49 protein-coding genes, 1 tRNA gene, 2 pseudogenes and 2 riboswitches (1 of these 54 cut by a window edge) are annotated in these 57,451 nt (G+C 59.5%); of the genes and pseudogenes, 28 read left to right on the top strand and 24 right to left on the bottom strand.

Features of this window, described 5'->3' with window-relative positions:
* Window positions 1-88, bottom strand: partial view of a methylmalonyl-CoA decarboxylase gene (gene scpB, locus F8N85_RS00770; protein ID WP_150801789.1) — the 5' end (the start) only. Its footprint begins 707 nt before the window's first position; 88 of the gene's 795 nt are visible here — the first part of the coding sequence; the start codon lies at window positions 86-88; its stop codon lies beyond the left edge, outside the window.
* On the bottom strand, window positions 85-1,314 hold the full coding sequence (locus F8N85_RS00765) for a CaiB/BaiF CoA transferase family protein (RefSeq protein ID WP_150801788.1): 1,230 nt from the start codon (window positions 1,312-1,314) through the stop codon (window positions 85-87). The genes scpB and F8N85_RS00765 overlap by 4 nt, the downstream gene beginning before the upstream one ends.
* A gap of 118 nt (window positions 1,315-1,432) precedes the next feature.
* Between F8N85_RS00765 and F8N85_RS00760 the strand changes: the two genes are divergently transcribed.
* The 5 genes from F8N85_RS00760 (at window position 1,433) to F8N85_RS00740 (ending at window position 7,821) form a co-directional block, all read left to right on the top strand.
* The gene (locus F8N85_RS00760) at window positions 1,433-2,350 is read left to right on the top strand and encodes a LysR substrate-binding domain-containing protein (RefSeq protein ID WP_150801787.1); all 918 of its coding nucleotides are present in this window, start codon (window positions 1,433-1,435) and stop codon (window positions 2,348-2,350) included.
* Between the two features lie 384 nt (window positions 2,351-2,734).
* Window positions 2,735-2,992 (top strand): PAAR domain-containing protein, encoded by a 258-nt coding sequence (locus F8N85_RS00755; protein ID WP_150801786.1) that lies wholly within the window; start codon window positions 2,735-2,737, stop codon window positions 2,990-2,992.
* Window positions 2,993-3,017: 25 nt separating this feature from the next.
* A complete protein-coding gene (locus tag F8N85_RS00750; protein ID WP_150801785.1) occupies window positions 3,018-5,384 on the top strand; it encodes a type VI secretion system Vgr family protein in 2,367 nt (788 codons plus the stop codon).
* A complete protein-coding gene (locus tag F8N85_RS00745) occupies window positions 5,384-6,262 on the top strand; it encodes a VRR-NUC domain-containing protein (protein ID WP_150801784.1) in 879 nt (292 codons plus the stop codon). Before F8N85_RS00750 ends, F8N85_RS00745 begins: the two co-directional genes overlap by 1 nt.
* 2 nt (window positions 6,263-6,264) lie before the next feature.
* Entirely contained in the window at window positions 6,265-7,821 is a 1,557-nt protein-coding gene (locus tag F8N85_RS00740; protein WP_150801783.1) for a type VI immunity family protein, read from the top strand.
* 142 nt (window positions 7,822-7,963) lie between these two features.
* Here F8N85_RS00740 and F8N85_RS00735 read toward each other — a convergent pair whose 3' ends face one another.
* Entirely contained in the window at window positions 7,964-8,578 is a 615-nt protein-coding gene (locus F8N85_RS00735) for an FMN-dependent NADH-azoreductase (protein WP_150801782.1), read from the bottom strand.
* A gap of 137 nt (window positions 8,579-8,715) precedes the next feature.
* Here F8N85_RS00735 and F8N85_RS00730 point away from each other — a divergent pair, with 137 nt between their 5' ends.
* Window positions 8,716-9,615: a LysR family transcriptional regulator gene (locus F8N85_RS00730; protein WP_150801781.1), complete on the top strand. Its 900-nt coding sequence runs from the start codon at window positions 8,716-8,718 to the stop codon at window positions 9,613-9,615.
* 39 nt (window positions 9,616-9,654) lie between these two features.
* On the opposite strand, the pseudogene F8N85_RS34765 reads toward F8N85_RS00730, so the two are convergent.
* The 6 genes and pseudogenes from F8N85_RS34765 to F8N85_RS00700 form a co-directional block, all read right to left on the bottom strand.
* Window positions 9,655-9,816, bottom strand: a pseudogene (locus tag F8N85_RS34765) (Arm DNA-binding domain-containing protein); the annotation flags it as partial.
* 222 nt (window positions 9,817-10,038) lie between these two features.
* Window positions 10,039-10,114: transfer RNA gene (locus F8N85_RS00720), tRNA-Gly, on the bottom strand.
* A gap of 67 nt (window positions 10,115-10,181) precedes the next feature.
* Window positions 10,182-10,742: a CDP-diacylglycerol--glycerol-3-phosphate 3-phosphatidyltransferase gene (gene pgsA, locus F8N85_RS00715; protein WP_150801780.1), complete on the bottom strand. Its 561-nt coding sequence runs from the start codon at window positions 10,740-10,742 to the stop codon at window positions 10,182-10,184.
* 33 nt (window positions 10,743-10,775) lie between these two features.
* Complete coding sequence (gene uvrC, locus F8N85_RS00710) at window positions 10,776-12,599, bottom strand: excinuclease ABC subunit UvrC (RefSeq protein WP_150801779.1); 1,824 nt, start codon at window positions 12,597-12,599, stop codon at window positions 10,776-10,778.
* Between the two features lie 2 nt (window positions 12,600-12,601).
* Complete coding sequence (gene uvrY / locus F8N85_RS00705; RefSeq protein WP_150801778.1) at window positions 12,602-13,243, bottom strand: UvrY/SirA/GacA family response regulator transcription factor; 642 nt, start codon at window positions 13,241-13,243, stop codon at window positions 12,602-12,604.
* 146 nt (window positions 13,244-13,389) lie between these two features.
* Window positions 13,390-13,755 (bottom strand): helix-turn-helix domain-containing protein, encoded by a 366-nt coding sequence (locus F8N85_RS00700; RefSeq protein WP_150801777.1) that lies wholly within the window; start codon window positions 13,753-13,755, stop codon window positions 13,390-13,392.
* 81 nt (window positions 13,756-13,836) lie between these two features.
* On the opposite strand from F8N85_RS00700, the gene F8N85_RS00695 reads away from it, so the two are divergent.
* Window positions 13,837-14,073, top strand: a complete 237-nt coding sequence (locus F8N85_RS00695; RefSeq protein ID WP_150642882.1) for a DNA-binding protein — start codon at window positions 13,837-13,839, stop codon at window positions 14,071-14,073.
* Between the two features lie 113 nt (window positions 14,074-14,186).
* Here F8N85_RS00695 and F8N85_RS00690 read toward each other — a convergent pair whose 3' ends face one another.
* Both F8N85_RS00690 and F8N85_RS00685 read right to left on the bottom strand, forming a co-directional pair.
* Complete coding sequence (locus tag F8N85_RS00690) at window positions 14,187-14,627, bottom strand: GNAT family N-acetyltransferase (protein ID WP_150801776.1); 441 nt, start codon at window positions 14,625-14,627, stop codon at window positions 14,187-14,189.
* Window positions 14,617-15,396 (bottom strand): carbon-nitrogen hydrolase family protein, encoded by a 780-nt coding sequence (locus F8N85_RS00685; protein WP_150801775.1) that lies wholly within the window; start codon window positions 15,394-15,396, stop codon window positions 14,617-14,619. Before F8N85_RS00685 ends, F8N85_RS00690 begins: the two co-directional genes overlap by 11 nt.
* 629 nt (window positions 15,397-16,025) lie before the next feature.
* Here F8N85_RS00685 and F8N85_RS00680 point away from each other — a divergent pair.
* The 14 genes from F8N85_RS00680 (at window position 16,026) to F8N85_RS00615 (ending at window position 33,767) form a co-directional block, all read left to right on the top strand.
* Complete coding sequence (locus tag F8N85_RS00680; RefSeq protein ID WP_150801774.1) at window positions 16,026-17,117, top strand: 3-deoxy-7-phosphoheptulonate synthase; 1,092 nt, start codon at window positions 16,026-16,028, stop codon at window positions 17,115-17,117.
* Window positions 17,118-17,407: 290 nt separating this feature from the next.
* A complete protein-coding gene (locus tag F8N85_RS00675; RefSeq protein ID WP_150801773.1) occupies window positions 17,408-18,289 on the top strand; it encodes an esterase/lipase family protein in 882 nt (293 codons plus the stop codon).
* A gap of 128 nt (window positions 18,290-18,417) precedes the next feature.
* Window positions 18,418-18,699 (top strand): peptidylprolyl isomerase, encoded by a 282-nt coding sequence (locus F8N85_RS00670; RefSeq protein ID WP_150642878.1) that lies wholly within the window; start codon window positions 18,418-18,420, stop codon window positions 18,697-18,699.
* A 138-nt stretch (window positions 18,700-18,837) separates the two neighbouring features.
* Complete coding sequence (locus F8N85_RS00665) at window positions 18,838-20,706, top strand: extracellular solute-binding protein (protein ID WP_150801772.1); 1,869 nt, start codon at window positions 18,838-18,840, stop codon at window positions 20,704-20,706.
* Entirely contained in the window at window positions 20,706-21,764 is a 1,059-nt protein-coding gene (locus tag F8N85_RS00660) for a microcin C ABC transporter permease YejB (RefSeq protein ID WP_150801771.1), read from the top strand. The genes F8N85_RS00665 and F8N85_RS00660 overlap by 1 nt, the downstream gene beginning before the upstream one ends.
* Window positions 21,764-22,786 (top strand): ABC transporter permease, encoded by a 1,023-nt coding sequence (locus F8N85_RS00655; RefSeq protein WP_191636083.1) that lies wholly within the window; start codon window positions 21,764-21,766, stop codon window positions 22,784-22,786. Before F8N85_RS00660 ends, F8N85_RS00655 begins: the two co-directional genes overlap by 1 nt.
* Window positions 22,787-22,801: 15 nt before the next feature.
* The gene (locus tag F8N85_RS00650) at window positions 22,802-24,391 is read left to right on the top strand and encodes an ABC transporter ATP-binding protein (protein ID WP_150801769.1); all 1,590 of its coding nucleotides are present in this window, start codon (window positions 22,802-22,804) and stop codon (window positions 24,389-24,391) included.
* A 43-nt stretch (window positions 24,392-24,434) separates the two neighbouring features.
* Complete coding sequence (locus F8N85_RS00645; RefSeq protein WP_150642873.1) at window positions 24,435-24,674, top strand: hypothetical protein; 240 nt, start codon at window positions 24,435-24,437, stop codon at window positions 24,672-24,674.
* Window positions 24,675-24,691: 17 nt separating this feature from the next.
* On the top strand, window positions 24,692-26,146 hold the full coding sequence (locus tag F8N85_RS00640) for a sigma-54 interaction domain-containing protein (RefSeq protein ID WP_150801768.1): 1,455 nt from the start codon (window positions 24,692-24,694) through the stop codon (window positions 26,144-26,146).
* 279 nt (window positions 26,147-26,425) lie between these two features.
* Entirely contained in the window at window positions 26,426-27,817 is a 1,392-nt protein-coding gene (locus F8N85_RS00635; RefSeq protein ID WP_150801767.1) for a GntP family permease, read from the top strand.
* A 7-nt stretch (window positions 27,818-27,824) separates the two neighbouring features.
* Window positions 27,825-28,598, top strand: coding sequence for a 3-hydroxybutyrate dehydrogenase (locus F8N85_RS00630; protein ID WP_150801766.1), 774 nt, complete (start codon window positions 27,825-27,827; stop codon window positions 28,596-28,598).
* Window positions 28,599-28,805: 207 nt separating this feature from the next.
* Window positions 28,806-30,761 carry an acetoacetate--CoA ligase gene (locus tag F8N85_RS00625; protein ID WP_150801765.1) on the top strand — a complete coding sequence of 652 codons (1,956 nt, stop codon included), beginning with the start codon at window positions 28,806-28,808 and terminating at the stop codon, window positions 30,759-30,761.
* Window positions 30,762-30,897: 136 nt separating this feature from the next.
* Entirely contained in the window at window positions 30,898-33,435 is a 2,538-nt protein-coding gene (locus F8N85_RS00620) for a PAS domain-containing sensor histidine kinase (RefSeq protein WP_150801764.1), read from the top strand.
* Between the two features lie 56 nt (window positions 33,436-33,491).
* Window positions 33,492-33,767: a peptidylprolyl isomerase gene (locus tag F8N85_RS00615; protein WP_007932676.1), complete on the top strand. Its 276-nt coding sequence runs from the start codon at window positions 33,492-33,494 to the stop codon at window positions 33,765-33,767.
* A 166-nt stretch (window positions 33,768-33,933) separates the two neighbouring features.
* On the opposite strand, the gene F8N85_RS00610 is transcribed toward F8N85_RS00615, so the two are convergent.
* The 6 genes from F8N85_RS00610 to F8N85_RS00585 form a co-directional block, all read right to left on the bottom strand.
* Window positions 33,934-34,869 carry a sugar kinase gene (locus F8N85_RS00610; RefSeq protein ID WP_150801763.1) on the bottom strand — a complete coding sequence of 312 codons (936 nt, stop codon included), beginning with the start codon at window positions 34,867-34,869 and terminating at the stop codon, window positions 33,934-33,936.
* A gap of 149 nt (window positions 34,870-35,018) precedes the next feature.
* Window positions 35,019-36,236 carry an amino acid deaminase gene (locus tag F8N85_RS00605; RefSeq protein WP_150801762.1) on the bottom strand — a complete coding sequence of 406 codons (1,218 nt, stop codon included), beginning with the start codon at window positions 36,234-36,236 and terminating at the stop codon, window positions 35,019-35,021.
* Between the two features lie 62 nt (window positions 36,237-36,298).
* Window positions 36,299-36,688, bottom strand: a complete 390-nt coding sequence (locus F8N85_RS00600) for a RidA family protein (RefSeq protein WP_150801761.1) — start codon at window positions 36,686-36,688, stop codon at window positions 36,299-36,301.
* Between the two features lie 439 nt (window positions 36,689-37,127).
* On the bottom strand, window positions 37,128-38,204 hold the full coding sequence (locus tag F8N85_RS00595) for a serine/threonine-protein kinase (protein WP_150801760.1): 1,077 nt from the start codon (window positions 38,202-38,204) through the stop codon (window positions 37,128-37,130).
* A complete protein-coding gene (locus tag F8N85_RS00590; RefSeq protein WP_150801759.1) occupies window positions 38,201-39,259 on the bottom strand; it encodes a serine/threonine-protein kinase in 1,059 nt (352 codons plus the stop codon). The genes F8N85_RS00595 and F8N85_RS00590 overlap by 4 nt, the downstream gene beginning before the upstream one ends.
* Window positions 39,243-40,322: a PP2C family protein-serine/threonine phosphatase gene (locus tag F8N85_RS00585; protein WP_150801758.1), complete on the bottom strand. Its 1,080-nt coding sequence runs from the start codon at window positions 40,320-40,322 to the stop codon at window positions 39,243-39,245. Before F8N85_RS00585 ends, F8N85_RS00590 begins: the two co-directional genes overlap by 17 nt.
* 698 nt (window positions 40,323-41,020) lie before the next feature.
* On the opposite strand from F8N85_RS00585, the gene F8N85_RS00580 reads away from it, so the two are divergent.
* Window positions 41,021-41,293, top strand: a complete 273-nt coding sequence (locus F8N85_RS00580; RefSeq protein ID WP_150801757.1) for a hypothetical protein — start codon at window positions 41,021-41,023, stop codon at window positions 41,291-41,293.
* Between the two features lie 200 nt (window positions 41,294-41,493).
* On the opposite strand, the gene F8N85_RS00575 is transcribed toward F8N85_RS00580, so the two are convergent.
* Together F8N85_RS00575 and F8N85_RS00570 are read right to left on the bottom strand one after the other, a co-directional pair.
* On the bottom strand, window positions 41,494-43,065 hold the full coding sequence (locus tag F8N85_RS00575; protein WP_150801756.1) for a TerC family protein: 1,572 nt from the start codon (window positions 43,063-43,065) through the stop codon (window positions 41,494-41,496).
* A gap of 453 nt (window positions 43,066-43,518) precedes the next feature.
* Entirely contained in the window at window positions 43,519-44,400 is an 882-nt protein-coding gene (locus tag F8N85_RS00570; protein WP_150801755.1) for a LysR family transcriptional regulator, read from the bottom strand.
* 213 nt (window positions 44,401-44,613) lie between these two features.
* Here F8N85_RS00570 and F8N85_RS00565 point away from each other — a divergent pair, with 213 nt between their 5' ends.
* Window positions 44,614-46,152: an MFS transporter gene (locus tag F8N85_RS00565; protein WP_150801920.1), complete on the top strand. Its 1,539-nt coding sequence runs from the start codon at window positions 44,614-44,616 to the stop codon at window positions 46,150-46,152.
* Between the two features lie 62 nt (window positions 46,153-46,214).
* Window positions 46,215-46,472, top strand: coding sequence for a DUF2790 domain-containing protein (locus F8N85_RS00560; protein ID WP_150801754.1), 258 nt, complete (start codon window positions 46,215-46,217; stop codon window positions 46,470-46,472).
* 316 nt (window positions 46,473-46,788) lie between these two features.
* Here the strand turns inward: F8N85_RS00560 and F8N85_RS00555 are convergent.
* The 5 genes and pseudogenes from F8N85_RS00555 to cobW form a co-directional block, all read right to left on the bottom strand.
* Window positions 46,789-47,315: pseudogene (locus tag F8N85_RS00555) on the bottom strand (phospholipase); the annotation flags it as partial.
* 210 nt (window positions 47,316-47,525) lie between these two features.
* Window positions 47,526-48,200 carry a vWA domain-containing protein gene (locus F8N85_RS00550; protein WP_224795610.1) on the bottom strand — a complete coding sequence of 225 codons (675 nt, stop codon included), beginning with the start codon at window positions 48,198-48,200 and terminating at the stop codon, window positions 47,526-47,528.
* Window positions 48,182-49,189, bottom strand: coding sequence for an ATP-binding protein (locus F8N85_RS00545; RefSeq protein WP_150801752.1), 1,008 nt, complete (start codon window positions 49,187-49,189; stop codon window positions 48,182-48,184). The genes F8N85_RS00550 and F8N85_RS00545 overlap by 19 nt, the downstream gene beginning before the upstream one ends.
* A 230-nt stretch (window positions 49,190-49,419) precedes the next feature.
* Complete coding sequence (gene cobN / locus F8N85_RS00540) at window positions 49,420-53,193, bottom strand: cobaltochelatase subunit CobN (protein ID WP_150801751.1); 3,774 nt, start codon at window positions 53,191-53,193, stop codon at window positions 49,420-49,422.
* A gap of 3 nt (window positions 53,194-53,196) precedes the next feature.
* Window positions 53,197-54,273 (bottom strand): cobalamin biosynthesis protein CobW, encoded by a 1,077-nt coding sequence (gene cobW / locus F8N85_RS00535; RefSeq protein WP_150801750.1) that lies wholly within the window; start codon window positions 54,271-54,273, stop codon window positions 53,197-53,199.
* A gap of 95 nt (window positions 54,274-54,368) precedes the next feature.
* A riboswitch (cobalamin riboswitch) is annotated at window positions 54,369-54,579 on the bottom strand.
* A gap of 187 nt (window positions 54,580-54,766) precedes the next feature.
* Window positions 54,767-54,994, top strand: a riboswitch (cobalamin riboswitch).
* A gap of 98 nt (window positions 54,995-55,092) precedes the next feature.
* Between cobW and F8N85_RS00530 the strand changes: the two genes are divergently transcribed.
* From F8N85_RS00530 to cobM, 4 genes are all read left to right on the top strand, one after another.
* On the top strand, window positions 55,093-55,287 hold the full coding sequence (locus F8N85_RS00530; protein ID WP_150801749.1) for a CbtB domain-containing protein: 195 nt from the start codon (window positions 55,093-55,095) through the stop codon (window positions 55,285-55,287).
* Between the two features lie 11 nt (window positions 55,288-55,298).
* The gene (locus F8N85_RS00525) at window positions 55,299-55,991 is read left to right on the top strand and encodes a CbtA family protein (protein ID WP_150801748.1); all 693 of its coding nucleotides are present in this window, start codon (window positions 55,299-55,301) and stop codon (window positions 55,989-55,991) included.
* A 5-nt stretch (window positions 55,992-55,996) separates the two neighbouring features.
* The gene (locus F8N85_RS00520; RefSeq protein ID WP_150801747.1) at window positions 55,997-56,410 is read left to right on the top strand and encodes a cobalamin biosynthesis protein; all 414 of its coding nucleotides are present in this window, start codon (window positions 55,997-55,999) and stop codon (window positions 56,408-56,410) included.
* A gap of 81 nt (window positions 56,411-56,491) precedes the next feature.
* Window positions 56,492-57,238, top strand: a complete 747-nt coding sequence (gene cobM, locus F8N85_RS00515; protein WP_150801746.1) for a precorrin-4 C(11)-methyltransferase — start codon at window positions 56,492-56,494, stop codon at window positions 57,236-57,238.
* Window positions 57,239-57,451: the final 213 nt, after the last annotated feature.

The following is a 57,451-nucleotide window of genomic DNA, read 5'->3' as shown; positions in this document are numbered from 1 at the left end:
TGCGGTGTGTGGGGTTGCTGAAGACCAGCCGCGCGATGCGTTCATCGACCCGGTTGACGGTCACGGTAGCGCAAGAGATTGGATTCATTGTGCGGTTCCTGTTGATTGCGCGCAGGTCATGTTGTCGGAGTCCTGGAACACTACTTTAGCGGCGAGCAGTGCGTTGATCGATGCAGCGTCGAAACCGGCTTCGCGCAGTACTTCGACGGTGTGTTCGCCAAGCAGTGGCGGTGGGCGGCTGGCAACGCCGTCAGTGGCGCCGAACACCGGGGTCACGACCTGACGCAGTGCGCCGAGTGTCGGGTGCGTGAGTGTCTCGGTCAGCTGGCTGTGCAGCACCTGCGGGTCGTCGAAGACCTCATCGAGTGTGTTGATCGGGCCAGCGGGTAATCCTGCGTCGACGAACAGCGTGGTCCACTCGCGTTTGCTGCGGGTTTTCAAACGGGTTTCCAGAATTTCTCTCAATTCGTCACGACGTTCGACCCTCGCTTCATTGGTGGCGAAGCGCGGATCGTCCGGCAACTCGGGCAACTCGAGCAGTACGCACAAACGCCCCCACATGGCCGAGGTGATCGGCGCCAGATTGAGCGGGCCGTCCTTTGTCTGGAACACGCCGTAAGGCGCAATCACCGAATGGGCGTTGCCGCTGCGACGCGGCACATCCCCCAGGCTGAGGTAGCGTTGGCCGTGCACACTCAGCAACCCGACCAGACTGGCCAGCAGCGACGTGCCGACATGCTGGCCGCGCCCGGTGCGCTCGCGCTCCAGCAGCGCGGCCAGCACCGCTGTCACCAACCACATGCCCGAGGTCAAATCGCCGATGGCGGTGCCGGTGCGCGTCGGGTCGCCATCGACGAAACCGGTCAGGCTCATCAGCCCCGAGTAACCTTGGGCGATCTGGTCGAAGCCCGGCCAACTGCTCATCGGCCCGTCGGCGCCAAAGGCGTTAATGCTGCCCATCACCAGTCGCGGATTACGGGCGCTGAGCACCTCATAACCGAGGCCCATGCTTTCCAGCGTGCCGGGTTTGAAGTTCTCGATGACGACGTCGGCGTCATCGATCAGCTGCTCGATGGTAGCCAGCCCTTTGGGGTTGCGGAAGTCAATGCACATGCCGCGCTTGTTGCGGTTACACGATAAATAGTAGGTGCTCACGCCCCGGTCGAAGGGGCCCCAGGTGCGGCTCATGTCGCCAGTCGGGCCGGGCTCGATCTTGATCACATCGGCACCGAGGTCTGCCAGCACCATGGTGCAGAACGGCCCCGACAGTGCGCGACTCAGGTCGACGATTTTCACGCCTTGCAAAGCTTGCATAGGGTTCTCCAGTGGCGCTTCGTTTGTTGTGGGACGAGTCTAGGCGTCGTATCTCATAATCTTCAAATATGATATTCCTCTGTACCCATCGGAAAATTATATGGCTTAGGAGGTACGCATGGACCTGCGCCAGTTGCGGTATTTCATCAAGGTGGTCGAGTGCGGCAACATCACCCGCGCCAGTGAAGCGCTGCATATTGCGCAGCCCGCGATCAGCCAGCAGATGCGCAATCTGGAACTGGATATGGCTGTGCAACTGCTTGAGCGCAGCGTGCATGGCGTGGTCCCCACTGCGGCCGGGCAGACGCTTTACCGGCATGCCATCGAACTGCTGCGCCAGGCCGACGGCACCCAGGAACTGCTGCGCCAGGACGCCGACTTCCCGCAAGGCAAAGTCTCGGTCGGCATGCCGTCGAGTACCGCGCGCATGTTGGCCATTCCGCTCGCGCGCAGGATTCGCAGCCGTTATCCGGGCATCAAGTTGGAATTGATCGATTCCCCGAGCGCCGAACTCGGACGCCTGATCACGGTAGGGCGGGTGGCACTGGCAGTGAATGTCGATGTGGTCGAAACCCGGGGCATGGCTTTCCGGCGGCTGTTAACCGAAACGCTGTACTTGGTGGCGTGGCCGGAATTTGTATTACCGGATGAACCGGTGTCGATTGAGGCATTGGCGAAGATGCCGCTGGTGCTGCCCTGTGCCCCGAACACGATTCGCAGTCGGGTCGAATTTGCTCTGCAGGAGTCCGGCCTGAAATGCGAGGTTGAGTTCGAAGCCAATTCCACCGACCTGTTGTTCTCAGCCGTCAAGGCGCAGCTCGGTGTCACGATCCTGCCGTGGGCCGCTGCCCATGTTGAGCTTGTGCAACACAGGCTCAAGCTGGCCAGGATCGATCATCGACTGTTCAAGCGCGATCTTTCGCTGTGCTGGCATGACACGGTTGTCGAGAGCAATGCCGTGCAGAAGGTCAAGTCGACCATTTTCGAGCTGTTCGAGGAATTCGGGCGGCAGCCGGGGTGGGCAGATGGGCAGTAATGGGGCATTGGATTTTGTGCGGTGTTGGGGGGGGCGTCGCGGGCAATGATGCGCCTCATCGAGGCGGCACTGGCAGAGGCCGATTGTTCGGCGGTCGATGAGTTCGACAAAGAGGCGCTGCGTATCATCAATCACGGATACGCGGACCTTTAGCCACATCAGCCGCTGAAAGGCGCCCGCCAAAGACAGTCAAAACTGACAGCCAATTACACCAGCAATTGTAGGACGGCTCTTGATCGCCCACGCCCTATTGAGGCGCCAAATCTTGTCTGCCTAGAGTGGTGCCAGCAGCGAACGCCTGAACGCCATCACCCAGGAGGTACTTGCCTCACTGGACAAAATTCTCAAGCTCTAATCCCTATGTGAAAACCATCAGGAGGCTCTATGCCTGCCGTCGTTTTGGTCGGTCACGACCATGCTTGTCCAGCGTGTGGCCCGGTCACTGTCGCCAGTGGATCGGGGAGTTTCACTATCAACGGCCGGGCTGTCGCCCGCGCTGGTGACACACTCAGTTGCGGTGCCGTAATTACCAACGGTTCGGCTTTGATGACTATTGAGGGCCAAGCTGTTGCACGGATCGGTGACGCCACCGACCACGGCGGAATCCTGGAAAACGGCGATGCCAGCTGGCTGATCAACTGACCCGGACTCACAACAAGGAGGTTTCATGCCCCGTCAAAGCGATCTGCGTTACACCTTCGAACCGCTACGGGGTGATCCCTTCGAGGTGGTTTCGTTCACGCTTGAAGAAGGCCTGTCTCAGCCCTTCCAACTCAAGCTGGAACTGGTCAGCCATCATCCCACCATCGACTTCTACCGCATGCTCGACCTGGCTGCGCTGTTCACCATTTGGCGCGATGACACTGCGGTGCGTTATGTCCACGGCCTGGTCAGCCTGTTCACCCAGGGCGACACCGGCTTTCGCCGCACCCGCTACACCGCCGTGGTCGAACCAACCCTGGCGCGTTTCGGCCTACGTTCCAACTGGCGGATTTTCCAAGGCCAGACCGTGCCCAACATCATCACCAGCGTGCTGGCTGAGCAAAAGCTGACCGACATCCACAGCGAGATATGCTTCGACCACCAACCGCGCGAATACTGCGTACAAGCCGGTGAAACCGACCTCGACTTCATCGCCCGCCTCGCCGCCGAAGAAGGCCTGCTCTACACCTTCGAACACCGCGCCGACGGCCACACCCTTGTCCTTACCGACCGCGTCGGCGGCCTGGGCACCATCGGCACCCACAAACACTGCCCAGTGATCTACCAGCCCATGGCCGGCGGCGATTCCATGGAACCGGCGTTGAACCGCTTCCACTACACCGAACAAGTACGCACTGCCGTGCAGGTGCAGCGCGACTACACCTTCACTCACCCGCGCTACAACCAGCAGCACACCGCCACCGGCGACCAGGACCTGAACAACCAGCATAAGGACTACGAACGCTACGACTACCCCGGCCGCTACAAACGCGATATCGCCGGCAAGCCCTTTACCAAGACCCGCCTGGCCGCGCTACGCAACGATGCCAAACTCGCTCACCTCAAAGGCGACGATGCGCGCCTGCAACCGGGCCTGGCCTTCGACCTCGGCGACCACCCGCGCGAGGACTTCAACGACCGTTGGCGCACCATCTCCATCTCCCACGAGGGCAAGCAGCACACCAGTCTTCAGGAAGAATCGTTTGGCAGCGGCCACGGCACGTCTTATGAAATGAAGGCCAGCGCCATCCGCTGGACCTCGGACTGGAAAGCCCCACTGCGTGACAAACCCTGCATCGACGGCCCGCAGATCGCCACGGTGGTCGGCCCGCCGGGGGAAGAGATCTATTGCGATGAATGGGGCAGGGTCAAGGTTCAGTTTCCGTGGGACCGTTCAGACAAAAACAACGACCACAGCTCGTGCTGGATCCGTGTCACCCAGGGCTGGGCCGGGGCGACCTGGGGCTCCATGGCCATCCCTCGCGTGGGTCAGGAGCTGGTGATCAGCTACCTGGACGGTGATCCCGACCAGCCTATCGCCACCGGGAGCGCGTACCGGCAGGCCAACCTGCCGCCCTACCCGCTGCCCAAACACAAAACTCGGATGACCATCAAGAGCCGAACCCATAAGGGCGAAGGCTCCAATGAGCTGCGCTTTGAGGATGAGCTGGGGCAGGAAGAAATTTATATCCATGCCGAAAAAGACAAGAACGTCCACATCAAGCACAACAACACCACCTACGTGGGTAACGACCGAAGCGAGAAGGTCGAACACGACGAGCAGGTTGAAATCGGCCATGACCGCAGCGAGCGAGTGGGCAACGATGAGCGCATTGCTATTGTTCAGGACCAGCATCTGGAGGTGGGTCGTGATCGAACCCAGAAGCTGGGCCGTAACCATCGCATCAGCATCGGTGGGGACCGAGTCGAGGAAATTGCCAACAACCGACAGGACAAAATTGCCGCCGACCATCACATCCAGATCGGCGGCAGTGCTGAGCAATCAGTCCGCAACCGCTACTACCTGTCCGCAGGGCAACGCATTGAGCAAAAAACGACGGTGTTCGATGTCACATCGGGCGAGCGCATTGTTCTGAGAGCCCCCGGTGGCAGCATCACGATTGATAGCGATGGCATTACCCTTGACGGGCTGACCATCAAGATCAAAGGCCCCGTCACCACAGATGCAATCGGTACGGGCAATCCGCTTGGTAGCCCAACATCGCCTCCCGCACCGCTTGGAGCATTCCTGGGAGGTTACACGTTGCTGAAGAACGATCAACGTGCTTTCGCGGGCTATCGATATCGCATCACCGATGGCGCCACCTTACTCACCGAAGGCCTGACTTGCCCCCAGGGTGGAACTGACTGGACGGTTACCGAGGCCTCCAAATCCGTGCAGGCCCATAAGGCAATCATGCGCGACGATCAGCGAATCACCGAAACCTGGCAGCCCTATCTGATGGCTTTCGATGATCAAGCCCCACCCGTAGAGACCAAGGCCATTTTTCCTGATGGCTTTCTTGATCAACACAGTGGAGAACTCGACTGATGCCAGGTCCTCTAGCCCCCGTTGTCGCCCGGATTATCGATGGTGCCTATCGAGCCTACCGTGCAAATCAGGTTTTTGAAAACACCAAAACCGCCGCCGAACTGGCCCGACTCGCGGTGGAGATTGCCGAGCGCCGACAACAGATCAAGAACACGCTTCGGGCCACCATTGAAGCAATGACCCGCGAAATCGACGTCAAGAGTTCGACCTTTGCCGTCGTAGATCGCGGCGGCAACAGCACGGTTTCTCGACGAGGCCAGGAGAACATCACATTCAAGGAGTATATCGAACGCAAAGTGCCTTTTCGCCCGGCGATCAGCCAAGTCTGCACCGTTGCCTTGCAGATGCCGATCAAGGTGCCACGCCGGATTCGCAAGAAAATTGCCGGCGATACGGTGCAAACCACTATTGAGATCGCCCTCAAGCAGTTCACCGCCTCGTTGTTTTTTGAGGCTGTGGACGAAGCCTTGGAATGGCGAAGTCCACTCAAGGCAGAACCTAACTACAACGGCAACAGTAAGAAGGCGTTACTGGGTGAGCCTGCTACGCGGCCGAAACGGTTCGGAAGTAACGTCCAGCCGTTTTGGCCGCGCCCGAAGGGGTTGCTGGCCCCCGACCTGGTGGTCGTTGAATACCGACAGGATCCCTTTGAAACCGACAATGTGTTTGCGGCGGTTGAGATCAAGTTTCCGGGGGATTGGGCAGTTTTGAAACAAATGAAAAGGTATGTGGCCCTTATGACACCCGAGACAGGAACAAACCCGGAAAAAATCGGGAAGGAAAAAGTGGCCCTGCTTCGGGTGCCAGAAGACTGCGTTGGTTTTGAAGCGGATGAAAAGAACAACTCCACACCCAAAGGCAACAAAAACAGGAGGTAGGCGTGAGCACCACTCATAGATTGTTTGATGAAGAAGAACGTGATGAGTTTATTGCAGAGCTTAAGCAATGGCCCAACACCGACTGGGGTACTGATGAGGTGGCCCGCCACAGCGTCAGCCCCTTCATCAGTTTCTATTTCCCCCCCGAACCTGATAACCATGTCGATATTGCGCTACTAATGGTGGATATCCACGAAGCCTTCGAGCAATTGCTTGGCCACCCTTACACCATGACCATGCATGAAGACGCAGAACGCCCTCATCCTTATCCTGAGGAGGAGCCAGATCTTCGCATGCAAGCCATGGATGCCTATCACGACGATTACTTCGAATTCTGGTTCACCGACGAAACCAACCATGCCTCCTCCCCCACGACAGCTGGCCACTTCTGGCGGGGCTGGTACAAGCGTGACGGAACCAAAACAGCGTATTCCTGGATCGTGTTCCATTACCGCTGGCAATGGTGGCTGGACAACCGCGACGCATGGCGTCAGTTCGTGCTCAAGACCATCGACCGGCTCAAGGCCCACCAGGTCTACAGCGGCTTCGCCATGGCCAACCCGATGGAATATGGCACACGGGCGGAAGTCACCACATGGGAAAGAGCGATTACCCCGGCTTTCTACGGACTTGACATCGAATACGCCTATGGCATGGACGACGAGTTGCCCAACGGCCTCCGCCCCCCCACCTGGGCCTTCCTGCTCGCCGACCACTGGCGAGAAAAACTCGACCTGACCCGCGAACAGGTACGCGAAGCACTCGCTCACCCACGCATCAGCATCACCGAACTGCACAGCGGCCAATGGATCGAACTGGGCGAACAGCCTGAGCTGTATCCCGTCGAACACGGCGTGCCCGAACTGCCCATGTTCCTGAACAAACTCCTCAAGCCTATCCGCTACGACGACTTGGGACTGCTGGGCTTCGGCCAATGGGACGGTGATCCCAATGAGCGCTTTACTGACGCCGACAGCCGACGCTGGATGGCCCGTTTCGATGTCGACAGCGATTGGCCAACTGCAGCATCGCGCCTGATCACACCCAAACCGGCCGCCCCTGCTCAAACCGCTCAGCCGTTGAGCATGGTTGCAGGCATGGCGTGCAACCAGGGAGGGTGGTGGCTTGTCCCCGGCATGGCGGGTTCCCGTCGCGAATTCAAGCAAGGGGAAATGCTGCCGGCGCTCAGCGCAGAGTCAGGTGACAGCCCGGTGTTTTGGCAGCGCGATCCAGATCAAACGCCCCCAGAGCCCGCCCGCCAAGCCAACAGCAACGAACCGGCACCGCGCGCCGGTCGCTGGGAAATGGAGCTCGATCGCTGCGTGGATTGCACAGTCCAGTTGAATGAGCGCCTGCCATTGCATGAAGGCCAGAACGTTCGCTGGCTTTGGACCGTGAGCGGCATGCGTGCGCGCAGTGGCGAACCCTGTCCTTATCCGGGGCTGTGGGTCTGCGACTACAAACCGGGAACCGAGCAAAAATTTCATTACGAGGCGCTGATGCCCCAGGTTAACGGTGAGAAAGTCGTCTGGCTTTGGTTGGGGATGGTGCGGTTTTGAAACAAATGAAAAGTGTAGTGGTCAACTAATCCCGGACACGACGTTAAGTTTTTCTTCGGCCAACGGCTGCCACATAAGTGGATGCCCGTTTAACCACGCGAGCTGGATAGAGCGCAATCGTCCAGGCCAGGGAAAATGCTGTCTAAGCCAGCAGTTTCTGAATTTGATCATCAAAGGTATCTAGAAATTCGTGCATGCTGATTTCTCCGAGATCTACAGCTTTAGCGCCGCCGGCCGCAATAAAGGTGACGTCGGTGATACCCAGGACGTTCAGGATCAGTTTCAGATATTGGGTCGCAATGTCACGGTCTCTAATCGGCGAGCCGCTGGTGTATACCCCTCCCGAGGCGAGCAGCACGGTTGCCTTTTTACCGGTCACCAGCCCTTTACCATCAAAGCCCAAGGTCAGGCCTTTACGTACCACGTGATCCACCCACGCCTTGAGCGCTGCTGGGACGTTATAGTTGTAGACCGGCGTTGAAATAACCAGGTGATCGGTTTCCAGCAACTCGGCCACAAGCTCATCGGATAGCTGCAACACGGCTTTCATTTCAGGCGATTGTTGGGCGTCTGGAGTGAAGTAAGCCTGTAACCAGGGGCCTGTCACGAACGCAAGAGGAGTGTGCGTTAGATCCCGTATTTTGATGGCGCCCCCAGGGTGGGCAGCTTCCCACGCTGCCACAAATCTGCGAGTGAGCTGCCGGGAGATTGAAGCGTCCCCCCGTGGGCTGGTTTCAATGGTAAGAAGTCTGGACATGGAATGAGCTCCTGCGCGGTCACGCGGCGGTATGTTTTACGTTGTCGCTTTAGGCGATGTGCGACACTCTACCCAACGCGACCTCTATGCAGGAGTGATGTAAATATGATCGATTCCATCTGTATAAGTGATGGGTCGTGATCGGAAATCTCAGTTTGGATCAATTGCGGATTCTTGTGACCATTGCTGATACAGGCAGCTTCTCGGCAACGGGACGTCACCTGCGGCGTGCCCAATCCGCGATTAGCCAGTCGATCGCCACACTTGAGTCAGTTCAAAGCGTGACTCTGTTTGATCGGAGCGGCCATCGTCCAACTCTGACCGAGGTAGGCAGGGTGCTAGTGGTTCAAGCACGCGCGGTGCTAGCAAGCGCTGCCCAGTTTGAAGCAATGGCAGCAAGCACGGTAGCAGGGGTCGAGCCGGAACTGGCACTCGCTATAGACCCTTTAGTCCCCAGTGCACCGCTTATCGAGAGCCTCAGCGCTATACGTGAAGCTTTTCCGCATCTGGCGGTGAGTTTCTCTACGGAAGGCTTAGGCGGCGCGGAGCGCCGATTGCGCAACGGCGATGCGGCATTGGCGCTTTGTACTTTGATTCCGACAGTGCCCGACGATGTCACCGCACTGCCGCTGCTCAGCGTCAGGCTCAGGCCAGTAGTAGCCAGCGGGCATCCCTTGGCCAAGTTAGGCCGCCGGGCCACGGTTGCTGACCTCAAGCCTTATGTGCAACTGGTACTTTCCGATCCGGTTTCTCCCGACGGCCCAAGCTATGGAGTGACGGGCAGTCACCAGTGGCGGTTTGTAGATCTGGCACGGCGGCTGGATTTTTTGCTCGCCGGGTTCGGTTGGTGTCGAATGCCAGAGCATCTTATTGCGGATCATCTGGCTTCAGGACGCCTCTTGCCGCTTGAGTTAGCCGCCGAACTTCAGAGCACACCAGACTCACTTCCGATCTACGCAGCTCACATGCAAAATCGCTCTTTAGGGAAAGCAGGCCGATGGCTGCTGAATGATCTGACTCGTCGTCTTTGTAGGTGATGATGCGAAGACAATCAACGTTAGCGAATCGGTTAACCTACCCAGGGACATGCGCTTCTGCTTGCCCGTCCAGTAGTAACGGAAAAGCCGGGGTTTTCCGCCGCTGGCCGTCACATTGAGCGTGAGGCCATCACTGTCACCGAGCGTGTAGTCATTACCGGTGATTCGGGCGTGCCGAACAGCCATTTCCGAGTGTGCCATAGCGAGCTCCTGAACAGAGTCAGGGCCAGATGCTCATCTCGCTACGCAAACTGCTCCAGCAACAAACCGATTTAGTACGCGTCAGAATCCTGGACTTAAATCAGGACTTAAACACACTGGATGGTGCTGGATGTCAGTGATTCCCGTCGGAACGAAAAAAGGACCCGAAGGTCCTTGTTTCAATGATCTACAGAGTTCAATGGAGCTCTGTAGATCTATATTTGGAGCGGGAAACGAGACTCGAACTCGCGACCCCGACCTTGGCAAGGTCGTGCTCTACCAACTGAGCTATTCCCGCGTCTTGGTAACTGAGCGCCATTCTATAGAATCCTGATGCCCCGTCAACCCCTTGATTCAAAAAAGTTTTATTTCTTTTCAGCATCAGGCTTCAGGTGCGGCCAGGCGGCGCGCAAATATTGCAGCATCGACCACAATGTCAGCCCCGCCGCGAACATCAGCAGTGCGTAACCCACCAGGACCCAGAAGCTGAAGTCCGAGGGGTTGGCCAGCAGGATAACCAGCGCCAGCATCTGCGCGGCGGTTTTCCATTTGCCCATGTTCGAGACGGCGACATGCGCCCGGGCGCCGATTTCCGCCATCCACTCGCGCAAGGCAGAGACCACGATTTCGCGACCGATGATCACGGCTGCCGGTAGCGTGAGCCACAAATTGGCATGTTCTTGCACCAGCAGCACCAGGGCCACCGCCACCATCAACTTGTCGGCCACCGGGTCGAGGAAGGCCCCGAACGGTGTGCTTTGTTCCAGCCGGCGAGCCAGGTACCCGTCCAGCCAGTCAGTGGCTGCAGCGAAAGCAAAGACTGAACTGGCCGCCATGTAGCTCCAGTGGTAGGGCAGGTAAAACAACAGAATAAAGATCGGAATGAGCAGGACGCGTAAGACGGTGATCAGATTAGGGATATTCATCGGCACAACTGGCTACGAGGTGAGTTGGGCATTCTACTCGCTGTGCAGGTTTGCATAAATCAACTCCGCGAGCTTTTTACTGATCCCCGGTGCTTTGGCGATCTCTTCGATGCTGGCACGAGACAGCTCCTGCAATCCACCAAAATGTTTGAGAAGTTCGCGGCGGCGTTTCGGGCCAACCCCTGCGACCCCCTCAAGCGTTGAGGTACGGCGGGTTTTGCCGCGGCGCGCGCGGTGCCCGGTAATGGCGAAACGGTGCGCCTCATCGCGTATCTGCTGAATCAGATGCAGGGCCGGGGAGTCGCCGCGCAAAGTGAACTCATGGGCCGCGTCATTGAGGTAAAGCGTTTCGAACCCGGCCTTGCGCGTTGCTCCCTTGGCGACACCGAGCAATATCAGGTCAGGCACCGCCAGTTCATTGAGCACGTCACGGGCCATCGACAGCTGGCCTTTGCCGCCGTCCACCAGAAGAATATCCGGCAGCTTGCCCTCGCCGTCCTTGAGCTTGCTGAACCGTCGAGTCAGCGCCTGGTGCATCGCCGCGTAGTCATCGCCCGGTGTCACGCCTTCGATGTTGTAGCGACGATAGTCGGATTTGAGCGGGCCTTCAGGACCGAATACCACGCAGGAGGCCACCGTCGCCTCGCCACTGGAGTGGCTGATGTCATAACACTCGAGGCGTTGTGGCGGCTCATCCAGGTTCAGCACTTCAGCCAGCGCCTCGAACCGCGCGGCAACATGCTGGCGATTGGCTAATCGTGCGCCCAGCGCTTGCTCGGCATTGGTCACCGCCAATTGCTGCCAGCGCGCGCGAGTGCCGCGAACCCGGTGGCTGATGCTCAGCTCACGGCCACGCAGCTCTTCGATGGCGGCAACGATGACCGGGAAGTCTTCATGGACGACGTTGACGATCAACTCGCTCGGCAAGTCCCGTTCGGGGCTGCTGATGTAGTACTGACCAAGGAACGCCGCCATGACCTCGGCCACCTCCTCTTCTATACCGACTTGCGGAAAGAAGTTCTTGCTGCCCAGCACCCGCCCGCCTCGCACGCTGATCAGGTGCACGCAGGCGCCGCCAGGATTGATGAATGCCGCGACCACATCGACGTCGCCGGTACCGCCTTCCATGCTCTGCTGGTCCTGAACCCGTCGCAGCAGGGAGATCTGATCACGCAGCTCGGCGGCACGTTCGAAATCCAGGGTGCTCGCGGCCTGCTCCATGCCACTGGACAGTTCGTCTGTCAGGGCATTGCTGCGGCCTTCGAGGAACATCACCGAGTGGCGCACATCTTCGGCATAGACTTGAGGTTCGACCAGCCCGACACAGGGCGCCTTGCAGCGCTTGATCTGGTATTGCAGGCAGGGCCGCGTGCGGTTCTTGAAGTAACTGTCTTCGCACTGGCGAACCAGGAAGGTCTTCTGCAACAGGCTCAGGCTCTCGCGAATCGCACCCGCGCTCGGATAAGGCCCGAAGTATTTGCCCTTCTGCTTTTTCGCCCCGCGATGGATGCTCAAGCGCGGAAACTCGCCATCCGAGAGAAAAACATACGGATAGGATTTATCGTCGCGCAGCAGGATGTTGTAGGGCGGACGCCATTCCTTGATCAGCGTCTGCTCGAGCAACAACGCCTCGGTTTCATTGGCGGTGATGGTCGTTTCGATCTGCGCGATATGCCCGACCAGCGCGGCGGTTTTCGGCGCCAGGCCAGCCTTGCGAAAATAGCTCGCCAGGCGTTTTTTCAGGTTTTTCGCTTTACCGACGTAAAGCAGGCGCGCATCGCGGTCGAACATGCGATAGACACCGGGGTGCCCACTGCAGGTGGAGAGAAAAGCACTTGGATCAAACGGGTCGGTCATTTTCAGAGACTGGCATCAACCATGCCGTGGCGGACCGCCAACAACGTCAATTCGACATCGCTGCTGATCGAGAGCTTCTCGAAAATGCGGTAACGGTAGGTATTCACGGTTTTCGGAGACAGGCACAACTTGTCGGAAATAATCTGGACTTTCTGACAGCCCACTATCATCAACGCGATCTGGATTTCCCGCTCCGACAGCGCATCGAACGGCGTGTCACTGGGGGGCTGAAACGACTTGATCGCCAGTTGCTGGGCAATTTGCGGGCTGATGTAGCGCTGGCCGGCAAACACCAGGCGAATCGCCTGAACCATTTCCGCCAGGGCCGCACCCTTGGTCAGATAACCGGCGGCACCTGCCTGCAACAGACGTGTGGGGAACGGATCCTCTTCACATACCGTCACGGCGACAACCTTGATTTCCGGGTGACTGCGCAGCATTTTGCGCGTGGCTTCAAGACCGCCGATCCCGGGCATCTTGACGTCCATCAGTACCACATCGGGCTTCAATTCCCTGGCCTTGATCAAGGATTCTTCCCCCGACTCAGCCTGGCCGACCACTTGCAATCCATCGATATCAGACAGCATCCGTGTGATGCCGGTACGAACCAGATCATGGTCATCGACCACTAGCACCCTAATCAAGCAGACACCCCGCGAAATGGTCTTATTGGTTGCCGGACACCTTAGCAAAAACCGGCGGGCAGACCTAGCTGCAGCGTTATATAAAGAGTATCAGCTCACAAAGCGCGCTTGCCGAGCGACAGGCGCAGACGACTTGGCCTGATCGATCAGGAGTCGGTTGGCTCAGTCGTGCGCTTCAAACCGTGGGCAACGGAAAACTCTGCCAGGGTAATGGTCAATCGGCGAATTGCATCCTGATCCTCCTTGAACAGCGCCCGATAGCAACCCAGCACCTTTTCTTCCATCTGGCTGAGATTCTCGATCAGCGTCGGAGTCCGGTTCCCCGTCAGTACATACAAGACATCCACGCCTCGCTCTGCCACTCTGGACAAATAATCTGCCTTGGGCGCGCGTCCGCCATTTTCATATTTGCCTTGCGCGTTAGCTTCAACGCCTCCGATTTCGCCAAAAATTTTCTGCGACAACCCAAGTCGTTCTCTTTCCTGCCTTAAGCGCGAACCGATTCCACTCATTTGGATGTATGATCCTATTTTATGCACCCCTTGAGGTGCCACACCTGTTGCTCATTGAACACTTTTGAACGGTTTTGAACTATGCCCGGTATTCGCACTGCCGCACAAGCCAAGGCTTGGCTGGAACACCAAGGAAAATCCGTTCAACAATTTGCTCGCGAGCACGGCGTTGATCCGGCCACCACTTATCAAGTGCTCGCTGGGCGCAAGAAGGGACGGCGTGGAGAGGCCCACAAGGTGGCGGTCCTGTTGGGCATGAAAGATGGTGTCATCCTGGCGGACACCGAACAGCAGGGTCAGGAGCAAGGGCAGGCCTGAACTATCAGTATGCGCTTAATCCACAGCCGCACTCGATTTACTCGAAATACCTCTCCTGCTCCCTGCAACAGGGTCTTGTCAGTGTAGCGGGCAAATCCGCTCGGCCTGAATGGTCATGACTCAGCGCAGCACAGTCGCTCCATCCGCAAAAAGCAATCGTCGTCACCGACCACCATCAAGCCCATCCGCTCATAGAGCCGCTGTGCCGGATTGCCTTTGAATACGGTCAGTCGCAACGCAGGTCGACGTTCTTTGCAGGCCATCGAAAATGCCTGCTCGATTGCCCAGCTTCCGACACCCTGGCCACGACCGGCCTCGATCACATGCAATTCACGGATGTACAAAGCTTTCGCATCGCGACTCAGGCTGAGATAACCCAGCACTGCTTCGCCCCGGCAAATCAGCCAGTTCTGGCGACCGTCCCACGCCACATCAAAAGCATCGTCGTGCCACCGCAGATCGTAGCGAATGTAATAGCGCAGCATCGTTTCGCGGGTCAGCCTGCGAGCAAAGCGCAGGTCTGCCGATGAGGCTGGACGCAATTCATAGTCCATCACGACACTCGTCGATTTGCGTGACGGCCACGACCTGGCCAGTCCAGCCAGCGGCGTCATGGCGAGCGATCACCAGCGCATCACCGACACCCGCTGCGGCGACAATCAGTTCGCCGCCGGGCGCCCAGATGGCACTGCGCCCTGCCGACTCCCAGCCTCCGGTCGCACCGCCGTGGTTGGCCATCAAGACCGTCATCGAATGCTCGACAGCGTAGCCCTGCAACAAAGCGGTATCCGCGACATAACCGTTTTCGCTGATCAACACGCCCGCCGCATAGAGGTCCGCGCCTGAATCAGCGGCTTGTCGGGCATGACTGGCATGGGAAAAATCCGCGCAGACCGCCAGGGCCACAGTGGTGTTGCCCAGGGTCAGCATCGAACCACCCGCGCCAGGGGCAAACGCCAGCTCTTCGCCCGGATGCAGATGCTGTTTGCTGTAGACCGCCAGTGAGCCATCGGTGGCCAGCACCAGTGCGCCGATCAGTACCTCCGAATCGCCTGACAGCCTGATCGGCATGCCGACGACAGTGGTCACCCCGAGTTCCCGGGCAAAGTCGCGCAGCGGCTGCAGAACCGGGTCATTCGGGAGGATCGCGAGTGTGGCGGCCAGGCTGCGTTCATAGCCGGTCAGCGATAGCTCGGGAAACACCAGCAGTTGCACCCCCTGCCCGGCGGCGATCTCGATGAAGCGCCTGTGCCGGTTGATATTGGCTTGCAGATCACCGGCAATGGAGATCGTTTGGGCAGCGGCGATGGTCAATGTGGTCATGTTGCGTCCCTGTAAACAGATCGTCTTGAAGTGCATCAAGTGTGGCATAAAGCATCAGGTCGCTTAAGTCATAGCAATCCACCCGGTTGCTCCATAGCAATTTCTGATTGAACCCCTGCACCTGCCTCGAGTAAGCTCGGCGCATCCATCGGAGAAACACATGTTGCCTACCCTCTCACTGCCTCGTTACACCGCCAGCGCCCTGCGCTCGGTTGTGGCTGTGCGTGTGAGCAAGGCCTGTGCTCCGGTCAGCTTTTATTTTGGGTATTGGTTTAGCCACTGGCGCGCCTGATACCCACTCGGCGCCCACTTCTACGGGTCGCCACTTGAGAATTCTCAACCCCCGGTCGGCTTCCCGATCGGGGGTTTTGTTTTTTCAGCCCCATAGATTTTCAGCATCACTACACAACGAATCGAGGAATTACCCCATGAACTACGCCACTTATTACCGCTACGACACCTGCACCACCTGGCGATTTACCAGCCGCCGTTCGGGACAGCCTGCCGCCTCCGATCGGTCACCCACCGGTGGCAAGCACTCACACGTAGCCAATCCGGCCAATTGTCGAACACCCCAGTAGGGCCGAGCGCGCGGGAACGAACCCGCCGCCAGCCCAGGAAGCCCGAATATGAACTCGTCCGTCTCTGCTCTGCCGCTGTCCACCCTGCCCTCTGCCAATGAAGCGCTGACCCTGCGTCTGCCCAGCTCACTGGCGCTCAAGCAGCAATTGCCGCTTTCCACCGCCCTGACCCAGCAAGTCGCCACCCACCGTCAAGCGGTGCGCGCGATCCTCAACGGTGAAGACTCCCGTCTGCTGGTCATCGTCGGCCCCTGCTCTATCCATGACCCGCAATCGGCACTCGAATACGCCGGCAACCTCGCGCGCCTGGCGACCGAGGTCAGCGATCAAATGCTGCTGGTGATGCGCGCCTACGTCGAAAAGCCCCGTACCACTGTCGGCTGGAAGGGCCTGGCCTACGACCCGCAGCTCGATGGCAGCGATGACATGGCGGGTGGCTTGACCCTCTCTCGCGAGCTGATGCGCGAAATGCTGCGCCTGGGTTTGCCGATTGCGACCGAATTGCTGCAGCCAATGGCCGCGGGCTACTTCGATGACCTGCTGAGCTGGGTCGCCATCGGGGCGCGCACCACCGAGTCGCAGATCCACCGGGAAATGGCCAGCGGCCTGAGCATGCCGGTCGGCTTCAAGAACGGCACCGATGGCGGCGTCGCCATTGCCTGTGACGCCATGCGCTCCGCGGCTCATCCCCATCGGCATTTCGGTGTCGACAGCCAGGGGCATCCGGCGATCATTCAGACGGCGGGCAACCCGGATACCCACCTGGTGCTGCGCGGCGGCCATCGCGGGCCGAACTACGACCGTCAAAGCGTCAGCCAGGTGCACAACGACCTGATAAAACTGGCGATCCCGACGCGGATCATGGTGGATTGCAGCCACGCCAACAGCGGCAAAGACCCGTCACGTCAGCCGGCAGTGTTCGCCGATGTGCTCGAGCAACGCTTGCAAGGCGACCATTCGCTGATCGGCATGATGCTTGAGAGCCACCTGTTCGAAGGCTGCCAACCGCTGGGCAAGAACCTGCATTACGGCGTGTCCGTGACCGATGGTTGCCTGGGCTGGGACGCCACCGAGCAACTCCTGCGCCAGGCAGCCCGGCAGTTGCGTGGGTCCGTAACACCTGCGCAAGCGAGCCTTTGATTGGCAATGACCGGCTCGGCCCGGGGCCTGATCGTTCGACAGACCCCGAGCGTCTCCCACCTCGCAGTGGTTGAATAACGATTAATCGCAGGAAGATCCAGCTCAATCTCTAGCCGTCATCGCCGCGGGAGAAGGTTGGATCCGATCACACCTTTACTACAATCCGAATAACCCGACCATTTCTATTCCATTTTCTTCAGAACACCGCGGCTTTTTCCCACCCATTGGCCCTGGCCGCCTGCACTAGAGTGAGGAGGAAACCCGCCCCCTCACTGAAGAAAGGAACGAACATGCAACGGAATGCAGAGACTCAATATCCCATTCTCCTGGTCCACGGACTGTTCGGCTTTGAGCGCATAGGCAAGCTGGAACTCTTCCACGGCATCAAGCCTGCCCTGCGACTCGCTGGGGCGAGAGTCTTCGTCCCTTACCTGTCCGCGGTTCACAGCAACGAACGGCGTGGCGAACAGTTGCTCGCGCAAATCGATCGGCTGCTGCTCGAAACCGGTGCCGCCAAAGTCAATCTGATCGGCCATAGCCAGGGCGCGCTGGCCGCCCGTTATGCGGCCGCGACCCAACCGAAAAAGATCGCCTCGGTGACCTCGGTCAGTGGCCCCAATCATGGCTCCGAACTCGCCGACTACCTGCGCAAGGCATTGACCCCCGGGCAATTGCCGGAGTATGCGGCCGCAGCCGTGATTACCCTGTTTGCCGAGTTTCTGACCTTGCTCAGCACCACCCCGCGGTCGCCCCAGAATGCGATAGCCGCACTCAACGCCCTGACCACCGAAGGCGTAGCAGCCTTCAACCACAAGTACCCGCAGGGCCTGCCGAAAACCTGGGGCGGCAGCGGCAAGGAGCTGGTCAACGGCGTGCGCTATTTCTCCTGGAGCGGCATTCTCACTGGCAACCTGCTCGGTGAAGGGCCGAACCTGCTCGATCCGCTTCACGCCGTATGCCGGGCTCTTTCCGAGTTTTTCAGCACCCCGTCTGAAGGCAACGACGGCTGGGTCGGCCGCTATAGCTCGCACCTGGGCACGGTCATCCGCTCCGATTACCCGCTGGACCATATGGACACCCTCAATCAGACGGCCGGACTGGTGCGCAAAGAGGTCGACCCGGTCGAGCTCTATGTCCAGCATGCCGAACGCCTGAAAAACCTTGGGTTGTGATGCCGTGCCGACCGCTGCCGTGACCAGGGCGCTCCGAAAGCAGGCACCGCCAGGGAACTTTGCCGAGAAATAGCCCACAGAATCCGGTAGGCTCAGCACTTTAATGCAAGTTGAATGGAGTATTTCCCATGGCCAAAGCCACTGCCCGCCACATCCTGGTTGCCTCTGAAGACAAGTGCAACGAACTGAAAGCCCAAATCGAAGCCGGCGCCGACTTTGCTGAAGTCGCCAAAGCCAACTCCACCTGCCCGTCCAGCCGTCAGGGTGGCGATCTCGGCTCCTTCGGCCCAGGCCAGATGGTCAAGGAATTCGACGCCGTGGTCTTCAGCGCACCGATCAACACCGTGCAAGGCCCGGTGAAAACCCAGTTCGGTTATCACCTGCTGGAAGTGACCAGCCGTCAGGACTGATCAATCCGCGATTTTGTGTAAACAACGGCCCGCCTTCTGGTGGGCCGTTGCATTTCAGTGACGCAATTGTGACTGGCGAGGGACACGCCGGTAGCGTACAAATTATCTTCATCGATCACCCGGCTTCTAAGGCTGACAATGCGACTGGCTTTCCCCTTACTGATGCTCACCGTCCTGACCCTGTTACTGGGCGCCACGGCTGCGAATGCCGCACCGCAGCATGCGATGACGGTGTATGGCGAACCCGCCAGATACCCCGCCGGCTTCAGTCACTTTGCCTATGCCAATCCACTGGCCCCCAAGGGTGGCAGCATGCGCCGCTCGGCCATCGAGATCGGCCATTTCGATCATGTGTTGCCCTATATCGACAAGGGCATCGGCGTTTCCCAACTCGATGGCTTGATCTACTCGCCGCTGGCCCAGCGCTCGCTGGATGAGCCCTACACGGTGTACGGCCTGGTCGCGCAAAAGATGGAGCGGGCCGACGACGGTTTGTCGCTGCGCTTTTACCTGAATCCCAAAGCCCGTTTTGCCGACGGCACGCCAATTACCGCCGAGGATGTGCGCTACACCTACGACTTGCTGATGACCCAGGGCAGCCTGCGCTATCGCACCCAGTTCGCCGACGTCAAAGGCCTCGAAGTGGAGTCGCCGCGGACCATCCGTTTCGACTTCAAGAGCAATGAAAACCGCACCCTGCCGCTGGACATCGCGACCTTGCCGGTGCTTCCCGAACACTGGTGGAAAACCCGTGATTTTGCCAATGGCGGCGGCTACGAAGCACCGTTGGGCAGCGGTCCGTATCGAGTCAGCAAGATCGACTCCGGCCGCAGCATCACCTTTGCCCGCAACGCCGACTGGTGGGGCAAGGACCTCCCCGTCAGCCGCGGGCTCTACAATTTCGATCTATTCAGCATCGAGTACTTCGGCGACACCGACGTCGCGCGCCAGGTGCTGCGCGGTGGCGCCTATGATTACAACCGGGAGTTCTCGGCCACCGGTTACTCTATCGGTTACGAAGGCCCGGCCCTGAGTGATGGCCGCCTGCAAAAAGCCCACCTGGCCAAAGAGGCACCGCAACCTTCCCAGGGCTTTGTCTTCAATCTGCAAAACCCGATGTTCCAGGACCGCCGCGTGCGGCAGGCGCTGGCCATGCTCTGGGACTTCGAGTGGAGCAACCGGCAAATGATGCGTGATATGTACATCCGCCAGCAGAGCTACTTTTCCAACACCGCGCTGGCGGCCCGGGCACTTCCGGATGCGGGCGAGCTGGCAATCCTCGAGCCGCTGCGCGGACAGATTCCCGATGAAGTCTTCACCCAGGTATTCGAGGCGCCGAAGACCGATGGCAGTGGCCTGATCCGCGACAAACAGTTGCAGGCACTGGCCCTGCTCGAAGAAGCCGGCTGGAAACCGGACGGTGATCGACTGGTCAATGCCGCTGGCGAGCCCCTGAGTTTCACTTTCCTCAACACTCAAAGTGGCATCGACCGCCTGCTGCTGCCTTACAAACGCACCCTGGCACAGATCGGCATCACCCTGAACATTCGGCGCATCGATTCCTCGCAGTATGTGAACCGGTTGATGGCCCGTGACTACGACATGATCGTCACCGGCTACCCGGTCACCACCTCGCCGGGCATGGAGCTGTACAACTACTTCGGTTCGGCCTCGGCCAATGACCCCGGTTCCAATAACTACATGGCCCTGAAGAATCCGGCGGTCGACAGCTTGATCAGCGGGCTGGTCAAGGCCACCACGGCGCCAGAGATGCTGCGCTATGCCCATGCGCTGGACCGGGTGCTGCAATGGAACTTCTACTGGATTCCCAATTACTACCCACCGGGAACTTCCACCGTGTGGTGGAACCGTTTTGGCAGGCCCGCGGTGCAAGCCAGCAATGACGAAGCCATCGAAACCTGGTGGGAGACCAGCAGCGTGCCGCTGACCAACGAACAGATGGCCGCCGAGCGCATTCGCCGTGGCCAACCCGGAGGGCCGCATTGATGCTGGCTTACATACTGCGGCGCTTGCTGTTGATCATCCCGACCCTGCTGCTGATCCTGCTGGTCAACTTCGTCATCGTCCAGGCAGCGCCGGGCGGTCCGGTGGAACAGGCCATCGCTCACCTGCAAGGGATAGGCGGCGCGGGGATCGGCGGTTCCAGCGAGTCGATGAACCATGGCTCACGGGCCAGTCGCGGCCTCGACCCGCAGCTGATCAAGGACATCGAAAAGCAATACGGCTTCGACAAACCGGCGCCGGAACGCCTGTGGCTGATGCTCAAGAGCTATGCCCGGCTGGACTTTGGCAAGAGCTTCTTTCGCGGCGCCACGGTCACCGACCTGATCCTGGACAAGATGCCAGTGACCATCTCCCTGGGGCTCTGGGCGACGCTCATCACCTACCTGGTGTCGATCCCGCTGGGGATTCGCAAAGCGGTGCATCACGGCAGCCACTTCGACATCTGGAGCAGCACGGCGATTGTCCTCGGCTATGCCATGCCGGCGTTTCTGTTCGCGATGTTCCTGATCGTCGTGTTCGCTGGCGGCACTTCGCTGAACTGGTTCCCGGTGCGCGGCCTGGTCTCGGATAATTTCGAACAGCTGTCGACCCTCGGTAAGATCACCGATTACTTCTGGCACTTGGTACTGCCCGTCACCTCGCTGGTAATCGGCGGCTTCGCCACGCTGACCATTCTCACCAAGAACTCGTTCCTCAATGAAATCACCCGCCAGTACGTGGTCACCGCTCGCGCCAAAGGGCTGAGTGAGCGGCGGGTGCTCTATGGCCATGTGTTTCGCAATGCGATGCTGCTGGTGGTTTCGGGAATTCCCCAGGCGTTTATCAGTGTGTTTTTCGCCGGTTCCTTGTTGATCGAAGTGATCTTCTCCCTCGATGGCCTGGGCCGCATGAGTTACGAAGCGGCGGTCTCGCGGGATTACCCGGTGGTATTCGGCTCGCTGTTTATCTTCACCTTGTTCGGCTTGCTGATAAAACTCATCGGCGACCTCTGCTACACCCTGGTCGACCCGCGTATCGATTTCGCCGCGAGGAACGCCTGATGTTCAGACTCTCGCCCCTGGGCCGTCGACGCTTCGAGCGCTTCAAGAAAAATCGTCGTGGCTGGTGGTCGCTGTGGCTGTTTATCGGCCTGTTCATCCTGACCCTGGGCGGTGAACTGATTGCCAACGACAAACCGCTGGTGCTCAGCTACCAGAATTCATTGTATTTCCCGGTGTTCAAGCGCTACACCGAGCAGGAATTTGGTGGGCAGTTGCCGTTCCAGGCCGATTACCGCAGCGATTATGTGCAGCAGCTTATTCGTCAGGGTCGCGGCTGGATGCTGTTCCCGCCGATCCCGTTCAACGACGACACGCCCAACTACGAGCTCACCCAGCCCGCCCCCAGCCCACCGTCGAAGGTGAACTGGCTTGGCACCGATGACCAGGCCCGCGATGTCATGGCGCGGGTGATTTTCGGCGCCCGGGTGTCGATTCTGTTTGCCCTGGCGCTGACCTTTATCAGCGCGCTGATCGGTATCGCCGCCGGCGCCCTGCAGGGTTACTACGGTGGCTGGGTCGATCTGCTCGGCCAGCGGCTGCTGGAAGTCTGGTCGGGGCTGCCGGTGCTGTACCTGCTGATCATCCTCTCGGGTTTTGTCGAGCCAAATTTCTGGTGGCTGCTGGGGATCATGGCGCTGTTTTCCTGGCTGGCGCTGGTGGACGTGGTGCGCGCCGAGTTCCTGCGCGGGCGCAACCTGGAATACGTCAAAGCCGCCCGAGCCCTGGGCCTGACCGACCGCAAGGTGATCGTGCGGCACATCTTGCCCAACGCGATGAACGCTACGTTGAGCTACTTGCCGTTCATTCTCACCGGAGCGATTTCCACCCTCACCGCCCTCGACTTCCTCGGCTTCGGCATGCCCGCCGGCAGCGCCTCGCTGGGTGAACTGATCGGCCAGGGCAAGCAGAACCTGCAAGCGCCCTGGCTGGGCCTGACGGCGTTTTTCACCCTGGCGTTGATTCTTTCGTTGCTGGTGTTTATTGGCGAGGCGTTGCGTGACGCCTTTGATCCTCGGTCATGAAGTGGACCCAAAAATATGAGTGACAACCTGATCGAAATCCGCGACCTCAGCGTGGCCTTCAACGGCCAGAAGGTAGTGCGCGATCTGTGCCTGGATATCCGTCACGGAGAATGCCTGGCGCTGGTGGGCGAATCCGGCTCGGGCAAATCGGTGACCGCCCACTCGATCCTGCAACTGCTGCCTCAAACGGGTACACACTCCAGTGGCAGCATCCGCTATCGCGGCCAGGAGCTGTTGGGCGCGGATGCCAGCGTGCTGCGAAAGCTGCGCGGCGATCGCATCGCGATGATTTTCCAGGAACCGATGAGCTCCCTCAATCCGCTGCACAGTGTCGAAAAGCAGATCGGCGAGACCCTGCTGCTGCACAAGGGCCTGGGTGGCAGGGCCGCACAACAGCGCATTATCGAATTGCTCGAACTGGTGGGCATTCGCAAACCCCAGGAGCGGCTCAAGGCCTATCCCCATCAGCTCTCTGGCGGCCAGCGACAACGGGTGATGATCGCCATGGCCCTGGCTTGCGAACCGGAACTGCTGATCGCCGACGAACCGACCACCGCGCTGGATGTGACGGTGCAGCGCAAGATCCTGCTGCTGCTCAAATCCCTGCAACAGCGTCTGGGCATGTCGTTGCTGCTGATCAGCCACGACCTCAACCTGGTGCGCAGCATCGCGCAACGGGTCTGCGTGATGCGCGAAGGGCAAATCGTCGAGCAGGCGGACTCCGAGACGCTCTTCACCCAGCCAAAACACCCCTATAGCTGCGTACTGCTCAACGCCGAGCCGGAAGGCGAAGCCTTGCCGCGGGATGAGCGTGAGGCGGTGTTGCAGGTCGATGACCTCAGCGTGGTATTTCCGCTGGGCGGCGGGCTGTTTCAACGCAAGACGTACCTGCGCGCGGTCGATGGCATCAGCCTCAGCCTGCAGCGCGGCAAGACCCTGGGCATCGTTGGCGAGTCCGGTTCCGGCAAATCCACCCTCGGCCAGGCGATCCTGCGTCTGCTCGATTCCGAAGGCAGCATCCGCTTTCAGGGCCAGGCCCTCGACGGCCTGACCCAGAAGCAATTACGGCCCTGGCGCAAACAGATGCAAGTGGTGTTTCAGGATCCGTTCGGCAGCCTCAGCCCACGGATGTCCGTGGCGCAGATCATCAGCGAAGGCCTGGAAGTTCACAGCCAGTCGACCGCTGCCGAATGCGAAGCCCAGGTGATTCGGGTGCTCGAAGAAGTCGGCCTGGATCCGCAAAGCCGCCATCGCTACCCCCATGAGTTTTCCGGCGGCCAGCGCCAGCGCATCGCCATCGCCCGGGCCCTGGTGCTCAAGCCAGCGCTGATTTTGCTGGACGAACCAACCTCGGCGCTGGACCGCACCGTGCAAAAGCAAGTGGTCGCCCTGCTCCGTCAGCTGCAGGAAAAATACGGCCTGACCTACCTGTTCATCAGCCATGACCTGGCGGTGATACGCGCCCTGGCCCACGACATGATCGTGATCAAGGACGGTAAAGTGGTGGAAAGCGGCGCAAGCCATGAGGTGTTCAGTGCGCCGCAGCACCCCTATACCAAAGAACTCCTGGCCGCCGCGCTCCCGCATTCGCCACCGACCCTGTAACCTTGGGCCTATTGCAGCCCATTTTCTTGACCGGACATCACCCATGAGCCCTAACGCAGAACTGTATAACCCCTCCACCGACTACGCCGACAAGCTGATCTCGCGCATTGGCCAGACCCCGACCTGGATCGCCAAGCGCATCGGCGTCACCGATAAGCGTATTCGCTACATCCTCGAAGGTTCGCGTACCGTCAAAGGCGAAACCACCCTGATCCAGATGACCTATCCCGAACAGTTCGCCCTCGAGTGCCTGGCGGCCGAGGCCGGCGCCCGGAAAAAATAAGTTTTTTGAGACCGCCCATGAACGACACCGAAAGCCTCAAGGATTACCAGCGTGTGCGCCTGCTGGCGATCCGCTCGTTGTTCGAGATCATCGAACAATCCAGCGAAGGCACGGTGATCGTCGACCGCGATGCCAACATCGTCTGGATGAACGAACGCTACGCCAAACGCTTCGGCCTCGAATCGGCCGAGGTGGCCATCGGCAAGCCCTGTGAAAGCGTGATCCCCGGCAGCCTGCTGCGCGAAGTGGTGCGCACCGGCCGGCCGATCCTGCTGGACATGCAGGACACCCCGAAAGAGCCGCTGGTGGTGATGCGCCTGCCGATCCATGACGATGCCGGCACGGTGATCGGCGCCATCGGTTTTGCCCTGTTCGATGAACTGCGCAGCCTGTCGCCGATGCTCAAGCGCTACATGAGCATGCAGGAGGAGCTCGCTTCGACCCGCTCGCTGCTGCGGGCGCGGCAGACCAAATACAACTTCGCGCACTTCATCGGCACCAGCGCCGCCAGCCTCGAAGTCAAACGCCGCGCCCGGCGTAGCGCCAGCGCCGACTCGCCGGTATTGCTGCTCGGTGAAACCGGCACCGGCAAGGAATTGCTGGCCCAGGCGATCCATGGCGCCTCGCCACGGGCGCACAAAGCCTTTGTCAGCATCAACAGCGCGGCGATTCCGGAAACCCTGCTGGAAGCCGAATTTTTCGGCACCGCCCCCGGTGCCTTCACCGGTGCCGACCGCAAGGGCCGCAGCGGTAAATTGCAGATCGCCCAGGGCGGCACGCTGTTTCTCGACGAAATCGGCGACATGCCGCTGCCGTTGCAGAGTAAGTTGCTGCGGGTGCTGCAAGAGAAGGAGTTCGAACCGGTCGGCTCCAATGAAGTGATCCAGAGTGATGTGCGGGTCATTGCCGCCACCTCAACTGATCTGCAGGCGGCGATCAAGCGCGGCGAGTTTCGTGCTGACCTGTATTACCGCCTCAACGTGCTGCCGATTCAGGTACCGCCACTGCGCGAACGGCTCGACGATCTGCCGGCGCTGAGCGAAGCCATCCTCGAAGAACTGCGCAGCCAGCATGAGCTCGACAGCGAAGCCCTGGCGCTGCTGGGCCAGCACGCCTGGCCGGGCAACATCCGCGAATTGCGCAATGTGCTGGAGCGCGCGGCGTTGCTCAGCGATGACCTGATGTTGAACGCAGCGGATATCCGCGCGGCAATTGGGACATTCAGTCCGGTGGAGCGTCTTGCGTCTTCGGCACCCGAAGCTATGGTCAATGAGAGTTTCAGCGCGGCGCGGGAGCGGTTTGATCGGCAGTTGATCGAAACGGCCCTCGCGCAATGTGGTGGGAAGGTTATTGAGGCTGCGGCGCGATTGGGGTTGGGGCGGTCGACGTTGTACAAGAAGATGGTGGCGTTGGGGATTGCAGAGTCTCAATATAGAGACATAAATCTCTATATAGAGAAGACCCTTTTTTGAGCGCTAGGCGCTCATCGCGAGCAAGCTCGCTCCCACATTGGATCTGCGTCGGACACATTTTTTGTGTACAACAAAATTCAAATGTGGGAGCGAGCTTGCTCGCGATAGGGCCCTATCTGTTTCAAAAAGTCTCCGATCAGAGACAAATATCTTTATCTCTACCGTCATCTATAAAAATATCCATATATTTCAATTACTTAGTTTACTGGCACGAAACTGGCTATACCCACAGCCACCAAAGATTCACCTCTACAAAAATAACAATCCAGGAGACACACCATGAGTGTGATCATCGCTTTAGCAGCCCTTTCGCTGCTGATGCTCGCCGCCTACCGTGGCTACAGCGTTATCCTCTTCGCCCCGATTGCCGCCCTTGGCGCGGTACTGCTCACTGACCCTTCCGCTGTCGCTCCGGCCTTCACCGGGGTGTTCATGGAGAAAATGGTCGGTTTCATCAAACTGTATTTCCCGGTGTTCCTGCTTGGTGCGGTGTTCGGCAAGCTGATCGAGCTGTCCGGCTTCTCGCGCTCGATCGTCGCCGCGGCCATTCGTTTGCTTGGCACCCGCCAGGCAATGTTGGTGATCGTGCTGGTCTGCGCCCTGCTGACCTACGGCGGTGTGTCGCTGTTCGTGGTGGTGTTCGCGGTCTACCCGTTTGCCGCGGAGATGTTCCGCCAGAGCAATATCCCCAAGCGCCTGATCCCGGCGACCATCGCCCTGGGTGCGTTCTCCTTCACCATGGACGCCCTGCCCGGCACCCCGCAGATCCAGAACATCATCCCTAGTACCTTTTTCAATACCACCGCCTGGGCCGCGCCGTGGCTCGGGCTGATCGGCGCGATCTTCGTGTTCTGCGCCGGCATGCTCTATCTGCAACGCCAGCGCAACAAAGCCCAGCGCTCGGGCGAAGGCTACGGCACCGAGCTGCGCAACGAGCCGGAAACCGCCCCAGACATCAAGCTGCCCAACCCCTGGATCGCCCTCTCGCCGCTGCTGCTGGTCGGCCTGATGAACCTGCTGTTCACCCACTGGATCCCACTCTGGTACGGCAAGACCCACAGCCTCAGCCTGCCGGGCATGGCCGTACCGGTGCAAACCGAAATCGCCAAGCTCACCGCGATCTGGGCGGTCCAGGCGGCGCTGCTGGTGGGCATCATCATGGTGCTGGTGTTCGGCTTCCAGGCGATCCGCGGCAGACTCGCCGAAGGCAGCAGAAGCGCGGTCAGCGGCGCGCTGCTGGCGGCGATGAACACCGCTTCGGAATACGGCTTCGGTGCCGTAATTGCCTCGCTGCCGGGCTTCCTGGTGCTGGCCGACTGGCTCAAGAGCATTCCCAACCCGCTGGTCAATGAAGCCATCACTGTCACTCTGCTGGCAGGTATTACCGGCTCGGCCTCGGGCGGCATGAGCATCGCCCTGGCGGCGATGTCCAACAGCTTTATCGCGGCGGCCAATGCGGCCAATATTCCGCTGGAAGTCCTGCACCGGGTCGCGGCCATGGCCAGCGGCGGCATGGACACCCTGCCGCACAACGGCGCGGTGATCACCCTGCTGGCGGTTACCGGCCTGACCCACCGCGAAGCCTATAAAGATATTTTCGGCATCACCATCATCAAGACCCTCGCGGTCTTCGTGGTGATCGGCACCTTCTACGCCACCGGCATTGTGTGAGGAACTTATGACTAATCTTTCCGGCAAAACCGCACTGGTCACCGGCTCCACCAGCGGCATCGGCCTGGGCATCGCCCTGAGCCTGGCCAAGGCTGGCGCCAATCTGATTCTCAATGGTTTTGGTGATGCCTCGGCGGTCATCGCAGAAGTTGCCCAGTTCGGCGGCAAGGTCGGTCATCATCCGGCCGATGTCAGCGACCCAGCGCAGATCGCCGAGATGATTGCCTATGCCGAGCGCGAATTCGGCGGCGTCGACATTCTGGTGAACAACGCCGGCATCCAGCATGTGGCGCCCGTGGAAGACTTTCCGCTGGAGCGCTGGGACGCAATCATCGCCATCAACCTCTCTTCGGTGTTCCATGGCACCCGGCTGAGCCTGCCGGGCATGCGCGCCAAAGGCTGGGGACGGATCGTCAACATCGCCTCGGTGCATGGCCAGGTCGGTTCGGCGAACAAGTCAGCGTATGTCGCCGCCAAGCATGGGGTGATCGGCCTGACCAAAGTGGTCGGCCTGGAAACCGCCACCACCAACATTACCTGCAACGCCATCTGCCCGGGCTGGGTGCTGACCCCGCTGGTGCAGAAGCAGATCGATGCGCGCATTGCCACAGGCGTCGACCCGCAGCAGGCGCAACATGATCTGCTGGCCGAGAAACAGCCTTCGCTGGAGTTCGTCACTCCACCGCAGTTGGGTGAACTGGTACTATTTTTGTGCAGCGAAGCCGGCAGCCAGGTGCGTGGCGCGGCGTGGAACATCGATGGTGGGTGGTTGGCGCAATAGCCCGACATACACTGTGGCGAGCGGGCTTGCCCGCGCTGGGCTGCGAAGCGGCCCCAAAACCTGCTACCGCGACTCTTCAGGTCGAACGCATCCGCCGGTTTACGACTGCTTCGCAGCCGAGCGTGGGCAAGCCCACTCGCCACAAAAGCTCGCCAGTCACATCAATCTGTGTGCATGTAATAAAACAATAAAAGAAAAGGGCCCGCTATGTCCGAAATCCTCTGGCAACCCAGCGCCGAGCGAATCAGTAAGACCCACATGGAGGTCTTCCGACGGTTCATCAATCATCGCCACGACCTCGACATTGCCGACTACTGCGCCCTGCACCAATGGAGCGTCGAGCAGCGCGAAGCGTTCTGGCAGGCCATAGTCGACTTCTTCGACATCGAATTTCATACCCCGCCCAGCGCAGTGCTGGTCGAAGGCTTGGCGATGCCCAGCGCCCAGTGGTTTCCCGGGGCCACGCTGAACTTTGCCGAACACCTGCTGCGCCGCCGTGACAATTGCCCGGCGATTATCTCCATCCGCGAGAACGGCCAGCGCGAACAATTGACCTACGCCGACCTGGCGAAACATGTAGCCGGCCTGCAAAAGAGCCTGCGAGCGGCTGGGGTCGGCGTTGGCGACCGGGTTGCTGCCTGTATGCCCAATTCCTGGCAAACCCTGGTCGGCATGCTTGCCACCACCAGCCTGGGGGCGATCTGGTCCTGTTCCTCGCCGGATTTCGGCACCCAAGGGGTGATCGACCGCTTCGGCCAGATCGAACCCAAGGTGCTGATCACCTGCGCCGGCTACCGCTATGCCGGCAAAGAGCTCGACCAGACCGCGAAGATCAACGAGATTCTCCAGCGCCTGCCCTCCCTGCAGCAATTGATCATCGTGCCCTATGCGCGACCCCAGACTCGCGTCGAGGATTACCAGAGTCCGGCCAAGGTGGCGCTCTGGAATGATTTCTACCAGGCCGCTGGCGAGCCCGAATTCGTCGCGGTGCCCTTCGACCATCCGCTGTACATCCTCTATTCCAGCGGCACCACCGGTGTACCAAAATGCATCATCCACAGCACCGGTGGCGTACTGCTGCAACACGTCAAGGAACATGGCCTGCACGTCGATCTGGGGCGTGACGATCTGCTGTTCTACTACACCACTTGCGGCTGGATGATGTGGAACTGGCTGGTCTCGGCGCTGGCGGTCGGTGCCAGTGTGCTGCTGTACGACGGCTCACCGTTTCATCCAGGGCCGGCGCGTTTGATCGACCTGATCGACAGCGAACAGATCACTGTGTTCGGCACCAGTCCCAAGTACCTCGCGAGCCTCGAAAGCGCTGGCGTGCAGCCGCGCCACAGCCACCAGCTGGACAGTCTCAAGACCCTTCTGTCGACCGGCTCGGCGCTCTCGCCGCAAAGCTATGACTATGTCTACCGCGAGATCAAAAGCGATCTGTGCCTGGCGTCGATGTCCGGCGGCACCGACATCGTTTCCTGTTTTGCGGCCGGCAATCCGCTGTTGCCGGTGCGCCGTGGCGAGATGCAAGGCAAGGGTCTGGGCATGGCCATTGAAGTGTGGAACGACGCCGGCCAGCCAGTCGTCGGCGAGAAAGGCGAACTGGTCTGCACCCGGCACTTCCCGGCGATTCCTATCGGTTTCTGGAACGACCCGCAGCAGGAAAAATTCCGCGCCTCGTATTTCAGCCAGTTCCCTGGTGTATGGGCCCAGGGTGACTATGCCGAACAACTGCCCCATGGCAGCCTGATGATCCATGGCCGTTCGGACGCGGTGCTCAACCCGGGGGGCGTGCGCATCGGCACTGCGGAAATCTACCGCCAGGTGGAAAAAATCGAGCAGGTGCTGGAAAGCATCGCTATCGGCCAGAGCTGGCAGGACGACGTGCGCGTGGTGCTGTTTGTGCGCCTGCGTGAAGGCGTAGAACTCGATGCAGCGCTCGAGGAAGAGATTCGCCAAGTGATCCGCAGCAACACCACGCCGCGGCATGTACCGGCGAAAATCCTCGCCGTCACCGATATCCCCCGCACCATCAGTGGCAAGATTGTTGAGCTGGCGGTGAGGAACGTGGTGCATGGGGAGGTGGTGAAGAATACCGATGCACTGGCCAATCCGCAGGCATTGGAGCAGTTTCGCGACCGCGCAGAGCTGAAGGTGTAAAATCCGGACTCACCCCTAAAACACCCATTCGAATAGAATAAATCGATAAATGCGACTTTTTGAGGTATTGAACGTCTAAAGCCTGAAAGCATCCTAGATACAACAGCCCCAAGGCTTCCCCCTCAGGATCCATCCGATGAACGAATCGCCCACCGGCAGTGAAGCCCAGGCACTGATAGCCCGTCTGGACTGGACGCAAAGTCCGCTGGGCGAGCCCGGCAACTGGCCGCAAAGCCTGCGCACGGCCGTGGATATCGTGATTCATTCGCCGATGCCCATGTTGCTGCTGTGGGGCCCGCAGCTCACGCAAATCTACAACGACGGCTTCGCCCTGTTGGCCGGCCACAAGCACCCGCAGGCCTTCGGACAGCCGACGCACCTGATCTGGCCGGAACTCCAGGACTTCACCGCGCCCATCTACAATGCCGTGCTGCAGGGCCAGGTGCGCACCTACAGCGAACAGTGTTTCAACCTGCAACACCTGGGCCGCGACTCCGAGCTCTGGCTGGATCTGACCTACAGCCCGATCCGCGATGAACACGGGCAGGTCGCCGGAATTCTGGTCACCGCCATCGAGACCAACGAACGTCGGCGGGTCGCGCTGGAGCTGAAACTGCGCTCCGAGGCCAGTATCAAGGCTCAGCACGAGTCCGAAGAGCGCCTGCAACTGGCGCTCTCGGCCACCGAGGGGGTGGGCACCTGGGACTGGGATATCGCTGAGGATCGCTTTATTGCCGATCCACACTTTGCCCAACTGCATGGGATCGATCCTGCCCAGGCCGGGCAACGGCCCATCAGCGACTATCTGACCGCCGTCCACCCGCAAGACCGAGTAATGGTCGCCCGCAGCATCAAGTACTGCATCAACCATGGCACTGAATATGCCGAGGAATACCGTCTGCTGCTGCCCGACGGCCAACTGCGCTGGGTGTTTGCCCGTGGCCGCTGCTACAAGGATCATCATGGCCGGCCGATCCGCTTCCTCGGTGCCGCGCTGGACCTGACAGATCGCAAGCAGGTGGAGCAAGCGCTGCGCCAAAGCCAGACCGAGCTGCAGCTGATCATCAATGCCATGCCGGTGCTGATCGGTTATGTCGACAACGAACAGCGCTTTCGGCTGAACAACGCCGCCTACCTGGAGTGGTACGGCATGACCCCGCAAGAGCTGTACGGCAAAACCATCCGCGAAGTCATCGGCGAAGAACTGTATGCCGCCCGCGCCGAACAGATCACCGCGGCCCTCGCCGGCCAGCCTTGCAGCTTCGAGGCGCAATCCTTCCACCGTGACGGTCGCCCGCGCCATGCGCTGATGAAGTACCTACCGCGCCATGGTGCCGACGGCGCGATCAATGGCTTCTACATCTTTGTGATCGATGAAACCGAGCGCAAACAGACCGAAGCCGCCCTGCGCAACCTCAACGAAACCCTGGAAGAACGTGTCGCCGCCCGGACCCGGGAACTGGCCGAAACCAACCTGCGCCTGCAAAACGAAATGTTCGAACGCGAGCGCGCCGAGGAGGCACTGCGTCATGCGCAGAAAATGGAAGCCCTCGGCCAGCTCACCGGCGGCATCGCCCATGACTTCAACAATATGCTCACCGGGATTATCGGCAGCCTCGACCTGATGCAACGGTATATTGCCGATGGCCGTAGCGCCGAGATTGGCCGTTTCACCGAAGCGGCAGTGTCCTCGGCCAACCGCGCCGCCGCCCTCACCCATCGGCTGCTGGCGTTCTCCCGCCGGCAATCGCTGGACCGCAAACCCATCGACCCCAACCAGTTGGTGCACTCGCTGGAAGACCTGTTCAGCCGCACTAAAGGCGAGCACATCAACCTCAAACTGCAGCTGGCCAACGAAGTCTGGCCGGTCAGCACCGACGCCAGCCAACTGGAAAATGCCTTGCTCAACCTGGTGATCAACGCCCGCGATGCCATGCCCAATGGCGGCGAACTGCTGATCGAAACCTCCAACAGCTACCTGGACGGCACGGATATCAGCACCCTGGAACCGGTCAAGGCCGGCGACTACGTGATGATTGGCGTCACCGACAACGGCAGCGGCATGACCCCTTCGGTGCTGGCCAAAGCCTTCGACCCGTTTTTCACCACCAAACCCATCGGTCAGGGCACGGGCATGGGTTTGTCGATGATCTATGGTTTTGCCCAGCAATCGGGTGGTCATGTCAGCCTGTCCAGTCTCCCCGGCCAGGGCACCAGTGTGCGCCTGTATCTCCCGAGGCTTTACCTCGCGGCCGTGGAAAAAACCCAGACGGTCAGCCCCCGGGCCACGCCACCGGCCATCGCCGGTGAAACCGTGGTGCTGGTAGAAGACGACCCGGCGGTACGGATGCTGGTGCTCAATGTGCTGGATGAGCTGGGGTACAACGCCCATGAAGCTGAAGACGCAAAAACCGCACTGCCGCTGCTGGAGTCCGACCTGCGGGTCGACCTGCTGGTGACCGACGTCGGCCTGCCAGGCATGAATGGCCGGCAATTGGCGGAAATCGCCCGCCAGAGTCGCCCGCAGCTCAAAGTGCTGTTTATGACCGGTTACGCCGAAAAAGCCCTCGATCGCCAGGGTTTCCTTGAAGAAGGCATGGACATGGTGGCCAAGCCGTTTTCCATCGACGTGCTGGCCAACAAGATTCGCACGATGATCAGCCAGAACAGCTGAGTTTCGGGCATAATCGCGCGCCCCGCTGACACCACCGCTTCAAGGTAACTGCCCCGATGAAAGCTCAAGCCCGCCATATCCTGGTGAAAACGGCCGAAGAAGCCGAACAACTCAAGCAGCGTATCGCCAAAGGCGAAGCCTTCGATGTGTTGGCCAAGAAGTACTCCACCTGCCCCTCCGGCAAGCGCGGCGGAGACCTGGGCGAAGTACGGCCAGGGCAGATGGTCGGCGCCATCGATCAAGTGATTTTCAAGAAACCGCTGCGCACCGTGCATGGGCCGATCAAGAGCAAATTCGGCTATCACCTGGTGCAGGTGTTTTATCGGGATTGAAAAGGTCTCGGTGAGGCTTTTTGTAGGAGCTGCCGCAGGCTGCGATCTTTTGATCTTGTAGGAGCTGGCGAAGCCTGCGATCTTTTGGCGTCGGCAACATCGCAGAAGATCAAAAGATCGTCCGAACGCGGCCCGAGCCTTCGGCAGCTCCTACATGGGGCCGCATTCAATCTCTAGGGATCAATGCCCCCGGCACTTGTATCACCCTGCTCGCCAACCGATGCCCGGCTTCAGCCGCCTGTACCGGGCTCCCTCCACCGAGCCGGCTGGCCAGGTACGCCGCACTGAACGAATCCCCCGCCGCCGTGGTATCGACCACTCGCTCGACCACCTGCGCCGGCACTGCAAAATACTCGCCCGCGCAACGAATCAAACAGGCCTCGGCGCCGCGCTTGAGCACCACTTCCGGGATACCGATCTGCTCATACTCGGCAAACACCGCGGCGTCATCGGCAGAATCGAACAGCGCCTGCTCGTCATCGACGGTCAGCAACGCCAGGTCGACATAGGGCAACACGGCGCGATACGCCGTCCGCGCCTCCTCGACCGAAGCCCACAAGCGTGGCCGGTAATTGTTGTCGAAGACAATTCGCGCGTGCCGTTGTCTCGCTTCGATCAGCGACTCGAGCAGCTTCTCCCGCCCTTGAGCGCCCAACACCGCCAGGGTGATGCCGCTGAAATACAGCACATCGTAATCCGCCAGTGCCGCCAGAATCGGCGCGGCCGCAGGCAGAGTGAAGCAGTCACGCACCGCCGCTTCATTGCGCCAATAGAGAAAGCGCCGCTCTCCGCGGGCGTCGGTCTGGATGCAATACAAACCGGGCAAGCGCCCCGGCAGACGCTGGACCATGCTCAGGCCAATGCCCTCGCCCGCCCAGCTTTGGCACATGGCATCGCTGAAGCTGTCATCGCCCAGGGCCGTGACGTAATCCACTCTGGCCCCTTCGCCCAGTTCGCGGGAGAGATAGACCGCGGTGTTCAGCGTGTCGCCACCGAAGCTCTGTTGCAGGCTGCCGTCGGCGCGTTGCTGCAACTCGATCATGCACTCGCCGATCAGCGCGATGCGCGGGGGGTTGGGGCCGGGATTGTGGATGGTGTTCATTGTTGTAGGTTCTCAATCATTCAGGTGCTTCGGTGCCTGCAAGATCGTCATCGCGAGCAGGCTCGCTCCCACAGGGCATCGCGATCCCCGTGGGAGCGGCGGTGCGGTGATCCGACTTGCCCGCGAATAGCCACACCTCGACCTCAAGCCTAGAAACAGGTTTCCATGCTTTCGATGACATTTAACTGCTCATCCACCAGACACCCGCTGCGCCACTTGTCGAAGGTCAGGCAGGGGTGGGAAGTGCCAAAGGAGATGATGTCCCCCACGCGCAACTCGCAACCGGGCGCCACCGTCATGAACGCATGCTGGTCCATCACCGCCGTCACCTCGCAGGCACTGACGTCGTCACCCTTGGCCGGCAGCACACCGGCCTTGTAACGCAACAGCGGCACCGGCAAACCGGCGTCGTAGGCGACATCGCGCTTGCCCAGGGCGATCACTGCGAACCCCGGTTCCGGCAACGACTGCACATGGGCCCAGACTTCCAGCGCCGGGCGCAGGCCTTCGTGCAAGTCGCTGCGCCGATCGAGCACGCAGCACTGCGCTTCTTTGTAGATGCCATGGTCGTGGGCCACATAACTGCCGGGCCGCAGCACGCTAAGGAAACGTCCGCTGGCGTTCTGTGTCTCGAAGGATTCGGCGATCAGGTCATACCAGGCCGAACCCGACGCTGTGATGATCGGCTTGTCGATAGCGAAGGCGCCGCTGTCTTGCAACTCCACCGCCAGACGGACCAACGAGTCGGCAAACTGTCGAATCCCGCTCACGGCCTGGTCGCCGTGGATCACCCCTTCATAACCTTCGATACCGGTCAGGGCCAGCGCCGGTTGCGCCTTGATCGCCTGCGCCAGATCCAGCACCTCCTGTTCGCTGCGGCAACCGCAGCGACCGCCGACCACGCCGTATTCGATCATCACGTTCAGGCGCACTCCGCGCGCGGCGAAAAAAGCCCCGAGGTCGGCGACGTTGTCCGGGTGATCGACCATGCAATGGAATTCAAAAGAGCGGTCCGCCAGCAACTCGGCAATCAACGCCATGTTCGGCGCGCCGACCAACTGATTGGCCATCAGCACCCGGCGCACGCCATGGGCATACGCCGCACGGGTCTGCACCGCAGTGGCCAGGGTGATACCCCAGGCGCCCTGCGCCAACTGCCGACGAAACAGCGCCGGGGTCATGCTGGTCTTGCCATGGGGCGCCAGTTGCGCGCCGCTGTTGCTGACGAAGTCCTGCATCCAGCGAATATTGTGCTCAAGGGCTTCACGGTGCAGCACCAGCGCCGGCAGGCTGACGTCTCGCACCAGATTGGCACCGGGTTGGGCGGCGCCCTTTTCCACGGCAGCGATTTTCAAGGCAGAAGGCATGATCCGATTCCTCGCAAACGCGGCTGTGAGCAGCCGCTTTTATTCAATGCAAACACCGTGTGCTAGACCTTCTTCTTGTACGCAACACAATCAATCTCGACCTTGCAGTCCACCATCATGTTCGCCTGCACACAGGCCCGGGCCGGGGCGTGTTCGCTTTTGAAGTACTCGGAAAACACTTTGTTGAAACTCCAGAAATCCCGCGGATCCTCCAGCCACACCCCGGTACGCACCACATCTTCCAGACCATAACCGGCCTCTTCGAGGATAGCGATCAGGTTGCGCATGGCCTGATGAGTCTGCTCGACAATCCCGCCGCTGATGATCTCGCCATCCAGCGCCGGGACCTGGCCGGACACGTACAGCCAGCCATCGGCTTCGACTGCGCGGGCGAAAGGACGAGGCTGGCCGCCACCGGCGGTGCTACCGGTGCCGTAACGAGTAATGCTCATGGGTGTTCCTCCTGATTGAAAATAAGTGTTCTGAGAGTTTCGCCAGATTAGGTCCCGGGCGACAATTAGTCCGCTATACAAGAATCAAGTTCACTATAACGGAACACACCACAGAAAGTCGTGCCACAGTAGCGGGAGAAATCTTGCAAGGATTTAAAAGCATATTGAATCAAGGGTGGGAAGGTGGCTGAAGTACATTACGCAAGGCACACAGAACGAGCGCTACCGTTTGCTAGAGGGACACCAGTAACAGGAGGTACATATGCCTTAAGGCGACTCAAAAAAGTAAAAAATATTTCGTGACACATTAAATGTTTTATATAGTGTTGAATAGTAGCTAACACAAGAGTTTTACATTCGCATTATATACAACCTAAAGAAACGAATTTCAAGAGACTTCGAGGAGTCCAGCTAGACTCCCCTCTCTCACATCCAACAACTATGGCTTTATCACCAAGACAGGATGTGCTCTTTCGTTTGGAGCACCAGGAAAACTCGAAAAACAAATATGATTATTGTCGGCCTCATTTGGTCGCGTAGGACCATACGCACTTTCCATGCTAAAAAACACAGTTTTATTTACCGTACTAGCAAAGCCACTATAACCATGCTGTATCAGCTTATCCACTGTACCCTCCTCTCTATCGACGGCCAAATAACAAAGCTCTCGGCAACTCAACGCTAAACTCTCTGCGGTAGGTCGCGCTACTGGATCGTAATTCAAGCAGGAATTTATTATTTTTTGAAGTTCAAGAGACAGCGGCCGAAACTGGGCTTTATTTGTCATAAAAAGCGGCCATTCTTTCCTGTTCTGCGTCTTAACATTTACAGCTGCTTCTAGGTAGAGACCGAATGGATACTCTCCGGTAAGCAACCTAAACATCATCGCGCCTAATGACCAGATATCAGCTGGAGAACCAGATAACTCTCCCGGCTTCTTAAACATCATCTCAGGAGCCATAAAAGGTAGCGCCCCTTTAATAGTTCCAGAGGTAGAGTTCGTGAGATCACCTCTATTATGCGCTTCATCGAAAACTTCCGCTGTAAGTGTGGCAATTCCGAAATCTGTAATTTTTAAATTCTGAAGATTCACACCACGACTTACCATAACATTACTAGGTTTCAAATCTCTATGAATTACGCCAACACGATGCGAGGCTTGAATCCCTTTTGCCAAATGATGAAGTACGTGGGCACCCAAATGAGGATCAAGGCATCCAAACCGAACAAGCTTTTCCTCTAAAGTCTCACCATCCACAAACTCTTCAATGAGGTAAACACATTCACCATCCTCAACATAATCAAAAGTCTTAGCAACATTATGATGATTAACTTTTGCAGCTATTATCGCACTATTCTTGAATCTTCGTGCAACCTGGCCAGGCTGAGGAGTCTTCAAAGCAACATCTATTTCAAGCAATAGATCTCGAGCACAATAAACCTCTTGCATCCCACCTCGCCCGACATGCCTAAGCACTTCATACCTTCCAGCAATTATATTGCCTGGAGAGATCATGACATCACCTCTGGATTAGAGATATCGAATGTGACAAATTTTCTTGTGCTCCCAACAACAATCGTAATAACACAACAAGCGGGTAATTCATCCCCAACCGCCGCTGGCACATTATTTATGTAAATTGAGCCAGCCAATGAGTTTACGACAAAAATCAACCCATCGTACCGAATAGAAATTGAAACAGAAGGGCTAATTATAATATTTGCTACCGCCGCACCTGCATGAAGCTCATGAATATTTTCACCAACAACCAACAACCCTCGATGCTTATTAAATAATAAGTGTTTTCTTAATACCTTCTCAACAGCGCACATAGGTGGCCGACTTGAGCTCAAAGTACTTAGACACTCTTCGATTAATTTAACAACCTCAGATGGCAGACCACTTAAACACCCGCTCAGGCCATCTTTATTCAACGGCTGCGGCGGGTACTTAAACAATTCCTCCGGGATTTTCCGTTCCTTAATCAAAGCCAGCGTGGTAATTGCAAATGCATAAACATCTACGGCCTGATCAAAGCTTACAGCATTTCGAGACCAAAGTTCAGGAGCCATAAAAAATGGAGTACCTATTGCACTCACCGTGTGAGCATCAACACCAGAGTTTCTCGAAAGTCCGAAATCCAGAATTTTTGCGACACCACCCGCATTCAAAATTATGTTATTCGGCTTAATATCACGGTGAATGATTCCCGCATCATGAATAGCGGTCAAACCACACGCGACTTGCCATAGAACGTTTAATAATTCGTCATCTACATTATAGGAGTGAGGAACCAAAGTATTTCCATCTACATACTCAAGAACCAGCGCAGGTTTCGTCACTCCATGATCATCAACAACCTCAACCACATCATAAAGTTGCACCACGTGTTTTGAGCGCAATTGCAGAAGAGCTTTTTGCTCATCGAGCAAACGGCGATTTTCTTCACCCTGTTTTAGAACCTTGAAAACAACCTTCCGATCAAGATGCAAATCTGTACACGCGTGAACCTCTCCCATGCCACCCGCAATGGAGTGACCAGCAGCGGAATATCTATCTGGAACTATCATCACTACCCTCCGTGCTAGCGTCCATCTGAATAACTATCTGAAGTTTGTCTTTTGGCTCTTTTGGCTCTTTTGGTTTTTTTCTCGAACGAGAGATTCTTTTTACCTTCACCGCATCAATGATTGGTTTTTTTTCAGTTACAATACCCTCTTTGACAATAGGCAAGATAGCCGCTTCAGCCTTAGCTTCAGCCTCGACAGGGACCTGTACGTGTTCTTGCTTAACACGAAGTAGATGAAGCTCAGCAAATGCATCCCACACCTCTAAGCTTTCACTTTTAGCCTCCAAAAGTAACTGCTCAACTCTATTTATGGACAGCACCGCTAAAGATGCATTATCGGGGGCTCCACTCCATCTAGCCAATGCGCTCAATCGGCTGACAGCCTGCGAGGGATCCACTACATTTGCAAATATATCCTGCAACGTTTGATGATGAATAAAATGCACCCCGTCAGAGGTGACTAGCAGCCTATCATAATCTGGTGTAATATATTTAACATGGGCATTCAGCCCATCACCCATCCCTATAAACTGAAGTAACTCTCTACCATGCCCTCCAACCACCTCCTCTAGAGAGTCATCAATTGTGAGCCGATTCAGAACTCGCCGATCAACACCTGACTCAGCATAAATACGACTATCACCAACATTCAAACTGATAGCACTACCATCCAAATCGATTAAAACTGCCGATAAAGTAGCTCCTCCATACCCTCTATAGTAATCATAAACTGCTGAATTCGATTCATTTGCTGCGAGTCTCATTTTATCAATTAAAGACTCATTTCGGGATCGCACAAGAGAAGAAAAGAAAACCGATATTGCTATTGAAGCGCATTCCCCTCCATTTTTCATGCCTCCCATTCCATCAGATAAGGCTACTACTAAAAATGACCTATCCGACCAAGAAGATGCGCCAACTTTCAAACAAGCAACGCGATCTTGGTTCTCCTTCCTCACCAGACCTATATCTGTAGCAAGTGCGATAGATGGACGAGAAGTGCTTCCATTGCTTCTATCAACCACACTTCTAGATAACCAATTAATCAGGTACTCACTTAACATTTAGTATCCCACTACGTAATTTACTCACAAAGCACACAAACTCAATAAATGAACAACTCAGCAGTAAAAAAGTCATCCCTATTAAGCATGCTCATAAAATTTATGACCTCAGGAATGCAAGCACCACCCACACTCCTTGCCCCCAGAACAATTCTGATGAGGTATTAATAAACAGTCTATCTCGCACCACCCTCATTGAAAGTCCTCCTTAACTTCACAACTATTGCGACCATCCACAACATCTACACTACCTTCAGGCTTTCGCATCATGCGCCCGTCGACTGCACGCCCGCAAGAGCCATGCTGCGACGCAAACTCCTGGGCGTTAAAAGCACATGAACACAAATATTTCTTCAGTTTTAGCAAATTAATCAAAAAAACATCGATTACCTGCGTAGGAGCACCTTGCTCGGGTTTCAAGCTGCTTGCAAGCCCCAATCAAGGACGCTTATAGTTCGCCCCGTTGCTGCCAATTCAGCGACCGGACTTGGCCGTCTGATCTCAAGCGCACAAGCGCTCACCATACAAAGGCATGCGCTTTTTTTGCGTCTGCGCTTTCGTGTTATGGCGACTGTGCGTGGGACACCTTCGGGTGTGCCGGGAGCTTGAGACCGGTCGGCCAACCCGCGCACAGTTGCCACCCTTACTCGCTTGGCCGCGAGCGGTGGCAGCTTTTCTCAAGCTATGGAGCCACTATCATGAAATACCTTTCTCTCAACCTCCACGAATCCGAAAACTCTGTACTGTATTTCGACAGCGAAGCCAGTAACAGTGATTTGCTTGCATGCGCCACCCAACGTTTTCGCGCCGCGCGGGATTTGCTGAGTGGTTTGACGTGCGTTGCAACCACCAACACCGACGCGCGTGATCTTCTGGCGGTTACCGAGGCGACAGCGATTTTGTTGCAGGACGGTTGCAGTGTGTTGACTGAAATGGAGCGACGAGGCTGGAGTGAGGGTCGAACGGCCTGAGGAGATCAGGGCATTTGTGAACACTCGCCTGGTTCTGCATCGATGCCAGTCAGTTAACAAAAATCTATGGTGGGATGCTCGTCTTAAAATTCTTGACTGACCGGTATTGGGGCAAGCTCCTACGCTGGATTTTCATCGATCACATAACCCGCGATCGACTCGAAACCTGTGGGAGCGAGCCTGCTCGCGATGGCATTCGGTCAGGCGCCGATGAGCTCCGCCTCTGCACGGACCAACAACACCCGCGTCACCCGCCGCTCCTCGACCGCCACCACGGTCATGCGCCAGGTCTCCCAATCGAGGCTGTCGCCGACCATTGGCAGGCGATCCAGCAGGCTCATCACCAGCCCTGCCAGGGTCTGGTAATCCTCGGTCGCTGCGGCCTTGAAGCCGGTTCGCTGGCCGATCCGCGCCAGGTTCAGCGCGCCGTTGACCATGAACCCGCCCGGTGCTTCGACGATGTCCGGGCCTGCGATTTCGCTGGCGTCGGGCAGTTCACCAGCGATGGATTCAAGGATGTCGGTCATGGTCAGCACGCCCATGAAATCACCGAATTCGTTGACCACAAAGGCAATGTGGGTCGAAGCTTTGCGCATCTGTTCCAGGGCATTGAGGATCGAATAGCTGTCCAGCAGGTTGATGGTCTTGCGCGCCAGGTGCTCGAGGTTCGGTTCTTCACCGGCCAGGTACTCCTTGAGCAGTTCCTTCTTGTGCACGAAGCCCAGCGGCTCATCCACCGCGCCACCGCGAATCAGCGGCAAGCGCGAATAGGACGAGTGCATCAGCGTGGTGCGGATGAATTCGGCACTGTCGGCCAGATCCAGGTGGTCGACCTCGGCCCGCACCGTCATCAGGCTGCGGATCGGTCGCTCGGCCAGTTGCAGCACGCCGCTGATCATCACCCGTTCGCGGCGGTCGAACAGCTCGCTGGCACCCTCACCGCCTTCGAGCAAGTCAGCAATCTCCTCACCCACTTCGTCTGCCGCAAGCGTTCGGCCACCGAGCAAGCGCATTACTGCATGAGCGGTGCGCTCACGCATCGGGCGCAGGCCCTGCATGGACTTCTTGCGTTGAATCCGGGCGATCTGGTTGAACACCTCGATCAGGATCGAGAAACCGATGGCCGCGTACAGGTAGCCTTTGGGGATGTGGAAGCCCAGGCCTTCAGCGGTCAGGCTGAAGCCGATCATCATCAGGAAGCCCAGACACAGCATGATCACCGTCGGGTGTTCGTTGACGAATCGGGTCAGTGGCTTGCTCGCGACAATCATCAAACCGATGGAAATAATCACCGCGATCATCATCACCGCCAACTCATCGACCATGCCCACCGCAGTAATCACCGCATCCAGCGAGAACACCGCGTCGAGCACCACGATCTGCGCGACGATCGGCCAGAACATCGCGTATGCCGCATTACTGGCGCGCTGGCTGACGTGGCCTTCGAGTCGCTCGTGCAACTCCATGGTCGCCTTGAACAACAGGAACACACCACCGAACAGCATGATCAAGTCACGGCCGGAGAAGCTCTTGTCGAACACCTCGAACAACGGCTGGGTCAGGGTCACCAGCCAGGAAATACTCGCCAGCAGGCCCAGGCGCATCAGCAATGCCAGGGACAGGCCGATGATCCGCGCGCGGTCGCGCTGCTCGGGCGGCAACTTGTCCGCGAGGATCGCGATAAACACCAGGTTGTCGATACCCAGCACCAGCTCCAGCACAATCAGGGTCAACAGGCCAAGCCAGGCCGTGGGGTCAGCTATCCATTCCATAAAATCTAATCAATATCTCTAATGAATTCAGAATGCCGGGCACGGCAAGGCACGACGTGAAGGTCGGCGAAAGGTCATGAAGTCGGGCTGCCCGGGGATGCGGGCCGAAGAGAGTCGCAAGACTGGATTTTTAGCCTGTCCGCACAGCCTCAGAGTGGCCGATTGGCGTGAGGGGTATTGAGCGAAAAGAAGATCGAGTGTCCAGGCGAAGAGGCGACTGGGAGGCTCCGAAAGGGTGTTCATGCAAGTCCTGAGAGAAAAAACGGACTTGGAGGTTACAGCCAGAAGCGAGATTTCCTACAGCGAAAAATCATTACAAAATCTGTTTAGGGTGCAAACAGATCAAAAGATCGCAGCCTTCGGCAGCTCCTACAGAATTTGCGTAGACCTTCCATTTCAGCGTAGCTGCCGAAGGTTCGGGCCGCGTTCGGACGATCTTTTCCTGGCCACACATCATTTATCTATTGGAAACCGGTCTTTGACCTGCTCGATATAACGCGCAACCGCCGGGGCCTTTTCGAAGCGGCGATGGATCAACGACAACCAGGAACACGCCTCGCTGCCCTTGATCGGCCGGTACAACACATTCGGCAAACTGACGTGCCCGACGACTGACTCAGGCACCACCGCCACGCCCTGCCCCAATGACACCAGCGCGATCACCGCCACCAGCCCGCCCGGTTGCGGCCCCAGTTTGGGTGCGTAGCCACCTTGGGCGGCGACCTGCAAGGTGCCGCTGATTTGCTCCGGAAGAATGAACGTTTGATCCTGCAAGTGCTCAGGCGTGATGTCCGCCAAGCGGCTCAACCAGGACTCGGCCGACAGCGCCAGAACGAAGCCTTCGGCGTCCAGGCGAAGCGCGTCCAGCCCCTCGGGCAAGATCATGGGCGAGCGGATATAGCCGATATCGAACCGCCCCTCGGCAATCAGTCCCGGCAAGGCCGCCATCGGACTTTCCCGCACACTGAGGCTGACATCCGGGTACTCTCGGCTAAAACTCTGCACCTGCTTTTGCAACAAGCCCGAGTACACCGCCGAGGCCACATAGCCCAATTCGATATGACCGGTCTCACCGCGCCCGGCGCGCTGGGCATTGAGCTGCGCAAACTCGAACTGCCGCACGGTGGCCTCGGCCTCGATCATCAGGACGGCGCCGGCCTCGGTCAGGCTGACTTGACGTTGCTGGCGCAGAAACAGTCGAGTGCCCAGGGTGTTTTCCATGTCCTGGATCTGCCGGGTCAAGGTCGGCGGCGCGATGCCTAATTGCTCGGCGGCGCGGGTGAAGTTGCGCTGCCGGGCAACGGCCAGGAAGTAGCGGAAATGACGTATTTCCATAGCGGCATTAGCTCAAAGGTAATGAAGTGCTGGCCTCCAGCTAATAAAGCACTGAAGAACCCGCGATAAGCTGGCTCAAACTCCACAGTAGAGAGCTCAAGCCATGCGCGTCAAATCCCTTGTCCTGGCGCTGACCAGCTGTTTCAGCCGACAATCAGCGTGTATCGGCGCCCACTCGGCATGCATTGCCTGCAAGGCAACGCGGGTGACGGCATGAACCGGGTCAGCCCGCGCCTTACGCTGTTGACCGCTTCCGGGGTCTGCTCGCTGATCGTGCTCGACACCAATATCGTCGCCGTCACGCTGCCGAGTATTGCCCGCGACCTGGGAGCCAACTTCGCCGATATCGAATGGGTGGTCAGTGCTTACATGCTGGCCTTCGCCGCGCTGCTGCTGCCGGCAGGGAGCATCGCCGACCGCTTCGGGCGCAAGAAAACCCTGCTCTGGGGCCTGAGCATTTTCATCCTCGCCTCGATGGGTTGCGGCGCGGCACCGAATGCCTTGTTTCTCGACATCGCCCGCGCCGTCAAAGGGGTCGGCGCGGCGTTGTTGCTGACCTCGGCACTGGCCTCGATCGGCCACAGCTTTCACGATGAAGTGGAACGGGCCAAGGCTTGGGCGTTCTGGGGCGCGTGCATGGGTGTGGCAATGACTGCCGCGCCGACCGTCGGCGGGCTGATCACCGAATTCATGGGCTGGCGCTGGATTTTTTACCTCAATCTGCCGGTGGGCCTGCTGTTGATGGCCATGGTCTGGCGTGCGGTGCCGGAATCTCGGGACGCCCAGGCCGCCCGCCTCGACCCTTGGGGCAGCCTGGCCTTCAGCGCGAGCCTGCTGTGCCTGATCTGGGGCTTGATCGAAGCCAACCGGATCGGTTGGAGCAATCCGCTAACCTATGCCCGCCTGCTGGGTGGCGCGCTGTTACTCGGTTTGTTCGTGGTGATCGAGCGTCTGCAACAGCGGCCCATGGTCGATCTGCAACTGTTCCGCCATCCGCGTTTTATCGGTGCATTGCTGGGGATGTTCGCCTATGCCGGGTGTGCGCAAGTGATGATGACCTTGCTGCCGTTTTACCTGCAGAACGGTTTGGGGTTTTCGGCGATTGCCTCCGGACTGGGCATGCTGCCCTTTGCCCTGACCATGCTGATCTGCCCACGTATCGGCGCACGGCTGGCAAGCCACTTCTCCCCGGCAACACTGATGGCCGCCGGTTTGACCCTGGTGGGGACTGGCAACCTGCTAAGCGCCTGGGCGGTCACCAGCGGTGGCTACCTGAACTTCGCCCTGGCGATTGCCGTGACGGGAGCCGGGGCCGGACTGCTCAACGGCGATACCCAGAAAAACATCATGGCCTGTGTGCCGCGCGACCGTGTCGGCATGGCCTCGGGCATGAGCACCACCATGCGCTTCAGTGCGATCGTGCTGACCATCGGGGTATTTGGCGCGCTGCTGAGCAGCCATACCGAGCAATTGTTGCACGCCAGCCTGAAGCTCGAGGCGGCGCAATGGCTTGGACACACACAGAGCATTGCTTCGCGGGTGGTTGCCGGCGACATGCCGGCAGCGTTGAGCGAGTTGCCCGAAGCTGCGCGCCTGGTGGTCGAACCACTGGCCCGCCAGGCTTTTGTCGGCGGCTTCAGCCTGCTGCTGTGGGTCGCGGGACTGCTGGCGTTGCTGGGTGCGCTGGTGGTCGGGACGCTGATGCGCAATCCGATTCCCCAACCTGGAACGGTGTCCTTGAGCGTGGAATAAATCGTCACGGGGCTCGTCGTACGACTACTGAAATCCTTCAGTAGCCATTACGGGAGCTCATCATGAAAAGCACCTTGTTCGCCCTGGCCTTGCTCGCCTCGAGCGGCACGGCATTGGCCGCTTCGACCGATGACGGCAAACAGCCGATAGTCGAGGATTACCGGTATTCCATGCCGCTGGATGTGGCGCGAGTGATCAGCATGTCGGACACCAGTTATTGCGGGATCGGGACACGGGAAATGACCTATGTCGACAGTTCGGGGGTGACCCGTATCTTGCGTTATCCGGCGTTTGGGGATGGGTGTATTGATCAGAGTTGAGGGTGAGGCTTGAACCCCTGTTGCGGGTGTCTGGCGGATTTTTCCGAACACATAAGGCTGGGCATCTCACAGATCTTTCGGCCAACCACGGTCGGCGTAGGAGCTGGCGCAGCCTGCGATCTTTTAGCGGTTCTGGAGATTGCCGAAAATCAAGATCAAAAGATCGCAGCCTGCGGCAGCTCCTACAAGGGCATCGCGTACGCAAGAAAACAGGCCGACTGTCAGGCCGCCTTCGCGAGCAATCGAACATCGACCGCCTGCTCCTACAGACGGCGCAGGAGTTGGCGCAGGCTGCGATCTTTTAAGGCACACACAGTCAACGCCCGGAAAAACGCAACCTCGACATCATCCGCAAATCACCCGGGCGGTAATAGTCGTCGCTCCAGCTATTGTCCACTGACAGCGGCCGCACCTGTTTCAATGCGAGCTTTTTCACGTAGTAGCGAAACCGGTAATGCTCGTAGAAGCGCAGCAGTTCCAGGCCTTAGCGATCGGCCAGATCAGTATCGCCACGCATGATCAGGAAGTTCAGCCCTCCAGACCATTGTTCAACAGGGCCGTGGCGGTGAACTCGGCCGTGCGATCGGCATGGTAGCCGCTGATGCGGCTGGCCCTGTTCTGCAGCCCGTAGCGCAGTACCTGGTCGTGAGGCTGGCCGAGCAAGGCATCGAGAATGCGCTCCGGCAGTGCGAAGGCCGTAGCGAACAGCAGGTCTTTCTTTGTCGCGCTGATAATCTCGACGAACGCTTGCAGATCCCCCTGGCCCGAGCGCGACGAGAAGCCGGCGAACAGCGCCTGTTCCGACTGCATCGGATTGTTTTCGGTGAGCTGCTTCTCGATGGCAAAGCCCAGCAGGCCCGCGCGCCTGGACTCGGCCAGGTCCATGGCGAGCAATACGCCGTTGGTGCCGGCATAGGCTTTAACGCGAAAATCGTCCTTAAGGTTGCTGACCAGTACGCGCATGCTTCACTCCTGTGATTCGCGAAGCCGGCAGCATACGAGCAGTTCACTTGCACACTCCAGCCTTGACGCGCGGCAATACGCGACAGGCCGTTACAGGGTGTCGATATGTCGATACTGCGCCTGCAGTCCGCTGGCCAGCTCCTTTGCCCGACCGAGCCGGATCGGGCCTCTTTCGATGTCCACCAGCAACCCCGGGCAATTGATCGTCGGCAGCGTAGGCCAGTTCTTCAAGCGGCCATCGGTCAGCAGTAACAATCGCTGCTGCTCCGCGGGGAAACGCTGCTGCCTGAACGCCAGCCAGCGGACCGCCTCATCCAGGGCGGCCAGCAGCGGCGTGCCACCCCCGGCGCCGAGTGCATCGAGCCAGCTTCGCAGACCACTCGAGGCTTTCAGGCCTTGCACCTGCCATTGCGGCGAGTGACCACTGGCGGTCAGCAACGCCAGGCGTGCCCGTCGACGGTAAGCGTCATCGAACAGCTGCGCCAGCAGCCCTTTGGCGTCGCTCAGGGCCTGGTGCCGGCGAGTTGAAGCCGATGCATCGACAATCACCAGCCACAGCTCATGGGGCGAACGACTGCGCAGGCGGTACAGCAGGTCTTCGCGCTGGCGCGGACGGCCATTGAGCAATGTCCCGGGCCAATTGATCGAGCCGCTTTTTGCGGTACGGCTTTGGCCTTGGCGGCCATTTTTCAGGCGTCCCGCGCGGGGTTTGGCATTCGCCCCCGCGTCGGATCGGGGGCGAATGCCTAGGGCTTTTTTGGCCAGCTCGGGACTTCACGTCTTGCGCCGACCGGCAGTGCCTGGGCGGGCATTTCGCCCCATTGCCCCTGGCCTTCGCCGGGGTCGGGATTTTTTGCCAATTGCGACTGTGGCGCGCTGGCCTGGTTCGGCGCGGGCGGAGACTGCTCACGACGACGATGACGCAGGGCGAACTCCGCCACCGCGTCGATATCTTCTTCGTCAATCGCTGGAGCACCACGCCATGCGGCATGGGCCCGAGCCGCTCGCAACCAGACCAGATCGGCGCGCATCCCATCGACGCCGGCCGCAAAGCAGCGCTCGGTGATCTGCGCCAGGGACTGATCGTCGAGAGGAATGCTCGCCAGGGTCGAGCGCGCCTGCTGGCAGCGTTCGCGCAGGGCTCGCTGCGGGCTTTCCCATTGTGCGCAGAACGCTTGCGGATCGCTGTCGAAGTCCAGCCGCCGACGGATGATCTGCCCACGTTCGGTCGGTGGAGTCTGCCCGCTCAAGGCGACGTTCAACCCGAAGCGGTCAAGCAACTGCGGGCGCAGTTCACCCTCTTCCGGGTTCATGGTGCCAATCAGCACGAAACGCGCCGGATGCTGATGGGAAATGCCGTCTCGCTCGATCAGGTTGGTACCGCTGGCGGCGACGTCCAGCAACAGGTCAACCAGGTGGTCGGGCAGCAGGTTCACTTCATCGACATACAGCACGCCGCCGTCGGCCTTGGCCAGCACGCCCGGGGAAAACTGCGCGCGACCTTCGCCGAGTGCGGCGTCCAGGTCCAGGGTGCCAACCAGTCGCTCTTCAGTGGCGCCCAGTGGCAAGGTGACGAATTGCCCGCTGGCCAACAGATCCGCCAGGCCTCGGGCCAGGGTCGACTTGGCCATGCCGCGCGGTCCTTCGATCAGCACCCCGCCGATCTTCGGATCGATGGCGGTGAGGCACAGCGCGAGCTTCAGGGCATCGGCACCGACCACGGCGCAGAGGGGGAAATGTGGGGTGTGGCTCATATTCTGTTCTCGGTAGGTCGAGTTATGTTTCGCCTGTCAGTCCGCTATCGCGAGCAAGCTCGCTCCCACAAGGACAGCACAATACCTGTGGGAGCGAGCTTGCTCGCGATCGAGGACGAAGTCCTCGCAAAACCTGTGACCGCTATTCTTCTGCAGAAACACGGGTTCTTTGTTGCCTGTGAGGCCGCCTTCGCGGACAAGTCGAATCGCCGCACCGCCGCTCCCACAGGTCAGGTGTCTTCTTCTATATCCAGCAACAGATTCTCAAGCGCCTCGCGGTACTCGCCTGGCTCGCTCCACATCCCCCGCTGCTGGGCTTCGAGCAGGCGTTCGGTCATGTCGCGCAGGGCGTGGGGGTTGTGTTGCCGGACGAATTCACGGGTCGACGGGTCGAGCAGATAGGCATCGGCGAGCAAGGCGTATTGATGATCGTCGATCAACTGCGTGGTGGCGTCGAAGGCGAACAGATTATCCACGGTCGCCGCCAGTTCGAAAGCTCCTTTATAGCCATGGCGCTTGACCCCTTCGATCCACTTGGGATTGGCGGCGCGGGAACGGATCACCCGGTTCAGCTCTTCCTTCAAGGTGCGAATCTTCGGCAGGTCGGGCTGGCTGTGGTCGCCATGGTAACTGGCGGCTTGCTCGCCGCTTAGGCTTTCCACGGCGGCAAGCATGCCGCCCTGGAATTGGTAATAGTCGTTTGAATCGAGCAGGTCATGCTCACGGTTGTCCTGGTTTTGCAGGACGGCCTGAACCTGGCTCAACCGCTGGGCAAATTGCTCGCGCGCCGCGGTGCCTTCATCGGCACCGCCATAGGCGTAGCCGCCCCAGTTCAGGTAGACCTCGGCCAGGTCCTCGCGGCTTTGCCACAGGCGACCGTCGATGGCGCCCTGCACGCCCGCGCCATAGGCACCGGGCTTGGCGCCGAAGATTCGCCAGCCGGCCTGACGCGCCGCGGCTTCCTCATCCAGCCCGGACAACAACAGCGCTGCACGCTCGCTGCGAACCTTGGCCGCCAGTGGGTTCATGTCATCCGGCTCGTCCAGCGCGGCCACGGCCTGCACCGCGGCATCGAACAAGCGGATCAGGTTGGCGAAGGCATCGCGGAAGAACCCGGAGACCCGCAGGGTGACATCCACCCGTGGCCGATCGAGCAGGCTCAGCGGCAGGATTTCGAAATCGTCGACCCGCTGGCTGCCCGTGGCCCACACCGGGCGCACCCCCATCAATCCCATGGCCTGGGCGATGTCGTCGCCGCCGGTGCGCATGGTCGCCGTGCCCCAGACCGAGAGCCCGAGCTGACGCAAATGATCGCCATGGTCCTGCAAATGTCGCTCGAGGATCAGGTTGGCCGACTGAAAGCCGATGCGCCAGGCGGTGGTGGTCGGCAGGTTGCGCACGTCCACCGAGAAGAAGTTGCGCCCGGTGGGCAGCACGTCGAGGCGCCCGCGACTCGGTGCGCCGCTGGGGCCGGCCGGGACAAAACGCCCGCTCAGGGCATCCAGCAGGCCGCGCATTTCTGCCGGGCCGCAGGCGTCCAGGCGTGGGGCGACGACTTTGCGCAGGCTGTCGATGATCACCTGCACTTCGCTCCAGCCAGGTGTATTCAATGTGTCGACATCAGCACTTAACGCCCGCTCGATCAACTGTGCGGCAAATAGCTCAAGGCGTTCACGACTGTCGCCAGCGCTGCGCCAGAGCTCATCACTGAGTGCTTGCAGCGCAACCGGTCGCGGCCCGGTCCAGGGCGCGCCCAAGTCACAATCCAGCGGATCGAAACCCAGCTCAAAAGCTTTGGCCAGCGCTCGCAGCAGGCTCGACTGGGCGCCACGTCCATCGCCACGGGGAATTCGCAGCAATGCCAGCAGCGTATCGATCCGCAGGCGGCCGACGGGAGACTCACCGAACACATGCAGACCGTCGCGAATCTGCGATTCCTTCAGGTCGCACAAATAGGTATCGAGGCGCGGCAACCAGATCGCTGCGTCGGCATCGCTGTCGAGCTGGTCGTCCAGTTGCAGTTCGCGATCGATGTGGCTATCGCGCACCAGCTTCAGGATGTCGCGCTGCAACTCCCGGGCACGGCGCGGATCCAGCAGCTGGGCTTCGTAATACTCATCAGCCAGCAATTCGAGATCGCGCAGCGGGCCATAGGTTTCGGCGCGGGTCAGCGGAGGCATCAGGTGATCGATGATCACGGCCTGGGTGCGCCGCTTGGCCTGGGCGCCCTCGCCCGGATCGTTGACGATGAACGGATAGATATTCGGCAGCGGACCGAGCAATGCGTCCGGCCAGCAGTTTTCCGAGAGACCGACGCCCTTGCCCGGCAGCCATTCGAGGTTACCGTGCTTGCCAACGTGAATCACCCCGTGGGCGCCGTAGGTTTTGCGCAGCCAGAAATAGAACGCCAGATAGCCATGGGGCGGCACCAGGTCCGGGTCGTGATAGACCGCGCTCGGATCGACCTGGTAACCCCGTGCCGGCTGGATACCGACAAAGGTCAGGCCAAAGCGCAGGCCGGCGATCATCATCCGCCCGCCGCGGAACATCGGGTCGCTTTCAGGGGAGCCCCAACGCTCCAGCACCGCGTTGCGATTGGCTTCGGGCAACGCGTTGAGCATCGTGCAGTAGTCGTCCAGCGCCAGGCTTTGCTGGCACGGCCGCTGGTCGATGGTCTCCAGATCGTTGCTGACGCCACCGAGCAATTGCTCAATCAGCGCCGTGCCGCTGACTGGCAGATCCGCCGGCAGCGGATAGCCTTCGGCATGCAGTGCCCGCAGGATATTCAATGCGGCAGCCGGCGTATCGAGACCTACGCCATTGCCGATCCGGCCATCGCGGGTCGGGTAGTTGGCGAGGATCAGTGCGATGCGTTTTTCGCCGTTCGGCACCCGCGCCAGTTCGATCCAGCGCCGCGCCAGTTCGGCGACGAAGTCCATACGCTCAGGTTGCGCTCGGTAGCAGACCACATCCGACTGGCTGCGCTCGCTGCGCCAGGCCAGGTCCTTGAAGCTGATGGGCCGGCTGATGATCCGCCCATCGAGTTCCGGCAAGGCGATATGCATCGCCAGGTCACGCGGGCCGAGGCCCTGCTCGCTGGCGCGCCAGCCGGACTCGTTGTCCTGGGCACAGATCGCCTGGATCACCGGAATATTGCGGCGGAACGGCCGCAGATGCGGTGCTTCCGGGCTGGACTGGGCGAAACCGGTGGTGTTCAGAATGACCGAGGCAGAAACTTCATCCAGCAAGTCCTCGACCACCGTCAGGCAGTCGGGCTCTTTCAAACTGGCCAGCGCAATCGGCAACGGGTTAAGCCCCACCGCCTGCAAGCGCTGACAGAAAACATCGATGAAAGCGGTGTTCGCCGCCTGCAAGTGCGAGCGATAAAACAACACCGCCGCCACCGGCTGATCGGCCTGCCAATCAGCCTGCCAGTCGCTGAGTACGGCGGGGCTTTTGTGCGGATGGTAAATCGCCGTGCGCGGCAGGATTTGTGGTTCTGCCCATGGGTACTCACGGCCCAGCCAGCGACTGGCAAGGCAGCGATACAGGTCCAGCGCATTGCCCATGCCGCCCTGGCGCAAGTAGTGCCACAATCGATCACGGTCTTCGGCGGCCACTGTGCTCAGGTCGCTCAACTCAGGGTCGGGGCGATCATCGCCCGGCACCAGAATCAGTTGCACGCCCCGCTCGGCCAGCTGCACCAGCCGTTCCACGCCGTAGCGCCAATAGCCGATCCCGCCGTGCAGCGAGATCAGGATAATTTTCGCGTGGCGCAGGACTTCATCGACATACAGATCGACCGAGGCGTGATTCTGCACCTGCATCGGGTTGGCCAGGCGCAGGCTCGGATAGTCGTCCGGCAACTGCTGCGCGGCTTCGGCGAGCAGTGCCAGGCTGGAATCGCCGCTGCACAGGATCACCAGCTCGGCGGGAGTTTGGCCAAGGTCGGCAATGTTGTCATCCGAGACGAAACCGCCGGGTTGGGTCCTGAGCAGGTGCATGGATCAGGCGCTGAGCGCGGCGCGCAATTGCGCTTCGATCAAGGCCGCGTCCAGCTGCTGGCCGATCAGCACCAGGTGCGTCGCACGGGATTCTTCGGCGCGCCAGGCGCGGTCGAAGTGTTTGTCGAAGCGCGTGCCCACGCCCTGGATCAGCAGGCGCATCGGTTTGTTCGCAACGGCGGCGAAGCCTTTGACCCGCAGGATGCCGTGCTCGACCACCAGTTGCGTCAGGGCGTCCAGCAGCAGGCTTTCGTCGGCTTGCGGCAGTTCGATGGAGATGGAATCGAAGGCGTCGTGGTCATGATCATCATGCCCCTCACCATCAGCGTCACCGTGGTGATGGTCGTGGTGGCTGTGACGGCTGTCGATGTGTTCTTCGGAGCCGGCACCGAGGCCGATCAACACGTCCAGTGGCACACGACCGCTGCTGGCTTCGATGACTTTTACCGCTGGCGGCAGTTCTTCGGCGACTTCCAGGCGCACACGGGCCAGGTCTTCAGGGCTGATCAGGTCAGCCTTGTTGAGGATCACCAGGTCGGCGCTGGCCAGTTGGTCAGCGAACAGCTCGTGCAGCGGCGACTCGTGATCGAGGTTCGGGTCGAGCTTGCGCTGGGCATCCACCTGGTCCGGGAACGCGGCAAAGGTGCCGGCGGCCACGGCCGGGCTGTCGACCACGGTAATCACCGCGTCGACGGTACAGGCGCTGCGGATTTCCGGCCATTGGAAGGCTTGCACCAGCGGTTTGGGCAGGGCCAGACCGGAAGTTTCAATGAGGATGTGGTCCAGGTCCGCGCGGCGGGCAACCAGCTCGCGCATCACCGGGAAGAACTCTTCCTGGACCGTGCAGCACAGGCAACCGTTGGCCAGTTCATAGACGCGGCCGCTGGCTTCTTCTTCGGTGCAGCCGATTGAGCACTGCTTGAGAATTTCACCGTCGATGCCCAGTTCGCCGAATTCGTTGACGATCACCGCAATGCGCCGGCCCTGGGCGTTGTCGAGCATATGCCGCAGCAAGGTGGTTTTGCCCGAGCCGAGAAAGCCGGTAACGATGGTGACGGGAAGTTTGGCCAGTGTTTTCATCGGATGCCCTTTGGCAAGGTGGCGGGCATACGGGACGACTTGACCGCGCGCACAAACGCGGAAGATTTCGCCACCGGATCACCCCGCCCGGTTGTAGTGAGAATCTGGGACGAGGCAGGTCTCCTGGCTGACGGTGTGCCAGTCCTTCGACTGGCGAGTTCTGCGCCTTCCCGCGCCTCTGGATAAATGGCGCAGTGGCGTGGCAGAAAACCTCACCGTTCACAGTTGCGGGGGCAGCCGCGGCATTGACCGCGTTCCCTTCTTAGCTTCGGCAGACGCCGAAGAACCTCGAAAGCGCAAGGCTACGCATCGCATCGGGGCGGGTCAATGTCCGGATAGAGATCTATGGCGACTATGACGACGCCATCGCGAGCAAGCTCGCTCCCACAGGGGTATGCGGTCAACTGTGGGAGCGAGCTTGCTCGCGATGGGAGCGCCTCGATTCCGAGTTGAGAACCCTTGCCAATTGACTCCCATCCCCCGCCCATGCTCTCCTACACGCCTTGTTACGGGTGCCCTTCACAGGGTGAAACGGGAAACCGGTGAGTCATGTGCTTTACTCAAGCCTTGATCAGTCCGGTGCTGCCCCCGCAACGGTAAGCGAGCGAAGAGTCAGATCCACTGTGTCAGCAGTTCGGCATGGGAAGGTGACTCTTGCAGGTTCGGGCGCCAGCCCTGCCCCTCGCGAGCCCGGAGACCGGCCCGCAATACATAGATCAAAAACCCGCGGTGGGCGGGCGCTGTTCGGATCTCTGCGGGCCAGTCTCGCGGGGTTTTCACGCGCTCGATTCACCCGCTGACACACCAGAGGGAAGCGCCATGTCGACTATCAGCAGCACTCGCCACGCAGGCACCGCCAGCACCACATCCACCCTGAGCCAACGCCTGATTGTCGCTATCGGCGCATCGATTTTCGGCGCGTGCCTGGTGTACTTCGCCGGCTTCTCGCACATCGAAGCGGTGCACAACGCCGCCCACGACACCCGTCACAGCTCCGCCTTCCCGTGCCATTGAGACCTGCCGTCATGATCAAGCGTATTGCGCAAACCGCAGGTTTCACCGGGCTGCTCGCGGCCTTGTTGCTGACCCTGCTGCAAAGCTTCTGGGTCGCGCCGCTGATTCTCCAGGCGGAAACCTACGAAAATGCCCCGGCTGCCGAAGTTCACGAACATGCTGAAGGCGCTGTTGCCGCTCACACCCACGACGCCGAAGCCTGGGCACCGGAAGACGGCTGGCAGCGCGTGCTGTCGACCACCGGTGGCAATCTGGTGGTAGCGGTCGGTTTCGCCCTGATGCTCGCCGGTCTCTATACCTTGCGCACTCCGAGCCGTACCTCTCAGGGCTTGCTCTGGGGCCTGGCCGGTTACGCGACCTTCTGCCTGGCGCCGACCCTGGGCCTGCCGCCCGAGCTGCCGGGTACTGTCGCAGCCGACCTGGCGCAGCGGCAGATCTGGTGGGTCGGTACCGCGGCGTCCACCGCCGTCGGCATCGCGCTGATCGTGTTCGGCAAGCATTGGGCTCTGAAGATTCTCGGCGTGGCGACGTTGGCCGTACCACACATCATTGGCGCCCCACAGCCGCAAGTGCATTCGATGCTCGCCCCGGAAGCGCTCGAAGCCCAATTCAAAATCGCTTCGCAGCTGACCAACGCGGCGTTCTGGCTGGCCATGGGTCTGATCAGCGCCTGGTTGTTCCGCCGCAACAACGCAGGTCAGTAACGCTGATGACGCCGATCAGCACAGCGCCGACCCTGGTGGTCGGCCTGGGCTGCCAGCGTGGCTGCCCCGCCAGCACGCTGCGGGCGCTGCTCGACCAGGCATTGCAGGCCCATAACATCGAGCTTCGAGCGATTCGGGCGCTGGCCAGCATCGACCTGAAGCGCGATGAGCCGGGCCTGCTCGAGCTGGCCGAGCAACTGGCGCTACCACTGACGCTGTTCAATAGCACGCAGCTCGCCGCTTATGAGCCACACCTCAGCCATCACTCGCAAATCGCCTTTGAGCGCACCGGCTGCTATGGCGTGGCCGAAAGCGCGGCCCTGGCACTGGTCGAACAACTGGCGCAAACCCCGGCCAGATTGCTGATCCTGCGACAAAAATATGGCCAGGCGACCCTTGCATTAGCCTCATCTGCTTAAAATCCCCGATAATCCCCGCCCTCGATCATGAGCAATCTTCATCTGAAGCATTGCCGCCACGACTTTGCACAGGAGACCGGCATGACCGTCTACTTTATCGGCGCAGGTCCCGGCGACCCGGAACTGATCACCGTCAAAGGCCAACGACTGATCCGCAGCTGCCCGCTGATCATCTATGCCGGCTCGCTGGTACCCGCCGCCGTGCTGGAAGGCCACCAGGCCGAACAGGTGGTCAACAGCGCCGAGCTGCACCTGGAACAGATCGTCGAACTGATCAAGAGCGCCCATGGCAAAGGCCAGGACGTGGCCCGGGTGCATTCCGGCGACCCAAGCCTGTACGGCGCGATTGGCGAGCAGATTCGTTACTTGCGCGAGCTGAGTATTCCCTTCGAAATCGTCCCCGGCGTGACCGCGACGGCCGCCTGCGCGGCGCTGCTGGGGGCGGAGCTGACACTGCCGGACGTGTCCCAGAGCGTGATTCTGACCCGGTATGCCGACAAAACCGCGATGCCGGCCGGGGAAGAGCTGGGGAGCCTGGCACAGCATGGCGCGACCATGGCGATTCATCTGGGGGTCAATCACCTGGAAAAAATCATCGCCGAGCTGCTTCCGCATTACGGCGCGGACTGCCCGATCGCAGTGATTCATCGCGCCACCTGGCCGGATCAGGATTGGGTAGTGGGGACTCTGGCAGATATCGCGCAAAAGGTTCAGGCCAAGGGCTTTCGCCGCACGGCGCTGATCCTGGTGGGTCGGGTACTGGGCAGTGACAATTTCAGCGAGTCGTCGTTGTATCGCGCAGGGCATGCGCATCTCTATCGCCCTTAGGGCCATCAATTTCCGTAGCAGCTGGCGAGCTCGCGAGCCTGCGTTCGAGGGCGAAGCCCTCGTAAAATCGGATAACGCGGTGTTTCAGATTAACCGAGTCGCCTGGATTACGACCGCTGCGCGGCCGAACGCAGTCTCGCGAGCTCGCCAGCTGCTACGGGACTATGTAACGGCCACCTCAATTCCCAGGCATAAAAAAACGGCGCTCACGGG

Origin of the sequence: Pseudomonas fluorescens (genome assembly GCF_902497875.1) — a bacterium.
Lineage (GTDB): Bacteria > Pseudomonadota > Gammaproteobacteria > Pseudomonadales > Pseudomonadaceae > Aquipseudomonas > Aquipseudomonas fluorescens_BR.
The sequence above is the reverse complement of the archived record's forward strand: the minus strand, read 5'-3'. Positions and strand labels throughout refer to the sequence as shown.

What these genes read in the sequence shown, in the direction of transcription:
- F8N85_RS00765 (WP_150801788.1), bottom strand. Translation starts at nt 1,314, where the DNA reads ATGCAAGCTTTGCAAGGCGTGAAAATCGTCGACCTGAGTCGCGCACTG.
- F8N85_RS00760 (WP_150801787.1), top strand. Translation starts at nt 1,433, where the DNA reads ATGGACCTGCGCCAGTTGCGGTATTTCATCAAGGTGGTCGAGTGCGGC.
- F8N85_RS00755 (WP_150801786.1), top strand. Translation starts at nt 2,735, where the DNA reads ATGCCTGCCGTCGTTTTGGTCGGTCACGACCATGCTTGTCCAGCGTGT.
- F8N85_RS00750 (WP_150801785.1), top strand. Translation starts at nt 3,018, where the DNA reads ATGCCCCGTCAAAGCGATCTGCGTTACACCTTCGAACCGCTACGGGGT.
- F8N85_RS00745 (WP_150801784.1), top strand. Translation starts at nt 5,384, where the DNA reads ATGCCAGGTCCTCTAGCCCCCGTTGTCGCCCGGATTATCGATGGTGCC.
- F8N85_RS00735 (WP_150801782.1), bottom strand. Translation starts at nt 8,578, where the DNA reads ATGTCCAGACTTCTTACCATTGAAACCAGCCCACGGGGGGACGCTTCA.
- pgsA (WP_150801780.1), bottom strand. Translation starts at nt 10,742, where the DNA reads ATGAATATCCCTAATCTGATCACCGTCTTACGCGTCCTGCTCATTCCG.
- uvrC (WP_150801779.1), bottom strand. Translation starts at nt 12,599, where the DNA reads ATGACCGACCCGTTTGATCCAAGTGCTTTTCTCTCCACCTGCAGTGGG.
- F8N85_RS00700 (WP_150801777.1), bottom strand. Translation starts at nt 13,755, where the DNA reads ATGAGTGGAATCGGTTCGCGCTTAAGGCAGGAAAGAGAACGACTTGGG.
- F8N85_RS00695 (WP_150642882.1), top strand. Translation starts at nt 13,837, where the DNA reads ATGCCCGGTATTCGCACTGCCGCACAAGCCAAGGCTTGGCTGGAACAC.
- F8N85_RS00690 (WP_150801776.1), bottom strand. Translation starts at nt 14,627, where the DNA reads ATGGACTATGAATTGCGTCCAGCCTCATCGGCAGACCTGCGCTTTGCT.
- F8N85_RS00685 (WP_150801775.1), bottom strand. Translation starts at nt 15,396, where the DNA reads ATGACCACATTGACCATCGCCGCTGCCCAAACGATCTCCATTGCCGGT.
- F8N85_RS00680 (WP_150801774.1), top strand. Translation starts at nt 16,026, where the DNA reads ATGAACTCGTCCGTCTCTGCTCTGCCGCTGTCCACCCTGCCCTCTGCC.
- F8N85_RS00675 (WP_150801773.1), top strand. Translation starts at nt 17,408, where the DNA reads ATGCAACGGAATGCAGAGACTCAATATCCCATTCTCCTGGTCCACGGA.
- F8N85_RS00670 (WP_150642878.1), top strand. Translation starts at nt 18,418, where the DNA reads ATGGCCAAAGCCACTGCCCGCCACATCCTGGTTGCCTCTGAAGACAAG.
- F8N85_RS00665 (WP_150801772.1), top strand. Translation starts at nt 18,838, where the DNA reads ATGCGACTGGCTTTCCCCTTACTGATGCTCACCGTCCTGACCCTGTTA.
- F8N85_RS00660 (WP_150801771.1), top strand. Translation starts at nt 20,706, where the DNA reads ATGCTGGCTTACATACTGCGGCGCTTGCTGTTGATCATCCCGACCCTG.
- F8N85_RS00655 (WP_191636083.1), top strand. Translation starts at nt 21,764, where the DNA reads ATGTTCAGACTCTCGCCCCTGGGCCGTCGACGCTTCGAGCGCTTCAAG.
- F8N85_RS00650 (WP_150801769.1), top strand. Translation starts at nt 22,802, where the DNA reads ATGAGTGACAACCTGATCGAAATCCGCGACCTCAGCGTGGCCTTCAAC.
- F8N85_RS00645 (WP_150642873.1), top strand. Translation starts at nt 24,435, where the DNA reads ATGAGCCCTAACGCAGAACTGTATAACCCCTCCACCGACTACGCCGAC.
- F8N85_RS00640 (WP_150801768.1), top strand. Translation starts at nt 24,692, where the DNA reads ATGAACGACACCGAAAGCCTCAAGGATTACCAGCGTGTGCGCCTGCTG.
- F8N85_RS00635 (WP_150801767.1), top strand. Translation starts at nt 26,426, where the DNA reads ATGAGTGTGATCATCGCTTTAGCAGCCCTTTCGCTGCTGATGCTCGCC.
- F8N85_RS00630 (WP_150801766.1), top strand. Translation starts at nt 27,825, where the DNA reads ATGACTAATCTTTCCGGCAAAACCGCACTGGTCACCGGCTCCACCAGC.
- F8N85_RS00625 (WP_150801765.1), top strand. Translation starts at nt 28,806, where the DNA reads ATGTCCGAAATCCTCTGGCAACCCAGCGCCGAGCGAATCAGTAAGACC.
- F8N85_RS00620 (WP_150801764.1), top strand. Translation starts at nt 30,898, where the DNA reads ATGAACGAATCGCCCACCGGCAGTGAAGCCCAGGCACTGATAGCCCGT.
- F8N85_RS00615 (WP_007932676.1), top strand. Translation starts at nt 33,492, where the DNA reads ATGAAAGCTCAAGCCCGCCATATCCTGGTGAAAACGGCCGAAGAAGCC.
- F8N85_RS00610 (WP_150801763.1), bottom strand. Translation starts at nt 34,869, where the DNA reads ATGAACACCATCCACAATCCCGGCCCCAACCCCCCGCGCATCGCGCTG.
- F8N85_RS00605 (WP_150801762.1), bottom strand. Translation starts at nt 36,236, where the DNA reads ATGCCTTCTGCCTTGAAAATCGCTGCCGTGGAAAAGGGCGCCGCCCAA.
- F8N85_RS00600 (WP_150801761.1), bottom strand. Translation starts at nt 36,688, where the DNA reads ATGAGCATTACTCGTTACGGCACCGGTAGCACCGCCGGTGGCGGCCAG.
- F8N85_RS00595 (WP_150801760.1), bottom strand. Translation starts at nt 38,204, where the DNA reads ATGATCTCTCCAGGCAATATAATTGCTGGAAGGTATGAAGTGCTTAGG.
- F8N85_RS00590 (WP_150801759.1), bottom strand. Translation starts at nt 39,259, where the DNA reads ATGATAGTTCCAGATAGATATTCCGCTGCTGGTCACTCCATTGCGGGT.
- F8N85_RS00585 (WP_150801758.1), bottom strand. Translation starts at nt 40,322, where the DNA reads ATGTTAAGTGAGTACCTGATTAATTGGTTATCTAGAAGTGTGGTTGAT.
- F8N85_RS00580 (WP_150801757.1), top strand. Translation starts at nt 41,021, where the DNA reads ATGAAATACCTTTCTCTCAACCTCCACGAATCCGAAAACTCTGTACTG.
- F8N85_RS00575 (WP_150801756.1), bottom strand. Translation starts at nt 43,065, where the DNA reads ATGGAATGGATAGCTGACCCCACGGCCTGGCTTGGCCTGTTGACCCTG.
- F8N85_RS00570 (WP_150801755.1), bottom strand. Translation starts at nt 44,400, where the DNA reads ATGGAAATACGTCATTTCCGCTACTTCCTGGCCGTTGCCCGGCAGCGC.
- F8N85_RS00565 (WP_150801920.1), top strand. Translation starts at nt 44,614, where the DNA reads ATGAACCGGGTCAGCCCGCGCCTTACGCTGTTGACCGCTTCCGGGGTC.
- F8N85_RS00560 (WP_150801754.1), top strand. Translation starts at nt 46,215, where the DNA reads ATGAAAAGCACCTTGTTCGCCCTGGCCTTGCTCGCCTCGAGCGGCACG.
- F8N85_RS00545 (WP_150801752.1), bottom strand. Translation starts at nt 49,189, where the DNA reads ATGAGCCACACCCCACATTTCCCCCTCTGCGCCGTGGTCGGTGCCGAT.
- cobN (WP_150801751.1), bottom strand. Translation starts at nt 53,193, where the DNA reads ATGCACCTGCTCAGGACCCAACCCGGCGGTTTCGTCTCGGATGACAAC.
- cobW (WP_150801750.1), bottom strand. Translation starts at nt 54,273, where the DNA reads ATGAAAACACTGGCCAAACTTCCCGTCACCATCGTTACCGGCTTTCTC.
- F8N85_RS00530 (WP_150801749.1), top strand. Translation starts at nt 55,093, where the DNA reads ATGTCGACTATCAGCAGCACTCGCCACGCAGGCACCGCCAGCACCACA.
- F8N85_RS00525 (WP_150801748.1), top strand. Translation starts at nt 55,299, where the DNA reads ATGATCAAGCGTATTGCGCAAACCGCAGGTTTCACCGGGCTGCTCGCG.
- F8N85_RS00520 (WP_150801747.1), top strand. Translation starts at nt 55,997, where the DNA reads ATGACGCCGATCAGCACAGCGCCGACCCTGGTGGTCGGCCTGGGCTGC.
- cobM (WP_150801746.1), top strand. Translation starts at nt 56,492, where the DNA reads ATGACCGTCTACTTTATCGGCGCAGGTCCCGGCGACCCGGAACTGATC.